The 55,709-nt window shown below is 58.9% G+C and carries 59 protein-coding genes and 1 pseudogene (2 of these 60 cut by a window edge); 35 read left to right on the top strand and 25 right to left on the bottom strand.

Annotated features, from left to right (window positions below; translation table 11 throughout):
* The 8 genes from AC07S6_RS17375 to AC07S6_RS17340 form a co-directional block, all read right to left on the bottom strand.
* A protein-coding gene (locus AC07S6_RS17375; RefSeq protein ID WP_003188952.1) for an amino acid ABC transporter ATP-binding protein crosses the window boundary here: on the bottom strand, positions 1-338 show its start. 397 nt of this gene lie to the left of the window's left edge; the window shows 338 of its 735 coding nt (coding positions 1-338); the start codon lies at positions 336-338; its stop codon lies off the left edge, out of view.
* Positions 335-1,006 carry an amino acid ABC transporter permease gene (locus AC07S6_RS17370; protein ID WP_003188954.1) on the bottom strand — a complete coding sequence of 224 codons (672 nt, stop codon included), beginning with the start codon at positions 1,004-1,006 and terminating at the stop codon, positions 335-337. Before AC07S6_RS17370 ends, AC07S6_RS17375 begins: the two co-directional genes overlap by 4 nt.
* Positions 1,006-1,752, bottom strand: a complete 747-nt coding sequence (locus tag AC07S6_RS17365; protein ID WP_014717132.1) for an amino acid ABC transporter permease — start codon at positions 1,750-1,752, stop codon at positions 1,006-1,008. The genes AC07S6_RS17370 and AC07S6_RS17365 overlap by 1 nt, the downstream gene beginning before the upstream one ends.
* A gap of 194 nt (positions 1,753-1,946) precedes the next feature.
* Positions 1,947-2,873 carry a glutamate/aspartate ABC transporter substrate-binding protein gene (locus AC07S6_RS17360; protein ID WP_005785249.1) on the bottom strand — a complete coding sequence of 309 codons (927 nt, stop codon included), beginning with the start codon at positions 2,871-2,873 and terminating at the stop codon, positions 1,947-1,949.
* Between the two features lie 362 nt (positions 2,874-3,235).
* Positions 3,236-4,774: a glycerol-3-phosphate dehydrogenase gene (glpD, locus tag AC07S6_RS17355; protein ID WP_495112681.1), complete on the bottom strand. Its 1,539-nt coding sequence runs from the start codon at positions 4,772-4,774 to the stop codon at positions 3,236-3,238.
* Positions 4,775-5,033: 259 nt separating this feature from the next.
* On the bottom strand, positions 5,034-5,789 hold the full coding sequence (locus AC07S6_RS17350) for a DeoR/GlpR family transcriptional regulator (protein ID WP_003188962.1): 756 nt from the start codon (positions 5,787-5,789) through the stop codon (positions 5,034-5,036).
* 94 nt (positions 5,790-5,883) lie between these two features.
* Positions 5,884-7,389 (bottom strand): glycerol kinase GlpK, encoded by a 1,506-nt coding sequence (glpK, locus tag AC07S6_RS17345; RefSeq protein ID WP_032893327.1) that lies wholly within the window; start codon positions 7,387-7,389, stop codon positions 5,884-5,886.
* Positions 7,390-7,465: 76 nt separating this feature from the next.
* A complete protein-coding gene (locus tag AC07S6_RS17340) occupies positions 7,466-8,323 on the bottom strand; it encodes an MIP/aquaporin family protein (RefSeq protein WP_014717136.1) in 858 nt (285 codons plus the stop codon).
* 325 nt (positions 8,324-8,648) lie between these two features.
* On the opposite strand from AC07S6_RS17340, the gene ybaK reads away from it, so the two are divergent.
* Positions 8,649-9,119, top strand: coding sequence for a Cys-tRNA(Pro) deacylase (ybaK, locus tag AC07S6_RS17335; RefSeq protein WP_495112680.1), 471 nt, complete (start codon positions 8,649-8,651; stop codon positions 9,117-9,119).
* Positions 9,120-9,252: 133 nt separating this feature from the next.
* Here the strand turns inward: ybaK and AC07S6_RS17330 are convergent, their stop codons facing one another.
* Together AC07S6_RS17330 and argF are read right to left on the bottom strand one after the other, a co-directional pair.
* Positions 9,253-10,362 carry an ABC transporter ATP-binding protein gene (locus tag AC07S6_RS17330; RefSeq protein WP_495112679.1) on the bottom strand — a complete coding sequence of 370 codons (1,110 nt, stop codon included), beginning with the start codon at positions 10,360-10,362 and terminating at the stop codon, positions 9,253-9,255.
* The gene (gene argF, locus AC07S6_RS17325) at positions 10,359-11,279 is read right to left on the bottom strand and encodes an ornithine carbamoyltransferase (RefSeq protein WP_313041932.1); all 921 of its coding nucleotides are present in this window, start codon (positions 11,277-11,279) and stop codon (positions 10,359-10,361) included. Before argF ends, AC07S6_RS17330 begins: the two co-directional genes overlap by 4 nt.
* A gap of 422 nt (positions 11,280-11,701) precedes the next feature.
* On the opposite strand from argF, the gene AC07S6_RS17320 reads away from it, so the two are divergent.
* Together AC07S6_RS17320 and grxD are read left to right on the top strand one after the other, a co-directional pair.
* A complete protein-coding gene (locus tag AC07S6_RS17320) occupies positions 11,702-13,810 on the top strand; it encodes a molybdopterin oxidoreductase family protein (RefSeq protein WP_495112678.1) in 2,109 nt (702 codons plus the stop codon).
* Positions 13,811-13,887: 77 nt separating this feature from the next.
* On the top strand, positions 13,888-14,226 hold the full coding sequence (gene grxD / locus AC07S6_RS17315) for a Grx4 family monothiol glutaredoxin (RefSeq protein WP_014717141.1): 339 nt from the start codon (positions 13,888-13,890) through the stop codon (positions 14,224-14,226).
* 68 nt (positions 14,227-14,294) lie between these two features.
* On the opposite strand, the gene bfr is transcribed toward grxD, so the two are convergent.
* Together bfr and AC07S6_RS17305 are read right to left on the bottom strand one after the other, a co-directional pair.
* A complete protein-coding gene (gene bfr / locus AC07S6_RS17310; RefSeq protein WP_054898039.1) occupies positions 14,295-14,765 on the bottom strand; it encodes a bacterioferritin in 471 nt (156 codons plus the stop codon).
* A 200-nt stretch (positions 14,766-14,965) separates the two neighbouring features.
* Positions 14,966-15,184 carry a bacterioferritin-associated ferredoxin gene (locus AC07S6_RS17305; protein WP_017526354.1) on the bottom strand — a complete coding sequence of 73 codons (219 nt, stop codon included), beginning with the start codon at positions 15,182-15,184 and terminating at the stop codon, positions 14,966-14,968.
* A 243-nt stretch (positions 15,185-15,427) separates the two neighbouring features.
* Here AC07S6_RS17305 and AC07S6_RS17300 point away from each other — a divergent pair, with 243 nt between their 5' ends.
* Positions 15,428-16,030, top strand: a complete 603-nt coding sequence (locus AC07S6_RS17300; RefSeq protein WP_003172097.1) for a peroxiredoxin — start codon at positions 15,428-15,430, stop codon at positions 16,028-16,030.
* Between the two features lie 65 nt (positions 16,031-16,095).
* On the opposite strand, the gene rnt is transcribed toward AC07S6_RS17300, so the two are convergent.
* A complete protein-coding gene (rnt, locus tag AC07S6_RS17295) occupies positions 16,096-16,767 on the bottom strand; it encodes a ribonuclease T (protein ID WP_003188980.1) in 672 nt (223 codons plus the stop codon).
* Positions 16,764-17,810, bottom strand: a complete 1,047-nt coding sequence (gene pyrC / locus AC07S6_RS17290) for a dihydroorotase (protein WP_197865024.1) — start codon at positions 17,808-17,810, stop codon at positions 16,764-16,766. The genes rnt and pyrC overlap by 4 nt, the downstream gene beginning before the upstream one ends.
* Positions 17,811-17,966: 156 nt before the next feature.
* On the opposite strand from pyrC, the gene AC07S6_RS17285 reads away from it, so the two are divergent.
* From AC07S6_RS17285 to AC07S6_RS17275, 3 genes are all read left to right on the top strand, one after another.
* On the top strand, positions 17,967-18,875 hold the full coding sequence (locus tag AC07S6_RS17285) for a flagellar protein MotY (protein ID WP_197880426.1): 909 nt from the start codon (positions 17,967-17,969) through the stop codon (positions 18,873-18,875).
* A gap of 128 nt (positions 18,876-19,003) precedes the next feature.
* Positions 19,004-20,221, top strand: a complete 1,218-nt coding sequence (locus AC07S6_RS17280; RefSeq protein WP_495112677.1) for an argininosuccinate synthase — start codon at positions 19,004-19,006, stop codon at positions 20,219-20,221.
* 613 nt (positions 20,222-20,834) lie between these two features.
* Positions 20,835-21,467: a response regulator transcription factor gene (locus tag AC07S6_RS17275; protein WP_003188986.1), complete on the top strand. Its 633-nt coding sequence runs from the start codon at positions 20,835-20,837 to the stop codon at positions 21,465-21,467.
* An 83-nt stretch (positions 21,468-21,550) separates the two neighbouring features.
* On the opposite strand, the gene AC07S6_RS17270 is transcribed toward AC07S6_RS17275, so the two are convergent.
* From AC07S6_RS17270 to metG, 4 genes are all read right to left on the bottom strand, one after another.
* Complete coding sequence (locus AC07S6_RS17270; RefSeq protein WP_014717144.1) at positions 21,551-21,733, bottom strand: PA3496 family putative envelope integrity protein; 183 nt, start codon at positions 21,731-21,733, stop codon at positions 21,551-21,553.
* A 107-nt stretch (positions 21,734-21,840) separates the two neighbouring features.
* The gene (gene nth / locus AC07S6_RS17265; RefSeq protein ID WP_490614970.1) at positions 21,841-22,479 is read right to left on the bottom strand and encodes an endonuclease III; all 639 of its coding nucleotides are present in this window, start codon (positions 22,477-22,479) and stop codon (positions 21,841-21,843) included.
* A gap of 60 nt (positions 22,480-22,539) precedes the next feature.
* Positions 22,540-23,508 carry an electron transport complex subunit RsxB gene (gene rsxB / locus AC07S6_RS17260; protein WP_495112676.1) on the bottom strand — a complete coding sequence of 323 codons (969 nt, stop codon included), beginning with the start codon at positions 23,506-23,508 and terminating at the stop codon, positions 22,540-22,542.
* 87 nt (positions 23,509-23,595) lie between these two features.
* Positions 23,596-25,647: a methionine--tRNA ligase gene (gene metG / locus AC07S6_RS17255; RefSeq protein WP_032893312.1), complete on the bottom strand. Its 2,052-nt coding sequence runs from the start codon at positions 25,645-25,647 to the stop codon at positions 23,596-23,598.
* Positions 25,648-25,819: 172 nt separating this feature from the next.
* Between metG and apbC the strand changes: the two genes are divergently transcribed.
* The gene (apbC, locus tag AC07S6_RS17250; RefSeq protein ID WP_034135812.1) at positions 25,820-26,914 is read left to right on the top strand and encodes an iron-sulfur cluster carrier protein ApbC; all 1,095 of its coding nucleotides are present in this window, start codon (positions 25,820-25,822) and stop codon (positions 26,912-26,914) included.
* A gap of 521 nt (positions 26,915-27,435) precedes the next feature.
* Here apbC and fdxA read toward each other — a convergent pair.
* The 3 genes and pseudogenes from fdxA to AC07S6_RS17235 form a co-directional block, all read right to left on the bottom strand.
* Entirely contained in the window at positions 27,436-27,759 is a 324-nt protein-coding gene (gene fdxA / locus AC07S6_RS17245) for a ferredoxin FdxA (protein WP_014717148.1), read from the bottom strand.
* 142 nt (positions 27,760-27,901) lie between these two features.
* Positions 27,902-30,493 (bottom strand): DNA mismatch repair protein MutS, encoded by a 2,592-nt coding sequence (gene mutS / locus AC07S6_RS17240; protein ID WP_305492897.1) that lies wholly within the window; start codon positions 30,491-30,493, stop codon positions 27,902-27,904.
* A gap of 214 nt (positions 30,494-30,707) precedes the next feature.
* Positions 30,708-30,911, bottom strand: a pseudogene (locus AC07S6_RS17235) (DUF3077 domain-containing protein); the annotation flags it as partial.
* Between the two features lie 451 nt (positions 30,912-31,362).
* Between AC07S6_RS17235 and AC07S6_RS17230 the strand changes: the two are divergent.
* The 3 genes from AC07S6_RS17230 to AC07S6_RS17220 all read left to right on the top strand — a co-directional run bounded on the left by AC07S6_RS17230 (position 31,363) and on the right by AC07S6_RS17220 (position 35,851).
* Positions 31,363-34,050 (top strand): phosphoenolpyruvate carboxylase, encoded by a 2,688-nt coding sequence (locus AC07S6_RS17230; protein WP_495112675.1) that lies wholly within the window; start codon positions 31,363-31,365, stop codon positions 34,048-34,050.
* 64 nt (positions 34,051-34,114) lie between these two features.
* Positions 34,115-35,170, top strand: a complete 1,056-nt coding sequence (locus tag AC07S6_RS17225) for an NAD(P)-dependent oxidoreductase (protein ID WP_060767089.1) — start codon at positions 34,115-34,117, stop codon at positions 35,168-35,170.
* A 27-nt stretch (positions 35,171-35,197) separates the two neighbouring features.
* On the top strand, positions 35,198-35,851 hold the full coding sequence (locus AC07S6_RS17220; RefSeq protein ID WP_046071212.1) for an RraA family protein: 654 nt from the start codon (positions 35,198-35,200) through the stop codon (positions 35,849-35,851).
* A 297-nt stretch (positions 35,852-36,148) separates the two neighbouring features.
* Here AC07S6_RS17220 and AC07S6_RS17215 read toward each other — a convergent pair whose 3' ends face one another.
* Both AC07S6_RS17215 and AC07S6_RS17210 read right to left on the bottom strand, forming a co-directional pair.
* Positions 36,149-36,520, bottom strand: a complete 372-nt coding sequence (locus tag AC07S6_RS17215) for a hypothetical protein (protein ID WP_197880432.1) — start codon at positions 36,518-36,520, stop codon at positions 36,149-36,151.
* On the bottom strand, positions 36,513-37,001 hold the full coding sequence (locus tag AC07S6_RS17210; protein ID WP_034126473.1) for a Panacea domain-containing protein: 489 nt from the start codon (positions 36,999-37,001) through the stop codon (positions 36,513-36,515). Before AC07S6_RS17210 ends, AC07S6_RS17215 begins: the two co-directional genes overlap by 8 nt.
* 225 nt (positions 37,002-37,226) lie before the next feature.
* Between AC07S6_RS17210 and AC07S6_RS17205 the strand changes: the two genes are divergently transcribed.
* The 23 genes from AC07S6_RS17205 (at position 37,227) to recX (ending at position 53,181) form a co-directional block, all read left to right on the top strand.
* A complete protein-coding gene (locus tag AC07S6_RS17205) occupies positions 37,227-37,970 on the top strand; it encodes a LexA family transcriptional regulator (RefSeq protein WP_169918753.1) in 744 nt (247 codons plus the stop codon).
* 590 nt (positions 37,971-38,560) lie between these two features.
* Complete coding sequence (locus AC07S6_RS17200) at positions 38,561-38,899, top strand: phage holin family protein (protein WP_034126475.1); 339 nt, start codon at positions 38,561-38,563, stop codon at positions 38,897-38,899.
* Positions 38,900-38,921: 22 nt separating this feature from the next.
* The gene (locus tag AC07S6_RS17195; protein ID WP_181123815.1) at positions 38,922-39,437 is read left to right on the top strand and encodes a hypothetical protein; all 516 of its coding nucleotides are present in this window, start codon (positions 38,922-38,924) and stop codon (positions 39,435-39,437) included.
* A 3-nt stretch (positions 39,438-39,440) separates the two neighbouring features.
* Positions 39,441-40,052, top strand: coding sequence for a phage baseplate assembly protein V (locus tag AC07S6_RS17190; RefSeq protein ID WP_032893296.1), 612 nt, complete (start codon positions 39,441-39,443; stop codon positions 40,050-40,052).
* 9 nt (positions 40,053-40,061) lie between these two features.
* The gene (locus AC07S6_RS17185) at positions 40,062-40,394 is read left to right on the top strand and encodes a phage baseplate protein (RefSeq protein WP_032893295.1); all 333 of its coding nucleotides are present in this window, start codon (positions 40,062-40,064) and stop codon (positions 40,392-40,394) included.
* Positions 40,391-41,386: a baseplate J/gp47 family protein gene (locus AC07S6_RS17180; protein ID WP_495112674.1), complete on the top strand. Its 996-nt coding sequence runs from the start codon at positions 40,391-40,393 to the stop codon at positions 41,384-41,386. Before AC07S6_RS17185 ends, AC07S6_RS17180 begins: the two co-directional genes overlap by 4 nt.
* Positions 41,383-42,021 carry a phage tail protein I gene (locus tag AC07S6_RS17175; protein WP_495112673.1) on the top strand — a complete coding sequence of 213 codons (639 nt, stop codon included), beginning with the start codon at positions 41,383-41,385 and terminating at the stop codon, positions 42,019-42,021. Before AC07S6_RS17180 ends, AC07S6_RS17175 begins: the two co-directional genes overlap by 4 nt.
* The gene (locus AC07S6_RS17170; RefSeq protein WP_495112672.1) at positions 42,018-42,548 is read left to right on the top strand and encodes a hypothetical protein; all 531 of its coding nucleotides are present in this window, start codon (positions 42,018-42,020) and stop codon (positions 42,546-42,548) included. Before AC07S6_RS17175 ends, AC07S6_RS17170 begins: the two co-directional genes overlap by 4 nt.
* 47 nt (positions 42,549-42,595) lie before the next feature.
* Positions 42,596-43,378, top strand: a complete 783-nt coding sequence (locus AC07S6_RS17165; RefSeq protein WP_223022994.1) for a phage tail protein — start codon at positions 42,596-42,598, stop codon at positions 43,376-43,378.
* 11 nt (positions 43,379-43,389) lie between these two features.
* Complete coding sequence (locus AC07S6_RS17160; protein WP_205548495.1) at positions 43,390-43,692, top strand: hypothetical protein; 303 nt, start codon at positions 43,390-43,392, stop codon at positions 43,690-43,692.
* Between the two features lie 86 nt (positions 43,693-43,778).
* Positions 43,779-43,952 (top strand): hypothetical protein, encoded by a 174-nt coding sequence (locus tag AC07S6_RS17155; protein WP_003189022.1) that lies wholly within the window; start codon positions 43,779-43,781, stop codon positions 43,950-43,952.
* A gap of 2 nt (positions 43,953-43,954) precedes the next feature.
* A complete protein-coding gene (locus AC07S6_RS17150; RefSeq protein WP_073453121.1) occupies positions 43,955-45,121 on the top strand; it encodes a phage tail sheath protein in 1,167 nt (388 codons plus the stop codon).
* The gene (locus AC07S6_RS17145; protein ID WP_034126482.1) at positions 45,121-45,627 is read left to right on the top strand and encodes a phage major tail tube protein; all 507 of its coding nucleotides are present in this window, start codon (positions 45,121-45,123) and stop codon (positions 45,625-45,627) included. The genes AC07S6_RS17150 and AC07S6_RS17145 overlap by 1 nt, the downstream gene beginning before the upstream one ends.
* A 180-nt stretch (positions 45,628-45,807) precedes the next feature.
* A complete protein-coding gene (locus tag AC07S6_RS17140) occupies positions 45,808-46,380 on the top strand; it encodes a phage tail assembly protein (protein ID WP_495112671.1) in 573 nt (190 codons plus the stop codon).
* A complete protein-coding gene (locus AC07S6_RS17135) occupies positions 46,377-46,502 on the top strand; it encodes a hypothetical protein (protein ID WP_014717169.1) in 126 nt (41 codons plus the stop codon). The genes AC07S6_RS17140 and AC07S6_RS17135 overlap by 4 nt, the downstream gene beginning before the upstream one ends.
* Before the next feature lie 78 nt (positions 46,503-46,580).
* Entirely contained in the window at positions 46,581-48,731 is a 2,151-nt protein-coding gene (locus AC07S6_RS17130) for a phage tail tape measure protein (RefSeq protein WP_495112670.1), read from the top strand.
* On the top strand, positions 48,731-49,114 hold the full coding sequence (locus AC07S6_RS17125) for a phage tail protein (protein WP_014717171.1): 384 nt from the start codon (positions 48,731-48,733) through the stop codon (positions 49,112-49,114). The genes AC07S6_RS17130 and AC07S6_RS17125 overlap by 1 nt, the downstream gene beginning before the upstream one ends.
* Positions 49,107-49,319, top strand: coding sequence for a tail protein X (locus tag AC07S6_RS17120; RefSeq protein WP_014717172.1), 213 nt, complete (start codon positions 49,107-49,109; stop codon positions 49,317-49,319). Before AC07S6_RS17125 ends, AC07S6_RS17120 begins: the two co-directional genes overlap by 8 nt.
* Positions 49,320-49,328: 9 nt before the next feature.
* A complete protein-coding gene (locus AC07S6_RS17115) occupies positions 49,329-50,330 on the top strand; it encodes a contractile injection system protein, VgrG/Pvc8 family (RefSeq protein ID WP_073844854.1) in 1,002 nt (333 codons plus the stop codon).
* A gap of 22 nt (positions 50,331-50,352) precedes the next feature.
* Positions 50,353-50,910 (top strand): glycoside hydrolase family 19 protein, encoded by a 558-nt coding sequence (locus tag AC07S6_RS17110; protein WP_495112669.1) that lies wholly within the window; start codon positions 50,353-50,355, stop codon positions 50,908-50,910.
* Between the two features lie 152 nt (positions 50,911-51,062).
* Entirely contained in the window at positions 51,063-51,563 is a 501-nt protein-coding gene (locus tag AC07S6_RS17105) for a CinA family protein (RefSeq protein ID WP_034126488.1), read from the top strand.
* A gap of 83 nt (positions 51,564-51,646) precedes the next feature.
* A complete protein-coding gene (gene recA / locus AC07S6_RS17100; RefSeq protein ID WP_014717176.1) occupies positions 51,647-52,705 on the top strand; it encodes a recombinase RecA in 1,059 nt (352 codons plus the stop codon).
* Between the two features lie 8 nt (positions 52,706-52,713).
* Entirely contained in the window at positions 52,714-53,181 is a 468-nt protein-coding gene (recX, locus tag AC07S6_RS17095; RefSeq protein ID WP_186526498.1) for a recombination regulator RecX, read from the top strand.
* 58 nt (positions 53,182-53,239) lie between these two features.
* Here the strand turns inward: recX and AC07S6_RS17090 are convergent, their stop codons facing one another.
* On the bottom strand, positions 53,240-54,352 hold the full coding sequence (locus AC07S6_RS17090; RefSeq protein ID WP_197900804.1) for an LOG family protein: 1,113 nt from the start codon (positions 54,350-54,352) through the stop codon (positions 53,240-53,242).
* A gap of 293 nt (positions 54,353-54,645) precedes the next feature.
* Positions 54,646-55,080 carry a PA3611 family quorum-sensing-regulated virulence factor gene (locus tag AC07S6_RS17085; protein WP_034126491.1) on the bottom strand — a complete coding sequence of 145 codons (435 nt, stop codon included), beginning with the start codon at positions 55,078-55,080 and terminating at the stop codon, positions 54,646-54,648.
* A gap of 178 nt (positions 55,081-55,258) precedes the next feature.
* On the opposite strand from AC07S6_RS17085, the gene AC07S6_RS17080 reads away from it, so the two are divergent.
* Positions 55,259-55,709: the 5' portion of a tRNA-uridine aminocarboxypropyltransferase gene (locus tag AC07S6_RS17080; protein WP_014717180.1), read on the top strand. Its footprint extends 269 nt past the window's final position; 451 of the gene's 720 nt are visible here — the first part of the coding sequence; the start codon lies at positions 55,259-55,261; its stop codon lies beyond the right edge, outside the window.

The raw sequence follows: 55,709 nt of genomic DNA, 5'->3' as shown, positions 1-55,709 counted from the left end.
GCTTCTTCCTTGCTGCGGCCCAATACCTTGATCTGCGCGATGGTCAGGTTTTCGGTGATGGTCAGGTGCGGGAACAGCTCGAAGTGCTGAAACACCATGCCCACGCGCGAACGCAGTTTTGGCAGGTTGGTCTTCGGGTCGGCGATGGAGGTGCCGTCGACGACAATGTCGCCTTTCTGGAACGGTTCCAGCGCGTTCACGCACTTGATCAGGGTGGATTTGCCCGAGCCGGACGGCCCGCACACCACGATCACTTCGCCTTTTTTAACCTCAGTGCTGCAATCGGTCAGCACCTGGAAGTCGCCATACCACTTGTTGATGTTCTTGATAGAGATCATACGGCAAACCTTTTTTGCAGACGCTTGACCAGCAGCGAGGCGGAAAAGCTGATGATGAAGTAGACGACACCGGCAAAAATCAGGAACTCGTTGGAGCGGCCGATGATGTCGCCGTTGGAGCGGGCGGAGTTGAGGAAGTCCACCAGGCCCACGGTGTAGACCAGGGAGGTGTCCTGGAACAGGATGATCGACTGTTGCAGCAGCAACGGCGTCATCTTGCGGAACGCCTGGGGCAGGATGATCAGGCGCATGGTCTGGCCGTAGGTCATGCCCATGGCTTGTGCCGCCGCCATCTGGCCCTTGGGAATCGACTGCACGCCGGCTCGTACGATTTCGCAGAAGTATGCGGCCTCGAACATCATGAACGCCACGACGCAGGAGGTGAACGCGCCGATCGGGGTGTCTTCGCCGGTGATCCAGCGCAGCACGAACGGCACCGCCAGGTAGAACCAGGTGATCACCAGCAGCAGCGGGATCGAGCGGAAGTAGTTCACATAGGCGCCGGCCACGCGGGACAGCAGTTTATTGGACGACAAGCGCATCAGGGCCAGAATGGTCCCGATGATGATGCCGCCGACCACACCCATGACCATCAGCTTCAAGGTCATGACCATGCCGTTCCACAGGCCCGGGATGGCGGGGATGATGCCGCTGAAATCGAAGTCCATTATTTGCCCCCCACGGAGATCAGGCCGGGCACTGCGACTTTCTTCTCGACCACGCGCATCAGCAGCATCAGGCTCATGTTCAGGGTGAAGTAGATCAGCGTGGCCAGGGTGAAGGCTTCAAACAGGTTGGCCGAGAACTCGGCGGTCTGTTTGGTTTGCGCCAGCAGTTCCATCAAGCCGATCAAGGACGCCACGGAGGAGTTCTTGAACACGTTGAGGAATTCCGAGGTAAGCGGCGGAATGATGATGCGGTAAGCCTGGGGCAGCAGCACGTTCCAGTAGATCTGCGGCAGCTTGAAGCCCATGGCGCGCGCCGCGGATTCCTGGCCCCGTGGCAGCGCCTGGATACCGGTACGCACTTGCTCGCACACACGGGCGGCGGTGAACAGGCCCAGGCACACCACGACGCTCAGGTAGGCCGAGGTGGTCGGGTTCAGGTCTTGTTTGTACCAGTCCTGCAGGTTCTGCGGCAGCATGTCCGGTACCAGGAAGTACCAGATGAACAGCTGAACCAGCAGCGGCACGTTACGAAACAGTTCCACGTAGCAGGTCGCGATGCCCGATACGAGGCGGTTTGGCACCGTGCGCATGACCCCCAGAATGGAGCCCAGCAGCAAGGCGATAATCCATGCCACGACAGCGATGGCGATGGTCCAGCCCAGCCCGGAGAGGTACCAGTCGAGATAAGTCTCGCTGCCCACGCCGGTGGACTTGAAGAACACGCCCCAGTCCCAGTTGTAATTCATTAGGGTCTCCCCTCGAGATCGATCGATGTACAAGCACCCGCTTGGGGAAGATCCGTTCCCGCCTGACGTTGAACGCCAGGCACACACGATCGGCTCGAAAACCGCCAGGTCGAGTGTTCCAAGTTAAAGCCAGCAGGTAATTACAGACGCCTGAGGGAGTGTTGGCTCCCTCAGGACATAAGCTTAGTCAGGTATCAGATTTTTACTTCTGGCGCTGGTTTGTCGCTAGGGTTAGCGATCAGCTCCTTGACCTTGTCGCTCATCGGGAAGTTCAGGTTCAGGCCTTTCGGTGGGATCGGGCTTTCGAACCATTTGGCGTAGATCTTGTTGATCTCGCCTGACTTGTACAGGGCGACAATGGCGTCATCCACGGCTTTCTTGAAGTCCGGGTCGCCTTTGCGAACCATGCATGCATAGGCTTCGAATGACTGCGGAGTGCCGGTGATAACCCAGTCATCGGGCTTCTTGGCCTTGGCTTCTTCACCGGCCAGCAGGGCGTCGTCCATCATGAATGCAACGGCACGGCCGCTTTCGAGCATCTGGAAGGATTCGCCGTGGTCTTTGGCGGAGATAACGTTCATGCCCATCTGCTTGTCGGCGTTCATCGCCTTGATGATGCGCTCGGACGTGGTGCCGGCGGTGGTCACGACGTTTTTGCCTTTCAGGTCGGCAAAGTCAGCGTAGGACGGCTTGCCTTCCTTGTCTTTCTTGACCAGCAGGCGGGTGCCGATTTCGAAGATGTTGACGGTGAAGTCAACTTGCTGGGCGCGTTCGGCGTTATTGGTGGTGGAGCCGCATTCCAGATCCGCGGTGCCGTTCTGGATCAACGGGATACGGGTTTGCGAGGTCACCAGGTTGTACTTGGCTTTGAGGTCGGGTTTGTTCAGGTCTTTTTTCAGTTGCTCGACAACGGCCAACTGGATGTCGTGGGAGTAGCCCACGGGTTTGCCCGAGCCATCCGCGATGTAGGAAAACGGAATGGAGCTGTCGCGGTGAGCGAGAGTGATGGTGCCGGAGTCGTTGATTTTCTTCAGTGTGCCGGTGAGTTCGGCGGCAAAAACTGGAGTGCTGATCAGAGCAGCAGCGATAGCTGCGCCCAGGATATGGGGAACGATGCGCATCAATACTTCCTCGACATTTGTTTTTTTTATGAAGCCAGCTGAACGGCTCTCTTGTAAAGCGACTGCCCGTGACGGCTCCTAAGGCGCCTCAGGCAATCGTTGAAGAGTGTAGAGCATGAGTCGTGCCATACCGAAAACAAAAGGATAACTTCATGATTTATATGGAAATTAACTTTTTGTTTCGGTGATATTTTCGGTCTTTGATCCGGCAAACCGAATAGAGCAGAGGGGCACGTTCGGAAAACCGAATAGTCTGTAGGAGCGAGCTTGCTCGCGAAAAACGCAAAAACGCCGCGTTTATGCTGAATAAACGCGGCGCTCTCTAGTTTTTCGCGAGCAAGCTCGCTCCTACAGTCAGGCGGTCAGGCCGCTTCGATCTTGCTGCGGTTCTGCTCGACCTTGGACAAGTAGCGCTGCAGGTTTTCCTGCTCTTGCGGCGTAGTGAACAGGCCAAGCTTGGTACGGCGCCAGAGCACGTCCTGTGGTTGTGTTACCCACTCTTCGGCGCACAGGTAGTCGACTTCGCGGGTATAGAGGCCGCCACCCAGGTGGTCACCCAGATCGGCGAGTGATTGCACGCCCTCCAGCAGGCGCCAGGTGCGGCTGCCGTAAGTGGTGGACCAGCGGCGGGCGATCTCGCTCGGTACCCAGTCGAACTTGGCGCGGATGGCGTCGGCCAGGGCTTCAGGGGTGGTCATGTCTTCACCGCCGGGCAGGCTGGCCGTGGCGGTCCAGCTAGGGCGCATCTGGGTGAAGTACGGCGCCAGTTGAGCCATGGCCGACTCGGCCAGTTTGCGATAGGTGGTCAGCTTGCCGCCGAATACCGACAGGATCGGCGCTTCGCCGGTGCCGCCGGACAAGGCCAGGGTGTAATCGCGCGTGATGGCCGATGGGTTGTCGGACTCGTCGTTGCACAGCGGGCGCACGCCGGAGTAAGTGTGGACGATATCGTCACGGCTCAGTTGTTTCTTGAAGTGCGCATTGACCACTTTGAGCATGTAGTCGGTTTCGCCTTCGGTGATCGCCACTGCAGCCGGGTCGCCGGTGTATTCGCGGTCGGTGGTGCCGATGATGGTCAAGTGGTTCAGGTACGGAATGGTGAAGACGATGCGCTGGTCTTCGTTCTGCAGGATGTGCGCGTGGGCGCCTTCGTACAGGCGCGGCACGATCAGGTGGCTGCCCTGGATCAAGCGGATGCCGTAGGGCGAATCCAGCTTCAGGTCGTCCTTAATGAATTTGGCCACCCAAGGACCGGCAGCATTCACCAGGGCGCGGGCGCGGATCGAGAACAGGCTGCCGTCGGCACGCTCCATGTTCATTTCCCACAGGCCGTTGCTGCGATGGGCGCTGACGCAACGGGTCTGCGTATGGATATGCGCGCCTTTCTCACGGGCCGCCATGGCGTTGAGCACGACCAGGCGAGCGTCATCGACCCAGCAGTCGGAGTATTCGAAGCCTCGGGTAATTTCACTTTTCAGCGGGCTGTCGGCACCGAACTTGAGGCTTTTGGAGCCTGCCAGTTTTTCGCGCTTGCCCAAGTGGTCATACAGGAACAAGCCAGCGCGAATCATCCACGCCGGGCGCAAGTGCGGGCGGTGCGGCAGCACGAAGCGCATTTGCTTGACGATGTGTGGGGCTTTGCCTAGCAGCACCTCACGTTCGGCCAGGGCTTCGCGCACCAGGCGGAATTCATAGTGTTCCAGGTAACGCAGGCCGCCGTGGATCAGCTTACTGCTGGCCGAGGAGGTGTGGCTGGCCAAGTCATCCTTTTCGCAAAGGAATACCGACAAACCGCGACCGGCTGCGTCTGCCGCAATCCCGACGCCATTGATCCCGCCACCAATTACGGCAACGTCATAGACTTCGGCAAGCGGTGGAGCAGGCAAGGTGGAAGGGTTCATCGGCTGGCCTCGCGATCTTTTCGTCTTGGAATTCGAACATTAATGTTCATTTGCGAAAATGGTAGCTGATAATTGCGGGCACAGCCACCCGACTTCGATTGAAAAAACTCATCGAAGGGTGGGGAAAGGAAGAATTATGAACAAAGGTGAATGTATCGGTGTTATTGAGGGCGTCATCGCGGGCAAGCCCGGCTCCTACATTTGATTGCCTTTCAAACTGTGGGAGCCGGGCTTGCCCGCGATGACGCCTGAACAGGCGCTACACCACTTCCAGCCGCACCTTGTGCTCATTCAGCACTTGCACCAAGGCCGGCACCGGCTGCTGGTCAGTCACCAGGCAGTCCACCAGGCTGATCGGCCCCAGGCGAATCATGGCATTGCGCCCGAATTTGCTGGAGTCTGCCGCCAGAATCACTTGCCGCGCATTGGCGATGATGGCCTGGGAAACCCGCACTTCTTGGTAATCGAAGTCCAGCAGGCTGCCGTCCTCGTCGATCCCGCTGATACCCACCAGGGCAAAGTCGACCTTGAACTGGTTGATGAAGTCGACACTGGCCTGGCCCACCACACCACCGTCACGGCGCACATTGCCGCCGGTGAGCAACACATCGAAGTCGTCCTTGGCACTGAGCATGGTGGCGACGTTGAGGTTGTTGGTGATGATTTTCAGGTGGCTGTGATTGAGCAGCGCACGGGCGATGGATTCGGTGGTGGTGCCGATGTTGATGAACAGCGAGGCATGATCGGGAATCTGCGCGGCGATGGCTTCACCGATGCGTTGCTTCTCGTCGCGCATCTGGTCGGCACGCATGGCGTACGCGGTGTTCTCGACACTGGAGTCATAGGCTGCGCCGCCGTGGTAGCGGCGCAACAGGTTGGCGTCCGCCAGCTGGTTGATATCGCGGCGGATGGTTTGCGGGGTGACAACGAATAGCTGCGCCATTTCCTCGATACTGACGTACCCGCGTTCGCGGACCAGTTCGAGGATTTGTTGTTGGCGGGGAGGCAGATTCATGGGGCGTCCTTTGGGCTGCCATACAAAAGTGGCCCATGATGACGCAGGAATCCGCTCCCTGCCAGTTACAACCTGCCGTAAGCCAGCGCTTGGCTTATTCGGCGCCTTCGTGCGGCTCCCAGTCACGGGTGCGGCTCACAGCTTTTTGCCAGCCGGCGTAGAGTTTCTCTTTGGCCGCCTCGTCCAGCTGTGGCTCGAACTCGCGCTCGATTACCGCCTTGCCGCGCAACTCGTCCAGGCTGCCCCAGAAGCCACACGCCAGGCCGGCCAGGTAGGCTGCGCCCAAGGCAGTGGTCTCACGCATTTGCGGGCGTTCTACCTGGGTGCCGAGGATGTCGGCCTGGAATTGCATCAGGAAGTTATTGGCAACCGCGCCGCCGTCCACGCGCAGGGCCTTGAGGCGTTCGCCCGAGTCCTGTTGCATGGCGTCGAGGACGTCGCGGGTCTGGTAGGCAATCGATTCCAGGGCTGCGCGAATAATGTGGTCTACGCGTACGCCACGGGTCAGGCCGAACAGTGCGCCACGGGCATACGGGTCCCAGTAGGGCGCGCCGAGACCGGTGAAAGCGGGTACCAGGTACACGCCGTTGCTGTCCTTGACCTTGCCGGCAAAGTATTCGGTGTCGTGGGCATCGTTGATGATCTTCAGCTCGTCACGTAGCCATTGCACGGTGGAGCCACCGTTGAAGACCGCGCCTTCCAGGGCATAGGCCACCTCACCGCGCGGGCCGCAGGCAATGGTGGTGAGCATGCCGTGCTTGGATTTCACCGCCTTGTCGCCGGTGTTCATCAGCAGGAAGCAGCCGGTGCCGTAGGTGTTCTTGGCCTGGCCCGCTTCCACGCACATCTGGCCAAACAGGGCCGCTTGCTGGTCGCCGGCAATGCCACCGATAGCGATGCCGCTCTTGGTACGGCCATAGATTTCCGACGACGACTTCACTTCAGGGAGCATTTCCCGTGGGATGTCGAGAATCTCCAGCATCTTCGCATCCCACTCCAGGGTGTGGATGTTGAAGAGCATGGTGCGCGACGCGTTGGTGTAGTCGGTGACGTGGGTCTTGCCGCCGGTAAATTTCCAGATCAGCCAGCTGTCGACGGTGCCGAACAGCAGTTCGCCATTGCGCGCACGTTCGCGGCTGCCTTCGACGTTGTCGAGGATCCACTTGAGCTTGGTGCCGGAGAAGTACGGGTCGGTCACAAGGCCCGTGGTGTCGCTGATGTATTGCTCATGGCCGTCGCGCTTGAGCTGCTGGCAGATCTCGGTGCTGCGACGGCACTGCCAGACGATGGCGTTGTAGATCGGGCGGCCGGTGATCTTGTCCCAGACCACCGTGGTTTCGCGCTGGTTGGTGATACCGATGGCGGCCACCTGGTCATGGTGCAGGCCGGCCTGGGCCAGCGCCTCAACCATCACCGCGCTCTGGGTGGCGAAGATTTCCATCGGGTCATGTTCAACCCAGCCCGCCTGCGGGTAGTGCTGGACGAATTCACGCTGGGCTGTACACACCACGTTGGCGTCACGATCGAAGATGATCGCCCGGGAACTGGTGGTGCCCTGATCAAGGGCAATGATGTAGTTCTTATTCTGAAGGTCGGTCATGTCAATTGCCTTGGACGAAATAAGGAAGTCAGAAATCAGCCTGGGCCGCGAAGGGCAGGGGACCAGGCTGGCGCTTTCAGGAAATACGAGTCTTGCCGTTGACAGCCGTGTCAGGTGTTTCTTCAGCGATAGCCGGTGCTGCGCTCGGCAGATGGCGGGCAATCAGCCCGCGATAGGCCGCAGCACCCAGGCATGCGCCGACAATTGGGGCGAAAATCGGCACCAGGAAGTAAGGAATATCTCGACCGCCAGTAAAGGCCATTTCACCCCAACCGGCGAAAAAGGTCATCAGCTTGGGGCCGAAATCCCGTGCCGGGTTCATCGCAAAGCCAGTCAACGGGCCCATGGCGCTGCCGATTACGGCGATCAGCAAACCGATCAGCAGGGGGGCCAGGGGGCCGCGTGGCAGGCCGTTGTTATCGTCGGTGAGGGCCATGATCACGCCCATCAGGATGGCGGTGATGACCATCTCCACCAGGAATGCCTGGGCCGTGCTCAGCAGCGCATGGGGATAGGTGGAGAACACCGAGGCCAATTCCAGGCTGGCTTGGGAGCCGCGGACCATGTGGTGAGTTTGTTCGTAATCGAAAAACAGATTGCTGTAGAGCGTGTACACCAGGGCGGCGGAGCAAAAGGCGCCGGCGACCTGGGCAAGAATATAGAAGGGCAGTTTGCGCTTTTCAAAATCGGCAAAGATGCACAGGGCGATACTGACCGCCGGGTTGAGGTGAGCCCCGGAAATACCGGCACTCAGGTAGATCGCCATGCTCACGCCGACCCCCCAGATGATACTGATTTCCCATAAGCCAAAGCTCGCACCCGCGACCTTGAGCGCGGCGACGCATCCTGTACCGAAGAAGATCAGCAGCGCGGTGCCCAGGAATTCGGCCATGCATTGGCTCGAAAGTGAAGGCTGTTGAAGAGCAGTTGTCATGGAAAACCTCAATTGTTGTTCTTGTCTTGCGCACGGCCTCAACGGGCAGTTGCGCGATATTCACCGCGAGAAGGATCCCCATCCTGGATCGCGGCTTACTGCGGAGTACCGCAGGATTATTCCTACGGTATTCGGAAACGAAAAAATATAGACAAGAATGACCGCTGTCAAAGGTCGAAAGTGAACCATTGGTCATTTCCGAACTATTGGTGTGATGAATGATCATGGCCAAGGCGCGTTGCTTAAGCGGTAATAGGTCTGTGCTAGAGCGTTTTAGGTAGGCTTGGCCTAGAATTGGCCATCAGTTTGCCCGCCCGGAGCCGCTATGACCCCTGCATTGGACCTGTTGAAAAAAGTTCGCGCCGAACATCGTGTGCATAGTTATGAACATCATCCCAAGGCAGCCTCGTATGGGCTGGAGGCCGCGGAGAAATTGAGCCTGGACCCGGCCCAGGTGTTCAAGACGCTGCTGGCGAGCAGTGAGAAGGGTGAATTGTTGGTGGCGGTTGTGCCGGTCGTCGGAAGTCTGGACTTGAAAGCCCTGGCTCACGCTGCGGGTGTGAAGAAAGTCGAAATGGCTGACCCGGCAGCGGCGCAGCGCTCCACGGGTTATCTGTTGGGCGGCATCAGTCCGTTGGGGCAGAAAAAGCGCCTGCGCACGTTTATCGATGAAACGGCGCAACCCTTTGCAACGATTTTTGTCAGCGCGGGCAGAAGAGGCCTGGAAGTTGAATTGCCAGCGGCGGTGTTGGCTGAACACACCCAGGCCAAATTCGCACCGATCGGTCGGGCCTGATAATCATCTTTGAAGTCTATGAGGATCAAATGTGGGAGCTGGCTTGCTTGCGATAGCATCAACGCGGTGTAACAGATAACCCGAGTTGTCTGCATCGCAGGCAAGCCAGCTCCTACATCCCGACCCGGTTTTATCAGTGAGCGACGCTGTGGCGGCGCACGCCTGACTCAACGGCGGGAATCTGCGCCGCTGTGCTGCCGGATGCCTGGAACACCACCAAATGTTCAGCCGCCACACGGATCCCCACCTCTGCGCCCACTTGGTGATCGGCATGGCTGGGGAAAATCGACTCTAATTGCGCGCCGGTCGGCAGCTGTAACCGGTACAGCGTTGAGGCGCCGAGGAAGGTCTTGCCGGCGATCCGGGCTTTCAACGCGCTGTCCGGCGCATACACGATATCGTCCGGGCGCAGCAGCACGTCCACCGCAGCGCCGGTAGGCAAAGTGTAGGCACGGTTGCCGCGCAGGTCGCCCAGTTCAGTGCTGACCGATTCGGGCGAGTTCAGCCGACCACGGATGAAATACCCCTGGCCGATGAAACTGGCGACGTAAGGCGTCTGCGGTTCGTGATAGAGGTTGTAGGGCGTGTCCCACTGCTCAAGGCGGCCTTCCTTGAAGACCCCGACGTGGTCGCTGACGGCGAAGGCCTCTTCCTGATCATGGGTTACCAGGATCGCGCTGGTGCCGCGAGCCTTGAGGATGTCGCGCACTTCATGGCTGAGCTTGCGGCGCAGTTCCCCATCGAGGTTGGAAAAGGGTTCATCCAGCAACAGCAGTTGCGGCTCCGGCGCCAGGGCGCGGGCGAGGGCGACGCGTTGTTGCTGGCCACCGGAAAGCTCATGGGGGAAGCGCTTGCCCAGGTTTTTCAAGTTGACCAGTTCCAGCAACTCGGCGACCACGCGCTCTTTTTGCGGGTGTTTGCGAATGCCAAAGGCGATGTTGTCAGCCACGCTCAGGTGCGGGAACAACGCGTAGTCCTGAAACACCATGCCGATGCGACGTTTCTCCGGGGCGAGGGTGAAACCAGCACGGGAGATGACGTCGCCCGCCAGGCTGATTTCGCCTTCATGCACCGGCTCAAAGCCAGCAATCGCGCGTAGCGTAGTGGTCTTGCCACAGCCCGAAGAGCCGAGCAGGCAACCGATATCGCCGGCGTTGAGGTGCAGGTTGAGGTTCTGCACCACCCGCTGGTCTTGATAGCCGCATGCCAGATTGCGCAGGTTCAGCAGTAATGGCTGGCTCATGCGTGGTGGTACGACGGTGGTACGAGGAATTCGAGCAAGGCTTTTTGCGCATGCAGGCGGTTCTCGGCCTGATCCCACGCGACTGAGCGCGAATCGTCGAGCAGGTCCTGGCTGATTTCTTCGCCCCGGTGGGCGGGCAGGCAGTGCATGAACAGCACGTCTGGCGCGGCCAGGTCGAGCAATGCGCGAGTCACCTGGAACGGTGCGAATTGGGCCAGGCGCTTGGCGGTTTCGTCTTCCTGGCCCATGGAGGTCCAGACGTCGGTGCTCACCAGGTGCGCGTCGACCACTGCGTCTTTCGGATCGCGCAGCAGTTGCACACGACCGTCGGCCTTGGCCATGAACTCGGCGCTGGGCTCGTAGCCTTCGGGGCAGGCGATACGCAAGTGGAAGTCGAACTGGATCGCCGCTTCTATATAGCTGTTGCACATATTGTTGCCGTCGCCGATCCAGGCCACGGTCTTGCCTTGGATCGAGCCACGGTGTTCGAGGAAGGTTTGCATGTCGGCCAGCAACTGGCAGGGATGCAGGTCATCGGACAGGCCGTTGATCACGGGCACACGGGAGTTGGCGGCAAATTCGGTCAAGGTGCTGTGGGCGAAGGTACGGATCATCACGGCATCGAGCATGCGCGACATCACGATGGCGCAATCGCTGATCGGCTCACCACGGCCCAACTGGGTGTCGCGCGGTGACAGGAAGATGGCCTGGCCACCCAGCTGGATCATGCCGGCTTCGAACGACAGGCGTGTGCGCGTCGAGGACTTTTCGAAAATCATCCCGAGCACCCGGTTTTTCAACGGCTCAAACAGTACACCGCGGTTACGCAGGTCTTTAAGCTCAATGCCGCGACGGATCACGCTGACCAGCTCTTCGGGCGTGCAATCCATCAGGGAGAGAAAGTGCCTTGCGCTCATCATTAACTACCTTTTGCAACAGACCGCAGATACTCAAAGCCTTGTTTATTGCGACAACGGGCGAGACCTGCGGCGAAAGCCGCACGGGGCGACGAAATAGGGGAAGACGCGATATTGACATTAAATGTCGCGTTTTACCAATAGGGCTACGGCTTTAGGGGTGTTCAAGCAGGGCGCTGGCGCGCGTTTGAAGACGATTTCCTGACAGCAGCGAGCCATTTGTACACTGGCGTGCAGGCCTTTTGCAATGCGCGGGGGCGGGCTTGGGCCAGGTCGCGTCGGTTTCAGCGCCTGCTGGAAACATTTGCTCATGCTTAGCCATGCCCTGGCCTATGCCTGTCGATTCACAACGCGAAGGTTGCTGGCGCGCCAAGTGGTCGCGGCCCATAGTTGAGTCAAAGCCCCTATAAAAGAGACTGGCCATGACCAAGACTCTCCACCACCGTGCCTGCCACCTGTGCGAAGCCATCTGCGGCCTTACCCTGGAAACCACCCAAGCCGAAGACGGCAGCCTGGCGATCACCTCGATCAAGGGCGACCCTCTGGACAGTTTCAGTCGCGGCCACATCTGCCCCAAGGCGGTGGCCCTGCAGGACATCCAGAATGACCCGGACCGCCTGCACCAACCCATGCGGCGGGTGGGCAGCGAATGGCAGCCGATTGGCTGGGATGAAGCCTTTGCCCTAGTGGCCGAGCGGCTTGCGGGTATCCAGACGCGGCATGGGCAGAACGCGGTGGCGGTGTATCAGGGCAACCCAAGCGTGCATAACTATGGGTTGATGACCCACAGCAACTACTTTCTAGGGCTGTTGAAGACGCGCAATCGTTTTTCCGCGACCTCGGTAGACCAACTGCCTCATCACCTCACCAGTCACCTGATGTACGGCCACGGCCTGTTGTTGCCCATACCCGATATCGACCAGACCGACTTCATGTTGATTCTCGGCGGCAACCCGCTGGCTTCCAATGGCAGCATCATGACCGTGCCTGATGTGGAAAAACGCCTCAAGGCCATCCAGGCGCGGGGCGGAAAAGTGGTGGTGGTCGACCCTCGGCGCAGCGAGACGGCAGCCATCGCGGACCAGCACGTGTTCGTACGCCCCGGCGGCGATGCGGCATTGTTGTTTGGGGTGCTCAACACGTTGTTCTCCGAGGGGCTGACACGCGACAGCCATTTGCCGGTGCAAGGCCTGGATGATGTACGCAAGGCGATTGCCGGCTTCGATGCCGAGGCCATGAGCCGCCAGTGTGCGGTGCCTGCCGAGCAGATTCGCCAGTTGGCCAGGGACTTCGCCGGCGCTGACAAGGCCGTTTGTTATGGCCGCATGGGGGTCTCGACCCAAGCGTTTGGCACGCTGTGCCATTGGCTGGTGCAACTGATCAACCTGGTGACCGGCAACCTGGACCGTGTCGGCGGCGCGCTCTGCACCAGCCCCGCGGTGGACCTGGTGGCCTCCACCAGCGGCGGCCATTTCAACCGCTGGCAGAGCCGCGTGTCCGGGCGGCCGGAGTACGGCGGAGAACTGCCGGTGTCGGCGCTGGCCGAAGAAATGCTGACCGAGGGTGATGGGCAGATCCGCGCCCTGGTGACGGTGGCCGGCAACCCGGTACTGTCCACGCCTAACGGCCGCCAATTGGAACAAGCCCTGGACGGGTTGGAGTTCATGGTCAGCATCGACCTGTATATCAACGAGACCACGCGTTATGCCGACCTGATCTTGCCCTCCACCTCGGCGCTGGAAAACGATCACTACGACACTACCTTCAATTTGTTCGCGGTACGCAATGTCACACGCTTCAATCGCGCCATTCTGCCCAAGCCTGAGGGTGCATTGCATGACTGGGAGATTTTTGTCGGCTTGGCCAAGGCGTTTGCGGCGCACACTGGCGCGGTGCTCAAGCCCACCCTGCCACCGGCACAGATGATCGACTTTGGCCTGCGTGCGGGTGCCTATGGTGACGCATCCAGTCATAAACTGTCGGTGGCCATGCTGGCGGATCATCCCCATGGCGTCGACCTGGGGCCGCTCAAGCCCAACCTCGGGGCACGTTTGAAAACCGCGGATGGCAAGGTGCAAGCGGCACCGGCCGTGATCCTGGCAGACCTGGCGCGTTTCGCCGCGCAGCCGGTGCCGGTGGCCGACGAACTGCTATTGATTGGCAGGCGGCATGTGCGCAGCAATAATTCCTGGATGCATAACTATCACCGGCTGGTGAAGGGTAAGCCACGCCATCAACTGCTGATGCACCCCGATGATCTGGCTAGCCGTCAGTTGAGCGATGGCCAGCGGGTGCGGGTGAGTTCGCGTATCGGTATGGTCGAAGTGGAAGTAGCGGCCAGCACGGACATGATGCCGGGTGTGGTCAGCCTGCCTCACGGCTGGGGCCACGGTCGTCCGGGCGTGCAGATGAGCATCGCGAGCGGCCAGCCGGGGGCGAGTGCCAATGACTTGACCGACGAGCGGCAATTGGACGAGTTGTCGGGTAATGCGGCGCTCAACGGCGTACCGGTGAAGGTGGCGGCGGCCTGAGCATCCTGCTGGATTTTTGCGTTACAATGCGCCACCGTGCCGACCCGTGAGTCGCAAAGTTCCTGCAGAGGTGTTCCATGGATATCATCGAAACGATCAAAGAGCAGATTGCCAACAACACCATTCTGCTTTACATGAAGGGCGCACCTAACGCGCCTCAGTGCGGTTTCTCCGCAAAAGCGTCCCAGGCCGTCATGCAATGCGGCGAGAAGTTCGCTTACGTGGATATCCTGCAAAACCCTGAAATCCGTGCCAACCTGCCAAAGTACGCCAACTGGCCGACTTTCCCGCAGTTGTGGGTAGCCGGTGAGCTGGTTGGTGGTAGCGACATCATCACTGAAATGGCAGCTGATGGTTCGCTGCAAGCGCTGATCAAAGACGCAGCGCAAAAAGCAGCAGTCAAGACTGACGCCTAATTGGCGAGCAATAAAAAGCCCCGCTTCTCTGGAGAGAGCGGGGCTTTTTTATGCCTGAACGCTACGGGTTATTCACCCATCTGCGATTGCAGGTAATTCTCCAGGCTGACCTTGTCGATCAGGCCCAACTGGGTTTCAAGCCAGTCGATATGCTCTTCCTGATCTTCCAGGATATCTTCCAACAGTTCACGGCTGCCGAAATCGCCCTTGGTTTCGCAGTGAGCGATACCAGCCTTCAGGTCGCTGTGGCTCTTGCGCTCAAAGCCCAGGTCGCTGCTGATCATTTCCTGGGTGTGCTCGCCGATGTTCAGCTTGCCCAGGTCCTGCACGTTCGGCAGGCCTTCCAGGAACAGGATGCGCTTGATCAGCGCGTCGGCGTCCTTCATGGCCTTGATCGATTCTTTGTATTCACGCTTGCCGAGCTTTTCCAGGCCCCAGTCGTCGTACATGCGCGCATGCAGGAAGTACTGATTGATCGCGACCAGTTCATTGGCAAGGATTTTGTTGAGTTGCTGGATGACTGAGATGTCGCCTTTCATGACTGGGGTCCTGCCCTGTAATAGCTGTGTATAGGGCGGAGTCTGAGCGGTGAAAATCCTAGTGTCAAACCTAAGTTATTGAATAATAAATGAAAATTAATCGGAATAAGAATGTTTGTGTTCCGCGTCTTGGCGCTAACTAATTGAATTACAGGCATAAAAAAACCGGACACAAGGTCCGGTTCTTTAAAACATGCCTATCAGGCGTGTGTAAATTCTGTCGAGTAGGGGAGTGCGGCCTGGGCTGTTTGCAGCTGCGTCAGGGTTTCCCGTACCACTTGCTTGGCCAGGCAAGCACATTTGCCGCACTGGCTGGCAACGCCGGTGGTTTCACGCACTTCTTTGTAGCTGCAGCAACCTTCATAGATTGCTTCGCGGATTTGTCCGTCGGTGACGCCAGTGCAGAGGCAGACATACATAAGTGAGAACCGTCGCGGGTTTATGGCTTAAGTGCGATGGATCTTAATGTTAACGAGAATGATTGTCAAAATAGTTTCAGCAGCAATCCGGGGGGAATTGCCCGTGCGCTGACGAACGGTTTTTTCGGTGTATGATGGTCGGTCTTCACGAAGCGTGATTGCGTCATATTTCTGTCTGTTTCCACAGGCAGACTCGACCGGTCCTTTTACTTCAATCGTCACCCCTATATCAGGAGATATCCAATGAGCGTACTCGTCGGTAAACAAGCCCCGGATTTCGACGTACCAGCCGTCCTCGGCAATGGCGAAATCGTAGACAGCTTCAAGCTGTCTGAAGCCATCAAAGGCAAATACGGCCTGGTGTTCTTCTACCCGCTGGACTTCACCTTCGTCTGCCCTTCAGAGCTGATCGCCCTGGACCACCGCATGGACGATTTCAAAGCGCGCAATGTTGAAGTGGTCGCGGTTTCCATCGACTCCCATTTCACCCACAACGCCTGGCGCAACACCGCCATCAACGACGGCGGCATTGGCAAAGTCAAATACACCATGGCTGCCGACATGAAGCACGACATCGCCAAGGCCTACGACGTTGAGTCCGAAGGCGGCGTGGCTTTCCGTGGCGCGTTCCTGATCGACGACAAGGGCGTTGTGCGCTCGCAGATCATCAACGACCTGCCGCTGGGCCGTAACATGGAAGAGCTGATCCGCCTGGTCGACGCGCTGCAATTCCACGAAGAGCACGGCGAAGTCTGCCCTGCCAACTGGAAAAAAGGCGACAAAGGCATGAACGCTTCGCCAGAAGGCGTTGCGGCTTACCTGACCGAGAACGCTGGCAAGCTGTAAGCCAACGTCACGGTACAAAAAAACCGGCCTGAAAAGGCCGGTTTTTTTATGCGTGGGATTTGCCTTCAGTCGTTGAAGTCTTCCCAGCCGCCCATCTGTTTCCACCGATTGACGATGCCGCAGAACAGCTCGGCGGTCTTCTCGGTGTCGTAGCGGGCCGAGTGGGCTTCACGCCCGTCAAAGTCGATACCGGCCGCCTGGCAGGCTTTGGCCAGAACGGTCTGACCGTAGGCCAGGCCGGCAAGCGTTGCGGTGTCGAAACTGGAGAACGGATGAAACGGGTTGCGCTTCATGTCCAACCGCGCCACGGCGGCGTTCAGGAAGCCCAGGTCGAAACTGCTGTTGTGGCCGACCAGGATCGCACGTTTGCAGCCATTGGCCTTCAATGCCTTGCGCACGCCACGGAAGATGTCGGTCAGCGCCGCTTCTTCACTTACCGCCATGCGCAGTGGGTGGTCGAGCTTGATCCCGGTGAATTCCAGGGCAGCGGCTTCGATATTGGCGCCTTCAAACGGCTCGACGCGGAAGAAATGGGTGTGTTCCGGGTACACAAAGCCCTGTTCGTCCATGCCGATGGTGGTTGCGGCGATTTCCAGCAAGGCGTCGGTGGCGCAGTTGAAACCACCGGTTTCTACGTCGATGACAACCGGCAGATAACCGCGAAAACGCTCGGCCATCGGATGGCGCGAGCCGCCACCGCCGTGCTCTTGTTCGTCGTCGTAATGGTCTTCACTCACTTGCTTTCCTCCAGCAGGCGCCAGCGCAGTTTCTCACCGGCGCGCAGCGGGATAACGGTCAGCTCGCCAAACGGCAGGCTGGCAGGGGCGGTCCAGTCTTCACGGACCAGGGTAATGCGGTCGGTATTCGCCGGCAGGCCGTAGAAACGCGGGCCGTTGAGGCTGGCGAAACCTTCGAGTTTGTCCAGCGCGTTACGCTGTTCGAACGCTTCGGCGTACAACTCGATGGCGGCAAACGCGGTGTAGCAGCCGGCGCAGCCGCATGCGGCTTCCTTGGCGTGCTGGGCGTGGGGCGCCGAGTCGGTGCCGAGGAAGAACTTCGGGTTGCCGCTGGTGGCGGCATCCAGCAGGGCTACCTGATGGGTGTTGCGTTTGAGGATCGGCAGGCAGTAGAAATGCGGCCGAATCCCGCCCACCAGCATGTGGTTGCGGTTGTAGAGCAGGTGATGAGCGGTGATGGTCGCGCCAACGTTGGCCGACGCTTCGCTGACGAACTGCACCGCATCGGCGGTGGTGATGTGTTCAAACACCACTTTGAGCGTAGGGAACAACTCGACCACACGACGCATGTGTTCATCGATGAAGATTTTTTCGCGATCGAACACGTCCACATCGCCACGGGTGACTTCCCCGTGGATCAGCAATGGCATGCCGACCTCCGCCATGGCTTCGATCGCCGGCAGGATCTTATCGATACTGGTCACGCCGGAATCGGAGTTGGTGGTCGCGCCTGCCGGGTACAGCTTGGCGGCGTGCACGTAACCGCTGGCCTTGGCTTCTCGGATTTCTTCAGGCTGGGTGCGGTCGGTGAGGTAGAGCACCATCAACGGTTCGAAGCGGCTGCCGGCCGGTCGCGCAGCGAGGATGCGCTGGCGATAGGCGTCGGCTTCTGCGGCATTGCGCACCGGAGGTACGAGGTTAGGCATGATGATGGCGCGGCCAAACGTGCGCGCGACATCGGCCACGGTTTGAGGTAACGCAGCACCATCGCGAAGATGAATATGCCAGTCGTCGGGACGCAGCAGGGTCAGGCGGTCGGACATTGGGGATTCCAGGCGGGTCAATCTGGTGGGAATGCTACCGGAAAAGACTCTTGCAGGCACTCGCTATCAAGTTTTGCCGGATGCTACCGATATCTCCGGGTATGCCTTAACGATGTATGACGCTTTGAAGTGTTGTAGAAACCAGTGGAGCCTCCCGTGCGCCAGTATTATCTAGCCCTGCTCAGTGTGTTCGCCAGCCTGCCTGCGGCTGCCCTCACGTTCCAGACACGTCTGGAGAATATTGAGTGGAAGGTAGAGGGCGATCAGTTCGAGTGCCGCCTGACCCAGCCGATCAGCGATTTCGGTTCCGGTGAATTCGTACGCCGGGCCGGCGAACAGGCGACGTTTCGTCTGAAAACCTATGGCGGCACCCTTGGCGCCGGCTCGGCAACCTTATTGGCCGCGGCCGCGCCGTGGCAGCCGGGCCGAGGTGATATCAACCTTGGGGCCGTGCGTGTCGGCAGCGGCGACGTCCTGTTCAATAGCTCCCAGGCCCAGGCCGGCCGCCTGTTCACGGGTTTGCTTGAAGGGCGCAGCCCGACCGTGCGGCATTACGGGCGTCAAGGCGGCTACTCGGAAATTCGCCTGCTGCCTGTGAAGTTCAACAAGGCGTACAACGATTATCAGGTGTGCACCACCAAGCTGCTGCCCATGAATTACGACCAGGTCAAACAGACTGAAGTGGGCTTCCCCGGTGGTGGTATTGAGCTGGACGCGGCGGCCAAGAAGAAGTTGTCGGTGATCCTGGCATTCATGAAAGCCGATCCCACGGTCAATCATGTCGAGTTGAACGGTCATTCCGATAACAGTGGCAATCGCCTGACCAACCGTGACGTCTCACGGCGCCGCGCCCTGGCGGTGATGGACTACTTCAAGGCCAACGGCATTCAGGAATCGCAAATCACGATGCGCTTCCATGGCGAAAGCTACCCCTTGGCGCCTAACACCAATGCCACCAACCGTGCGCGTAACCGCCGTGTGAATATTCAGTTGGAGCGCGTGGCTGCCCCCGAGAAACCGGCGCCCCAGACCATTGCGCCAAGCAACCCGGCGGCTACCTCCTAAGGGCGACCATCGGTCGCCCACTCGACATAATCTGTCGCTTTATCTTCATTTGCTGTCGCGCCCCTGTAATTTCACGGTTTTGATCGGTAGAATCGTCGCCTTTCCGTACAACCCCGTGGAGTGATGGCATGGCCGACGTAAACAAGGTCGTTCTCGCGTATTCCGGCGGCCTGGACACTTCGGTGATCCTCAAGTGGCTGCAGGATACTTATAACTGTGAAGTGGTGACCTTCACCGCTGACCTGGGTCAGGGTGAAGAGGTCGAGCCTGCACGTGCCAAGGCGCAAGCCATGGGCGTGAGAGAGATCTACATTGACGACCTGCGCGAAGAATTCGTCCGCGATTTCGTTTTCCCGATGTTTCGCGCCAACACTGTCTACGAAGGTGAGTACCTGCTGGGTACCTCCATCGCACGTCCGCTGATCGCCAAGCGCCTGATCGAGATCGCCAACGAAACGGGCGCCGACGCCATTTCTCACGGCGCCACCGGCAAGGGCAACGACCAGGTCCGTTTCGAACTGGGTGCCTACGCACTCAAGCCAGGCGTTAAAGTCATTGCGCCGTGGCGTGAATGGGATCTGCTGTCCCGTGAAAAGCTGATGGATTACGCTGAAAAGCACGCCATCCCGATCGAGCGCCACGGCAAGAAGAAGTCGCCGTACTCAATGGACGCCAACCTGTTGCACATCTCCTATGAAGGCGGCGTGCTGGAAGACACCTGGACCGAGCACGAAGAAGATATGTGGAAATGGACGGTCTCCCCGGAGAACGCTCCAGACAAGGCGCAGTACCTGGAACTGACTTACCGCAACGGCGACATCGTTGCGCTGGACGGCGTTGAAATGACCCCGGCCACCGTACTGGCGACCCTGAACCGTATCGGCGGTCAGCATGGTATCGGCCGTCTCGACATCGTCGAGAACCGTTACGTTGGCATGAAGTCCCGTGGCTGCTATGAAACCCCGGGCGGCACCATCATGCTGCGCGCCCACCGCGCCATCGAATCCATCACCCTGGACCGCGAAGTCGCGCACCTCAAAGACGAGCTGATGCCCAAGTACGCCAGCCTGATCTACACCGGTTACTGGTGGAGCCCTGAGCGTCTGATGCTGCAACAGATGATCGACGCCTCCCAGGCTCACGTGAACGGTGTCGTGCGCCTGAAGCTGTACAAGGGCAACGTGATCGTCACCGGCCGCAAGTCCGATGAGTCGCTGTTCGACTCCAACATCGCCACCTTCGAGGAAGACGGCGGCGCCTACAATCAGGCGGACGCAGCAGGCTTCATCAAGTTGAACGCACTGCGCATGCGCATTGCTGCCAACAAGGGCCGCTCGTTGTTCTGAACCGTGCGCCCGTCGTGAAAAATGGCCCCTTTTGCAAGGGGTCATTTTTTTTGCCTGGATTTTAGATGCAGCGCGGTTTATTGGCGTTTAGCGTGTGTTTAAGGATTTTTTCGTAACTTGCGCAATTATTATCCAGTTTATTTTTATGTTTTTAAGATTGAATGATTTTTTACATCTGAGGAGGAACTATGTCTGACAGAAAATTCACTCATGTAGCTGCAATGGATATGTGAGTTGTTGAATTTTCTGTAGGAATTATGGAAGTGTCGAAATATGTTAAATGGAACTAATGCGGATAGTTTTTTTGGGGCGGTTTGCTGGCGTCATTGCGACAAACAAGGGGCATTTCCTGAAAGTCTTGTGCGGCACGTTTACTTTCACGGGCTGATGGTCATGATCTTTCACTCAAAATATGTACACGCTGAGAAAGGTCTGAAAGCAACCATAAAGCTCTATGCATCTAAGTTGGCGAATTTTTGTAGGCTAATTCCTATCTTCTTGTGGGTTGGGTCTCTGCCTGCTCTTGCTCGGGGTGGAATGCTATGCCAACTAGTAATCGACTAGGCTATTGTGTTTGCTCTAAATAATTCGAACAGCGAAATTGGACTTTCTCATGAATAAAGTGCTGATCGTGGATGATCATCCCGTCATTCGTCTTGCTGTGCGCATGCTAATGGAGCGTCATGGTTATGAGGTCGTTGCCGAGACTGATAACGGTGTCGATGCGTTGCAACTTGCACGGGAACATATGCCGGATATTGTGATACTGGATATCGGAATCCCCAAGCTCGACGGCTTGGAAGTTATTTGTCGGCTGGCTTCGACCAAGCAAGCCGTCTCGTTCAAGGTGCTGGTGCTGACGTCCCAGGCGCCTGGCCATTTTTCCATGCGCTGCATGCAGGCGGGTGCCGCCGGCTATGTGTGCAAGCAGCAGGATCTGACAGAGTTGCTCAGTGCTATCAAGGCGGTGCTTTCCGGCTATAGCTATTTCCCGAACCAGGCGCTCAACTCAGTGCGGTCAACCATGGGCAATGCCAGTGAAGCCGACATGGTCGAACGCTTATCGGGGCGGGAGATGATGGTGCTGCAGCAACTGGCCCGTGGCAAAACCAACAAGGAGATTGCCGATGGCATGTTCCTCAGCAACAAAACCGTCAGTACCTACAAGACGCGCTTGCTGCTCAAGCTCAATGCCAGGTCCCTCGTGGACCTGATCGAACTGGCCCAGCGCAACGGCTTGGTCTAGGAGGATATTGCACCCCTTGAATACCCGTGTAACCGGCAGAAAAAAGCCTCCGTCAGGGAGGCTTCCGGCCGTCAACGGCTCGATCAGAGATCGAAGTCGTAATCGGCCAGCTGTTTTTGCAAGCGTCGCTCTTCCAGAAGATTGTCGATAGTGCGGCGTTTGCTTAAATTGGTCTTGGCCACCTCTGCCACAGGTGCCTCTACCACATCGTCATCCGACTCAACGAGGTCGTCTTCCACTTCCAGTTGTTCGTTGCCAGCGCTCATAAGGTCAACTCCAGGCTAAGACTGCCGTTGGGGCTCCTTATAGCGATAATCTGCGAACGGGTAAAAAAGATTTTTTCAATCGTCTGATCACAAAAACCAATGATCGCTCAATCGTCGGAGGTCTTGTCCTTGTATTCGCACAAGTCTTCGATACGGCAGCTGCCGCAGCGCGGCTTGCGGGCCTGGCAAACGTAGCGTCCGTGCAGGATCAGCCAATGGTGGGAGTCGAGCAAATAGGGCTTGGGCACGAACTTCATCAATTGCTTTTCCACCTCAACCACATTTTTGCCCCGCGCAATGCCGGTTCGATTGCTGACGCGGAAAATGTGCGTGTCCACCGCCATGGTCAACTGCCGAAACGCCGTATTGAGCACCACGTTTGCCGTTTTGCGGCCCACGCCAGGCAAGGCTTCGAGGGCTTCGCGGGTTTGTGGTACCTCGCCTGCATGCAGCTCCAGCAGCAGGCGGCACGTTTCGATCACATTCTTGGCCTTGCTGTTATACAGGCCGATGGTCTTGATGTATTCGGACAAGCCTTCCACACCCAGAGCGTAGATCGCGGCGGGTGTATTGGCCACGGGGTACAACTTCGCCGTGGCCTTGTTAACGCCAACGTCCGTGGATTGAGCCGAAAGGATCACCGCAATCAGTAATTCGAACGGTGAGGAGTAGGCCAGTTCGGTTTTCGGTTCCGGATTGTCTTCGTGAAACCTGCGGAAGATTTCCAGGCGTTTTGCGGCATTCATAGGGACAGACGTTTCCTTGCAGGCGGTCGGCGTGATGTCAGTAATACACAGCGCAGTGGGTCAGCCGTTGGCCTCGGCATCTTGCAGCGTTTGCTCGGCGTCATTCAATGCAGCTTTCAAGGTTGCCAATTGATGCTCGTCAGCATGGTGATCCTGAGCCTTTTTCAACGCTGCACGGCGCATGGCCAGCTGGATTTTTGCGCGCTTGAACTCGGCGCTTTTAGTGGCCGTCTTCGGTGGCTGCGGTGAGGTGTTGGCCTCCAGTGCGGCAAGCGCCTGCTCGGATGCCTCGAACTGTCGCTGCAGCATAATCAATTGCGATTGTTGCTCAAAGGTCGGCGGATGCCCAAACGCTTTCAAGGATTTGTGCAACTGAGCGCGACTCATGGCGACGCTGCTTTTGGCCTGCTTGATCGCAGCGTCCTGAGCGGCCTGAGTGTTATCAACCGGTGCCACCTCCATCGGCGCTGTGCGCTTGGCTCGTGCCAGGCGTTCGGCGAGCTTGCAGGCTTCTTCACGTTGCAGGCGGGCGTTACGTTGCTCGAAGCGCCGCCGCGCCCGGTTGCGTTTGAGGTCGCGTGCACGCCGTTCATCATCGTTGCTGGCCAAGTCACCGACGATAGGCACAACGTCAGCTAGCGGACGCATCTCGATACAGTCGACAGGGCAGGGCGCAACACACAGGTCGCAACCAGTGCACTCGTCGACAATCACGGTGTGCATCAGCTTGGCGGCCCCCACAATGGCGTCCACCGGGCAGGCCTGGATGCATTTGGTACAACCGATGCATTCGGCTTCGCGGATATAGGCGACTTGCGCAGGCGCATCTCCACGGCTGGTGTCCAGCTCCAGTACCGGCAGGCGCAGCAGTTGCGCGAGCTCCTCAATGGTTTCCTGCCCACCGGGCGGGCACTTGTTGATGGCTTCGCCTCTAGCGATGCCTTCTGCGTAGGGCTTGCAACCCGGGTGCCCGCACTTGCCGCATTGAGTCTGCGGCAGCAGCGCGTCGATACGTTGGATGAGGTTCATGCTGTGATCATAGCGTTGACGCCCGGCCCAGGGAGGAGGGCAAGCTGAGAAGCCCCGCCGTTAGCAACAGCGGGGCATTTGCAGAAGTTACTTGATGCGTTGACCCGGCTTGGCGCCGCTGTCCGGGCTCAGCAGGTAGATTTCTTCGCCGCCGGGGCCAGCCGCCATCACCATGCCTTCGGAAATGCCAAACTTCATTTTCCGTGGCTTGAGGTTGGCGATCATCATGGTCAGGCGACCATCGAGCTTGGACGGGTCCGGGTACGCGCTCTTGATGCCGGAGAACACGTTGCGCTGTTCGTCACCGATATCCAGGGTCAGGCGCAGCAGCTTGTCGGCGCCTTCCACGGCTTCGGCCTTGATGATCAGCGCCACGCGCAGGTCCACGGCGGCAAAGGCGTCGAAATCGATTTCCGGGGAAATCGGGTCCTTGGCCAGCTCGCCATTGCCCGCCGGCGCGGATTGGCCGGTATCGGTCTGGCTGGCCACCAGGTCTTCTTTCGAAGCGTCGGTCATGGCCTGGACTTTCACCGGGTCAATCCGGGTCATCAAGGGCTTGAACGCGTTCAACTGATGATTACCGAGCAAGGTGGTGTGATCGTTCCAGCTCAACGGCGCCACGTTGAGGAACGCCTCGGCATCAGCGGCCAGCAATGGCAGCACCGGCTTGAGGAAGATCACCAACTGACGGAACAGGTTGACCCCGGTGGCGCAGATCGCCTGAACCTCAGCTTCCTTGCCTTCCTGCTTGTTCAGCGACCATGGCGCCTTGTCGGCGATCCAGGCGTTGGCGCGGTCGGCCAGGCCCATGATCTCGCGCATGGCGCGGGCAAAGTCGCGGGCTTCATAAGCGTCGGCGATGCTCGGCGCGGCGGCCAGGAACGCGTCGGTCAGTTCCGGTGCGGCGTTCTCGGCTACCAGTACACCGGCGTTGCCCTTGTGGATGAACCCGGCGCAACGGCTAGCGATGTTGACGACTTTACCCACCAGGTCCGAGTTGACCTTCTGTACGAAGTCTTCCAGGTTCAGGTCCAGGTCGTCGACGCCACGGCCCAGCTTGGATGCGTAGTAATAGCGCAGGTATTCCGGCGACAGATGGTCCAGGTAGGTGCGCGCCTTGATAAAGGTGCCACGGGACTTGGACATTTTCTGGCCGTTGACCGTCAGGTAGCCGTGCACGGCGATGCCGGTCGGCTTGCGGTAGCCCGAGCCTTCAAGCATTGCCGGCCAGAACAGCGCGTGGAAGTTGACGATGTCCTTGCCGATGAAGTGGTACAGCTCGGCGGTGGAGTCCTTGCCCCAGAACGCGTCGAAGTCCAACTCCGGGGTGCGATCGCACAGGTTCTTGAAGCTCGCCATGTAGCCGATCGGCGCGTCCAGCCATACATAGAAATACTTGCCTGGCTCGCCCGGAATCTCGAAGCCGAAGTACGGCGCGTCGCGGGAGATGTCCCACTGCTGCAGGCCACTGTCGAGCCATTCGGAGAGTTTGTTGGCCACGGCGTCCTGCAAGGTGCCGCTGCGCGTCCAGGTTTGCAGCATTTGCTGGAAATCCGGGAGCTTGAAGAAGAAGTGCTGCGAGTCCTTGAGCACCGGAGTGGCGCCGGAGATCGCTGACTTGGGATCCTTCAAGTCGGTCGGTGCGTAGGTCGCGCCGCATTTTTCGCAGTTGTCGCCGTACTGGTCTTCGGTGCCGCATTTCGGGCAGGTGCCCTTGATGAAACGGTCGGCCAGGAACATTTTCTTTTCCGGGTCGAAATACTGGGTCACCGAACGTTGGTCGATGTGCCCAGCTTCCTTCAACCGCAGGTAGATCTGGCTCGACAGCTCGCGGTTTTCGTCGGAGTGGGTCGAGTGAAAATTGTCGAAGTCCACCAGGAACTCGGCAAAGTCGGCGCTGTGTTCAGCCTGCACATTGGCGATCAGCTGTTCCGGGGTGATGCCTTCCTTTTCGGCGCGCAACATGATGGCCGAACCGTGGGCGTCGTCCGCGCAGACATAAATGCATTGATTGCCGCGATGCTTCTGGAAGCGCACCCACATATCGGTCTGGATGTACTCAAGCATATGGCCAAGATGGATCGAACCATTGGCATAGGGCAGGGCGCTGGTGACGAGGATCTTGCGTGGCTCGGACATGGGGCTCGGCTACTTGATGAAACGGAGGTCGGCCACTATAAAGCGCCGGGAAATTTATTTCACCCCGTGACGCTGTTTCAGAATCTTCCGTACCTTCGAAAGCATGCCGTTCGGCGGCTGGAACGGTTAGGATAGCCGCCTGTTTCAGTCAGTCTTTTTTCGGGAGTAGCCCATGAGCGCCGTCAATCGCGCAGCGGTGGAAGCCGTTCTTCGCCAGTACACCGACCCTTATTTGAACCAGGACCCGGTCAGTGCCGGCTGTGTACGTGCCATCGAGGTCCAGGGCGACCAGGTGTCGGTGCAGTTGCAGTTGGGTTATGCCGCGGGTTTGTTCAAAAGCGGTTGGGCGCAGATGTTGCAAATGGCCATCGAGGGCCTGGACGGCGTGGGTTCGGCCAAGGTCGACATTCAATGCGTGATCGCGCCGCACAAGGCCCAGGCGCAGATCCCTGGCCTGGCCAACGTCAAGAACGTGGTGGCGGTGGCGTCCGGCAAGGGCGGCGTGGGTAAATCGACCACGGCGGCCAACCTGGCCTTGGCCCTGGCCCGGGAAGGTGCGCGCGTGGGCATTCTGGATGCCGACATCTATGGGCCGAGCCAGGGCGTGATGTTCGGCATCGCCGAAGGCACACGGCCGAAGGTCAAGGATCAGAAATGGTTTGTACCGATCGAGTCCCTGGGTGTGGAAGTGATGTCCATGGCGTTTCTCACCGACGACAACACGCCGATGGTCTGGCGCGGGCCAATGGTCTCCGGTGCGTTGCTGCAACTGGTCACACAAACAGCTTGGGGCGACCTCGACTACCTGGTGATCGACATGCCGCCAGGCACCGGCGACATCCAGTTGACCCTTGCGCAGAAAGTCCCGGTGGCCGGTGCAGTGATTGTCACCACGCCTCAGGACCTGGCGCTGCTCGATGCCAGGAAAGGTGTGGAGATGTTCCGCAAGGTCAACATCCCGGTGCTGGGCGTTGTGGAAAACATGGCGGTGCACATCTGTTCCAACTGCGGGCATGCCGAGCATTTGTTCGGTGAAGGTGGGGGAGAGAAGCTGGCTACTCAGTATGGCGTCGAACTGCTGGCATCGCTGCCATTGGCGATGGAGATTCGCGAGCAGGCCGATGGTGGCAAACCTACCGTCGCGGCAGAGGCCGATGGGCAGATCGCGATGATCTATCAGGAATTGGCCCGTCACGTCGGTGCGCGGATTGTTTTGCAGGAAGCGACGGCGCCGGCAATGCCGACCATTACCGTGAGCGACGATTGATTAGGCTTTAACGGTTACGCGAAAAGTCTGACGATCCGTGGTGCTCTCAGGTTTTTCGCGAGCGAGCTCGCTCCTACAGGTGGGGCGCCAAAAGGACTTGTTGCTACTTTGCGCAATGCACGTGTAAGCATTCGCTTACTTTTTCGTAAGTGTTTGGTTTTTTTAGCGGTTGCGTACGTCTTGAATCGACGAAGCTATTATCTATCTTTTTGAAAAATAACGATTATTTTCATGCTGGCGAGCGGCAAAGTTTGTCAGCCCGCCGTGGGGATCGCGTTGAACTTCCCTTGGAACGCTCTAACATCAGCCCTGTGTCCACGGATTGGCACAGCCATCAAGGAACGATGGTTTGAAGGAACGTCGCAGGATGCGATTCATCAGGATGATGAAAAGGAATACAGGGACTAGGGAAAAAATGTGGGCGGGTCATACCGCCCCTTTTTTTGCCTGTAGAAAAGTGAACGCAGCACCCGAACGCAAAAAAGGCCCTCAAGGGCCTTTTTTTGTTGGGCAGTGGCGCTTTAGCGCTCTAGTTGCTCAATCTTGTTGGGCTTGCCATCCCATTCGGCGGCGTCCGGCATCGGATCTTTGCGCTCAGTGATGTTTGGCCAGATGTCTGCCAACTCGACGTTCAACTGAATGAATTGCTCCATGCCCGCAGGCACTTCGTCCTCGGAGAAAATCGCGACGGCCGGGCATTCTGGTTCACACAGGGCGCAGTCGATGCACTCATCCGGGTGGATAACCAGGAAATTCGGGCCTTCGTAGAAGCAGTCCACCGGACAGACTTCTACGCAGTCGGTGTACTTGCACTTGATGCAGTTGTCGGTGACGACGAAGGTCATTTCTAATTTTCTCCTCAGGCGGCGGCAGCGAAACCCCTTGTGGTGGGGTTCGCGAGGTTTGAGAGCGATAGTCTGCGGACCAGGCTAAAAGCCCGCAGCATCCCAAACCGCGCGAGATTCTATCAGCTTGCAAGCGTCTGCGTTATATCCGAGTCTTCAGTGCATATAACATTTCGAGCGCTTTACGCGGCGTCAAGTCATCCAGGTCAAGCTTTGCCAACTCATCCAGCACCGGATGGGGCAGGCTGGCGAACATATCGCTCTGATGCGGCGCGGCGGGTTTCTTGCTGGCTTTGGCCGGGCTGGCGACCACCGTTTCATGGGGTAGGGCCGTGGTTTCCAAGCGGCTGAGGTGTTCACGGGCGCGAGTAATCACCTCGCTCGGCACACCGGCCAACTGCGCCACGGCCAGGCCGTAGCTCTGGCTCGCCGGCCCTGGCAGCACATGGTGCAGGAACACGATGCGCTCGTTGTGCTCGGTGGCATTGAGATGCACGTTGGCCACCAGCGGCTCGCTTTCCGGCAACACCGTCAGCTCGAAGTAGTGCGTGGCGAACAGCGTGTACGCACGCAAATGCGCCAAACGTTCAGCCGCCGCCCAGGCCAGGGACAGGCCGTCGAACGTGCTGGTGCCGCGGCCCACCTCGTCCATCAGCACCAGGCTGCGTTCGGTGGCGTTGTGCAGAATGTTGGCGGTTTCGCTCATTTCCACCATAAAGGTCGAACGGCCACCGGCCAGGTCATCGCTGGAGCCGATCCGTGTGAAAATGCGGTCCACCAGGGACAACTCGCAACTGGCCGCCGGTACGAAGCTGCCGATATGCGCCAACAACACGATCAACGCGGTCTGGCGCATGTAGGTGGATTTACCGCCCATGTTCGGACCGGTGATTACCAACATGCGGGTATCGTCGTCCAGCGACAGGTCGTTGGCGACGAACGGCGTGGTCAGCACCTGCTCCACCACCGGGTGACGGCCTTGCACGATGCGCATGCACGGTTCGCTGACAAACCTTGGGCAGTTGAGGTCCAGGTTCAGCGCCCGTTCGGCGAGGTTGCTCAACACATCCAGCTCCGCCAGGGCGGCGGCGGTGTCTTGCAACGGCGCCAGGCGGCTGATCAAGTCCTCGAGCAAGGCTTCGTAGAGCATTTTTTCCCGCGCCAGGGCGCGGCTTTTGGCTGACAGCGCCTTATCTTCGAACGCTTTGAGCTCAGGGGTGATAAAACGCTCGGCGCCTTTGAGGGTCTGGCGACGTTGATAGTCGATAGGCGCCGACTCCGCCTGCTTGCTCGGCAACTCGATAAAATAGCCATGCACGCGGTTGTAGCCGACCTTCAGGTTAGCCAGGCCCGTACGGGCTTTTTCGCGAGCTTCCAGGTCGATCAGGAACTGTCCGGCGTTTTCGCTCAGGGATTGCAGCTCATCCAGCTCGCTGTCGTAGCCGGTTTTCAATACGCCGCCGTCACGAATGATCGCTGGCGGGTTGTCGATGATGGCCTTTTCCAGCAGCGCTGCGAGGTCTGGATAAGTACCGGCCGTCACGGCCAGCTGTTGCAGGTGCGGCGTGTCCAGTTCGGTCATCGCCACTTGCAACTGCGGCAGGGCGCTCAAGGCATCGCGCAGGCGCGCCAGGTCACGGGGCCGTGCATTGCGCAAACCGATCCGTGCCAGGATACGTTCGATATCGCCGATTTCTTTCAGTTGCGGCTGCAGCTTTTCAAAGCGATAGCCGTCGAGCAGGCAAGTAATAGAAGACTGGCGTGCTTGCAGCACGGTCAAGTCCCGCAGCGGACGGTTCAGCCAACGGGTCAGCAAACGGCTGCCCATGGCGGTCTGGCAACGGTCTACCACCGATTGCAGGGTGTTATCGCGGCCACCGGCCAGGTTGGTGTCCAGTTCCAGGTTGCGACGGCTGGCGCCATCAAGCACCACGGTATCGTCCAGACGCTCATGGCGCAGGCTGCGCAAGTGCGGCAGGGCGGTACGCTGGGTTTCCTTGGCGTAGCTGAGCAGGCAGCCGGCAGCGCCGATAGCCAGGGTCAGGGTTTCGCAACCAAAGCCTTTAAGGTCCTGCACCGAGAACTGCTGGCACAGACTTTTCAGTGCCGAATCACGTTCAAAATCCCACGGTGCACGACGTTTGGTTCCCCGACGCTTCTCGGCGGGCAAGTCCTTGGGCCAATCATCCGGGATCAACAATTCCACCGGATTGATACGCTCCAGCTCCGCCAGCAGGTTTTCCCAACCCTTGATCTCCAGCACGCTGAAGTTGCCGCTGGTGATATCCAGCACCGACAGGCCGAACAAACGCTCATCGCCCAACACCGCAGCGATCAGGTTGTCGCGACGCTCATCCAGCAACGCCTCATCACTCACCGTGCCTGGGGTGATGATGCGCACCACCTGGCGTTCCACCGGCCCTTTGCTGGTGGCCGGGTCACCGATCTGCTCACAGATCACCACCGACTCGCCCAGCTTGACCAGCTTGACCAAGTAGCCTTCCAACGAGTGATAAGGAATCCCACACATCGGAATCGACTGCCCCGCCGACTGCCCACGAGCGGTCAGGGTGATGTCCAGCAGCTTGGCGGCCTTCTTCGCGTCTTCGTAGAAGATCTCGTAGAAGTCGCCCATGCGATAGAACATCAACTGATCAGGGTGCTGGTTTTTCAGGCGCCAGTACTGCTGCATCATCGGGGTGTGGGAGGACAGGTCTGAAGTGTTTTTACTCATTGGGTAGTAGGCAAATTCGTTGAAAGTGATGGGGCAAAGGGGGCGCTTGGCCCAGCATTTTTTGCGATGGCGGCAAGGTTAACACGCGAGGTCGGGGGTTCGCAGGTCGCAAACGGATAGGTAAAAAGCAAAAGCGGTGCCGCCCCGATATCCACCACTAAAGGAGCGGCGCCGCCACAGGTTAGCGGTTGCCCGCCTTTTCTATTTTCGCGGCTTACTGGGTATTAACCGGCGAATCCAACACCTTCACCCCATCATCAACCACCGCCTTGACCATTTCCTGCAAGTCATGCGAAGCCCAGGCGTAACGGTCCGTCTCCTTGGTCATCGCCGCATCTTCTGCGAGCAGCTTGGCGACGTGGAGAAGATTGGAGGTGTGGTGCAAGGCGTTTTGCAAGGAAACACCGCTGTTAACGCGTGAACCTGCTCTGGCTTTTCAGAAAGTTGTGTTTATGAAGAATTGTTTAAGTTGCGCTCGCAGGTCGTGCCTTCGCGAGATTCTTCCTGGGGCGAGCGTTTTTGAGCGGGTGAATATAATTTCGAATAATCAGGGTTTTAGAAAAAACATCCGCACTAAAACAGAATCGTTGATGTGATTTTTATTAGCTTCCTATCATTTTTTTCTGGCTCTCTATTCCAAAAAGGTCTTTTGTCGAAAAATTCGGAGCATGTTTTATTGCTCACAGATGTAACAAATTGTTTCATTTTTTTGCCGTTTTTCGGTATCGACAAGGGGGCTTTCTGTCGGCGAACAGGTGAGTTCCGTTCGTTGCGACGCAGTGGGTTAAGCCTGGGACATTGATGATTTTGCGTGTGTCTATTCGGCGCACTGCAAACAAGGGATTTGACAATTATCGAGGCTTGAACCCATGAATCATGTGATCAACTCCATACTGGAAAATGCATCAACTCGCCCCTCAATCGGCCATACCAACCCCGCGCTACTGCATGACGTCCTATGGCGAGCCCTGGAGCACGTACTCAAGGCCAACACGGATGATGCTTCCCACACGCCGCATGCCCGTGCCTGTCTCAGGATCTATGCTGAAATCGATACGCTGTCGTATCTGGACAAGGGTGATTCGAAATTGGCCGCAGCTCTGGGCAAGGCGTTCTTCGAATCGCGCTCCAGCAAAGACGTCGAGGCATTCTGGAAGTTGTTACTGATCAAGCAACTGCTGTTCGAATTGTCGGTCAGGGGTGTGGCGACCCAGATTGCTTCGCAAGCCAGTCTGCCTCGTCAGTTGCTCACGCTCGATCCGCAGTTGATTGCAGCGCCTGCGGGCGTGAATATCAGCCTGGGAGTGCTGTGCAAAGAAACCGACCAGCTCAAGCATTCCGTTGTGCTGGTCTTGCAGAAACTGGCACAGCACGTCGAGGATCGTGGCCTGAAAAAGCCTCAAGTCACTGCGCAGCTTCTGCTGGAGTTGTACAACGCCGTGTGGTCGGGCAGTAATGGCACCGATATCGAGTCACAGATTTTTTACGCCGACAGTGTGTATGACGCGTTGCCCGACGTGCATCACGCCCTGGGCCTGGCGCCGCAGGAAAAATGGCTGACTTTGTTCACCTGGTTATACGGCGACAAGGATGGCCGCCCCTATGACACCAACCAGCACACCGAAACCCTGGTGGTGGCGCTGGAAACGGCGCTGCGCAATCGCTACATCGCTGATATCGACAGTCTGATCAAGGACGGCGGCGCACGGCATCGCCTTGAAGAGATTCGTGCTCGCGTGGGCAAGGATCATCCCGAGCATTTCAAGCGTCCCGCCGAACTGATCGACGCACTGGGCAGCATCCGTTTTACCCAGCCCGCCGCCATCGACCGTCTGCTGCTGCGGGTGCATGCGTTTGGCTTTCACTATCTGGATATCGAGTTTCGTGAAAACGCCGAGATGTTCAGCTGCGTGGTCGATGAGATCCTTTCCAGTCAGTGGCTGGAAACCATCGGCCTGGGCCAGGGCCGGCACTATCACGAGCTGGATGAGCGTGCGCGTCAGGCCGCCCTTGAGGTCGCGCTGGAGGGCGGGACGGCCCGGACGCCCGCTGCCCTGTGGCAGGAGTATTTGCAACGCACCACGCCGATTTACACCCGGAAAGTCGAGCAATATGCCGGCCAGGATTACATTGCACTGATGGAGCAGGATCCGAGCTATATCCGCATGCACGATGCGCGCAACGCGGTGGAACGGTTTGAAATGATCGACCGTTATCGCGACCGGATGAAAATCCACGGGATCGCCGAGTACACCTCGGCCCTCAGCGCGCTGGAGGTGCTGTTCCTGATGAAAGCGGCCCAGGTACGGGACGGGATTGACATCGCTCTGCAACCTGAAGACCTGGCAGGTGCCGAGCGCACGCTGGCCACGGTGCATGAGGTGTACGAAAACCCGGTGTACCGCAAGCACCTGGCAACGCGCGGCAACCGCCAATACATCACGTTTGGCCCCAGCGACACGGGCAAGCAAGGCGGCAAGGCCATGCACAAGCTGAACATGGCGATTGCCAACCAGCACAAGTTGATCGCGGCCCGTTATGGCATCGAGGTGGTCGTCCACGTCATCATGGGCGGGGAACACGCGCGGTGTAATGGGGTGATCGCCGAGACCTTGCAGGAGTTCGGCGCGCTGGAGGGCCCGGAAACCCGCTTCATGCTGGCCGGCTGCGCGGAGATGCGCGCTCATCTGCTGACCCGCAACCAATCCGTCAACTTTCTCAGCCAGTTGTACCGTATGCACGCCGATCCCAAGCCGCAGCCGTCCGAGGAGGTCATTGCCGGCAGGGTTCAACGTTGGGGGGGCGTGGTGCGCCGCTACCAGGCGACGTTCTTCGAGCATCCGGCGCTGCCTTCCCTGTTGCGGGACCTGGCGCGATTCGATGTGGTCAGGGCCACCGCCAAAGGCACCCGGCCGCCTTCTCGTATCTTCAACATCAAGGTGTTCGAGTCGCGTCCCGATGCCATTCGTGCGATTCCCTGGACCCGCGCCTTGCTGGCCGGTGGATTGCACAGCGAACTGATCGGCGTCGGGCAGTTTGCGCAAGAGCCGGCAACTTACTTGTCCAAGGCCTTCAACGAGGATGAAAGCTTTCACACCTACGTCAAAGGCATGGCCTACGCCATTGCGCGAACCGACCTCAAATGCGCCTGGCTGACCCTGACCGGCAGCATCCCGGAAAAGGCCCACATCCAGATGCTGGCGCAAGCCTTGAAGACCGAAGCCGTCGGTACCGCTGAACAGCTGCTGGCCAGCCTGCACCTGGAAGTGATTGAAGGTAAGCGCTTCGTGTACAAAGCCACCAACGGCACCGAGCCGGCGGATCCATGGAAAATCAAGGAAGGCAGCTTGCTCAACCTATGGCCCAGCCTCAGGGCCGAGGTCTATCTCAAGGAAAAGAACTTGCGAATCTATCGCTTGTTTCTGATCTACGCCAAAAGCAATCCCGCGTTCATCCAGTCGTCATCGCTGAATGATTTCTACAGCGGGTTCCTCGCGGCCGTGAGTACCGATGCAGGCTTGGTCGATCCCGCAAGCGCCCACCATTTCACCTGGTGATTAACCCCGATGCCCAGGGCAACCTGGGTATCGGCAAGCGCTACCCTCCAAGAGGATCAACTGTATGGCATTTACCACCTTGATACTGGATGCCCCCGGGCCGCCGTTACTGTTTGAGGAAGTCGATCGCTTTCTTGAACTGGGCCTGGGCGTCACCCTCAACCTGCATTATTTCGCGGACAAAGAGCGCATCCGGCAGCACTACGGCACGCGCATTCACTATGCCGAGATCAACTGCCATGACGAGCCTGGCTTTATTGCCGCCGTGAGTCAGGCCGGGGGGTACAGCGTGTTCAAGACGCGCCTGAACATCCCGTTGGGCGCTGGCCTGATCCGCGCTGCCACCTCGCCGGCGTTGGCCACGCCACTGCGCGCCATTGCCCAGGCTGGCACAGGGATCAATCATATTGATCGGCTGGCGTGCGAGCAGTGTGGCGTGGCGATCCTCAACACACCGGGCTCCAACGCGACCGCTGTTGCCGAATACGTCGTGGCCCAGGCGCTGTTTCTGTCGCGCGACCTGGATGACTACAACGCTGAAACGCACAACGGCCATTGGGCAAAAGGCTCCTTGGCACCTGCCTGCGAATACGCCGAACTGACGCTTGGGCTGGTGGGCACCGGCAGCATTGCCCGGCAGGTGGCGCGCAAGGCTGCGGCGCTGGGCATCAAGGTGATCGCCACCGGGTCCGAACGTTTTACCGAACCGGTGGCGCACAGCCTTGGGCTTGAACGGCGGGCAGGTCTTGAACAGTTACTGGCCGAGGCGAACATCGTCTCGATCCACGTACCGCTCACCCCGCAGACCCGAGGCTTGTTCGGCACCGCTGAGTTCCAGCAGATGCGCCAGGGATCAATCCTCATCAATACCGCGCGCGGCGGGATCGTCGACGAACACCGGTTGGCCGCTTTCATGCGCCAGTTTCCCAGGCATATCAAAGCCGTCGCCATCGATACCTTTGCCCTTGAAAAAGACCGCTTCGACTCGCCATTGACCGCTATTGCCAATGCGCAATTGACGCCGCACATCGCTGGCAATACCACAACGGCAATCCGGACGGCGTCACGCCAGATCGTCGACAAGATCCACGCATTCAGTGCCGACGCCACCGCGCGTTAACCCACAGGACACAAGGAAGGCCACATCATGCAAACCTCTATTGTTACCCGCCTCGACGCCCTGAGTTGCACCGACCTCAGCGATGCGATGGACCGCCTGAAAATCGTTTGCCAGTGCACCGACATCATGCCTCTGGACCGGTCGTTCAACCTCACAGGCAAAGCCTGGACCCTGCGCTACGGCCCTATTGGCCTGGACGGCGGCTCGGTGGGTGACTACATCGACGACCTTGAGGCTGGCCAGGTGGTAGTGATCGACAACCAGGCGCGGCTCGACACCACCGTGTGGGGCGATTTGCTGACCTCTACCGCCGCCCGTAAGCAGTTGGCCGGGACGGTGATTGACGGTATCTGCCGCGATGTCGACCGTGCGTTGGAGCTTAACTACCCGATCTTTTCCCGGGGGAACTGGATGCGCACTGGCAAGGATCGCGTGCGTGTCGAAGCGATCCAGGCGCCCGTTACGCTGGGTGGCGTGCGGGTACAACCCGATGATTGGTTGCGCGGCGACGGTGACGGCCTGGTGGTGATTCCGGCCGGCTCACTGAGCGAAGTGCTGGAGGTGGCCGAAGAAATCCACCAGGCCGAAGAACATATTCGTGCGGCTATCGAGGCGGGCGTTCCTTTACGCAAAGCTCGCGCCGATTACGGCTACCACGCCTTGCAGACTCCGCGCCGCTAACTGGCCGACGACAGAAGCCGCCGCGGGTGCGGCTTCAGTTGATGCTGGTCGGGGTGGTCAATAGCACCTACCCGGTTAAGCGGGACCGGGTCTTGCGCAATACAGACGTGGCGGAAATCCGAGGTGTTGGCCGCAAGATGAAACTCCACCTCGGTGCGATTTTTGCAGCCGGTCGCTGCTGGATAAGGTCAAAAAAAACTAAAAAACCGATCAGTGCCTTGAAGATGATTAACTGACTTTTGCGTGCTCACACCTCAATGCCGGATAGAGAGAAGTCAGGGTATGAGTACGACCAGACTATTTGGATTTACGCCCACTAGCCGGAAACAACCCTCTGATCACCCCAAGAAACGCCGCAAACAAGTTGATTGAAGTCGCCGTAGTGATGGCAATCAACACATTGTCCGAGAACGGTGCTTTACCCGAGTAATACGTCGACCAGCCATTCCACACCAGCAGGACCCCCCAGAAGATCACCCCGCACGCAGCGAACCAAAACGCACGCCCCGCATATTTCTTGCGCAGTTGCCTTTCAGCCTTCTGGTCTTTTAGGTTCTGGTTTCTTTCATCGTCGGTGCCTATGGCTTGCTCGCCACCGGCTTGGGTGTCCTGGTCAGGCCCTGCCGCGGGGGGCAGGGTGAGTTCCAGGTTGTCGAGTTCTTCACTCACGGATGCGGCTCTTTGGGTGAATGAGTGTTGCCATGTCTTCCCAGTCGATGGCGGAACCGTCGGCACCCTTGAGGGCCCAGGCTGTGCCGTCCTCGTGGGACAGGTTGGACAGTTGGGTGCCGGACCATTTGCCGTATTTGTTAATGATCCGGTCAATCAAACGATGGGTGTAGGTATCGCTCTCGGGAACCCTCGGTGTCACGAAGACAATGTCTTCGGCGTCGGGCTTCAGGTTGCTGAGCAGCGCGGTCACCGGGCGATTACCGTAGGATTTCAACTCATGGTAAAGCGACGGGATGACCGGGCCATATTGCCAGCGGGCGAAGTGGTCATCCATCAGGGGCTGGTCCCGTTCGCGCAAATGCCAGGACTGTGTATAGAACAGCAGTTTCTGCAGCTTCATCGGGGTCAGGCCCGAAACCTTGCCTTCCTTCGCGCGTTCAATGAAGGCGTTAGCAACAGCTAGCGCTGAATAAGCCATGAGCACCTCCGTCGTTGCTGGCTACGTTGTCAAAGAGTTTTATACATAGGCCTTGAGTTGTCGACATGCAAGGTGTTGATCGGCAGCAATACCAAGCTGGCAGAATAGTAGAATGCAGATAGCTGGGTGTATATACAGTATTTTGATTCGAATTAATTGAAAGTTGGATGTTTAATGCATAAATATGCAAATTAGCATTTGCCAACCTCAGAAACTCCCGTCACTATCCGCGTTATGCAAAAACGCAACGTTTCTATCGTCTTAAGAGAACTGCTGGATCGCGACCGGATCTCCCCCACGGAGCTCCACCGGCGCACCGGCGTGCCTCAATCCACACTGTCCCGGATCCTCAGCGGCAAGATCGTTGATCCGTCGGATAAACACATCTCGCGCATCGCCGAGTATTTTCGCGTCAGCACTGATTACCTGCGCGGGCGCGCAGCAGTGGGCGTTGTGCGCGATGACGGGCGCGACCCGATGCATTCGGAACTCAAGGACATAAGCCTGTGGGACGACGACACCCCCGTTAATGATGATGAGGTGTCGATCCCCTTTCTGCGCGAGGTTGAATTGGCTGCTGGATCAGGAAGATTCGTCATCGAGGAAAGCGAGAAAGCCAGCCTGCGGTTCGGCAAGCGCAGCCTGCGGCATAATGGTGTGCAGTTCGACCAGGCCAAATGCGTGACGGTACGTGGCAACAGTATGTTGCCGGTATTGCGCGACGGCGCCACGGTAGGGGTGAATGCCGGCAAGAGCGGCATTGGCGATATCGTGGATGGCGACCTGTATGCCATCAATCACAACGGCCAGTTGCGGGTTAAACAGCTCTACCGCCTGCCTTCCGGTATTCGCCTGCGCAGCTTCAACCGTGATGAACACCCCGATGAGGACTACAGCTTTCAGGATATCCAGGATGAGCAGATCAGCATCCTCGGTCATGTTTTCTGGTGGGGCATGTACGCCCGCTAACCTCCACGCGTAAGAAGAAACCCGCCCATGTGCGGGTTTTTTTTCGTCCGTAGAAAACCGGCAAAACCCAAGCCCGCCAGGCTTCGAATGCATCCGTGCATTCCTATAGCAAAAATAAATGCATTTGTGCATTGACTGTATATGCATACATGCATATTCTTCATCTCAAGCCAGCCAACAAGGCCTGGTGGAGGCGGCAAGGATGCTGCCAAGGAAGACAAGGAAGGCACGCAACATCGGCAAGGACGCCATCGAAGCGATGGCAGGGAGGCCAGGCAACACCGGCAAGGATGCCGACGCTCTTTAGTTTCAACGCTTCAACAACAGGCAGCGATGAACCGGCCTTAACGGTTCAGAGGGTTGGCAACTGACCCGGGTGTGCAGCGTAAAGCACCAAAAGCAGTTATCCGGCAGACAGGGATCGTGGTCGGAAAAACATCGAGGAAAGGACCGTACCGCGCCAGTAGCGCCGAAAGTCCGAGGACATCATTACTGAAAAGCCCGGGCGACCGGGCTTTTTGGAATGCCTACCTACTCAAGCATTTGTAAATGAAATACGGACTATTTATTGCTCAGCCAGGAGGCGTGACATGACAAGTGAACAGCAAGCGTTAGCGGAGATGCCTATCTGGCTGGTCATCGTACTGGCAGTGATCGGCGGTGTATCCGGCGAGATGTGGCGGGCCGACAAGGAGGGCGCCCGCGGTTGGTCGTTGATCCGCCGCCTGGCCCTGCGTTCCGGGGCGTGCATGGTCTGCGGGGTTTCGGCCCTGATGCTGTGCTACGCCGCGGGGATGTCGATCTGGACCGCCGGCGCCATCGGTTGCCTGACCGCCATGGCCGGTGCCGACGTGGCGATCGGCCTTTACGAGCGGTGGGCGGCCAAGCGCATCGGGATCAACCAAGGCTCCCGCCAGGACCCGCAGTAATTGTTGCAAGGACGCTACTAAAATGACGCTTATCGAAAAGCCATCGCAACTGCCCCAGGCCATTGGCGCGGCGCTGCATGCAGCCCTCCCGGGCCTCAAGGTGGGGAGCCACCAGGACTTCCAGGGCGACGCTGAAAAAAACGGCGTAATGGTTACGGTCGAAGGTAATGGCCCTGGCATTCGCTCTCGCGAGGGGCGCAAAGCCCACGTCTTGGCCATTTCACTCAGGGCCATGGTTGCTCCCGGTGCATTGGCGTTCGATGCCTGCGACCTGGCCAGCCAACTGATGGACCTGGTGCTGGATAACCGATGGAACCTGCCCCCGGCACAGTGCGATTTGCCGGCGAATATCGTCGCTGCGCCCGCTTTGCGCACTTCCGTAGAAACGGACTACGACACCTGGACGGTTTCCTTCACGCAAACCCTCTATCTGGGGCCGGCGTTACTCGACGATCCCACAGGCCAACCGCTATTTGCCTGCACCTGGGACGTCTCCAACATCGACGACCCAACCCAATACCAGCCACTGGCGGAGTAGCCCATGTTCGACGCGCTGTTACGCATGCAATTGGGGCCGATCGTCGAACGCCTGGCAGAGATGGAGAGCCAGCTCGAAGACCTTTACCGCCGCGCTGAAAGCTTCTGCCGGATCGGCATTTGCCAGCAGGTCGACGCGGCCAGCAACACCTGCAAGGTCAGCCACGGTGATTTGCTGACCCCGGCGATCCGCTTTTTCAACCCCAGTGCAGGTGCCCAAACCGAAACCCGTATCCCCACGGTGGGTGAACAATGCCTGCTGCTCAACTACGGCGGGGGAGAAGGCGGTGTGCAATCCGTGGCTTTGTTTGGCCTCAACAGTGATCGTTTTCCGCCAGTCTCCAGCGTTGCGACGTTGACCCGGCGCCGGCATCAAGACGGTACCCAAAGCGACTACGACGATGCCAGCCATACCTTCAATTGGGTCAACGGCCCCACCACCTTCAGCGGTTCCCGCGAGCAGGTTGACGTCAAAGTCGGCGCCGCCAGCCTGACCCTCAGCGCCCAGGGCATCACCCTGCAAGTCGGCGGCACCAGCCTGTTGCTGGACGCCGGCGGCGCGCACTTCAGCGGCCCGGTGGTGGACCATCAAGGACGCGTCATCAGCCCCCGATAAGGATATCCCATGCTCGGAATCGATAGGAACACCGGGGCAGCCGTCGATGATTGGCTGCAATTTGTGCAGCGCGCCACCCGGGCGCTGACCACCCCAGTGGGTACTCGGCAAAAACGCCCATTGTATGGCTCGCTGATCCCGCAATTGCTCGGCCAGAACCTCGGTGACGACCTCTTGATCCTCGCCCAGAGCCACGCCGCGCAAGCCTTCTACAACACCCACAACGGTATCGGCGACTTCGACCCCCAGGTCATTGTCGCCACCCGCCAAGGCGCCGGCCTGCTGCTGCGGTTTGCCGGGACCTGGAAAAACCGCCAACAATCCTTCGAGGTCGTGACATGAGTATGCTGATCCCCGGCCAGAACCAACTGGCGGAACCGGCCATCATTAAGGTCGATGAGTTCGAACCGTTGCTGGCCGAATTCAAAGCGTTTGTCATCGACTACGTCGCCACTCGCGCGCCGCAAAGCGCAGCCAAACTCCAGGCCAGCCTCGACAACGAAAGCGAACTGCTGACCCTGGCCCTTGAAGCTTTTTGCGTGCGCCTGCAAACCCACGAACGCAAATACAACGCCCGCATCAAACAGATGCTGGCGTGGTGGGCCACCGGTAGCAACCTGGATGCACGCCTGGCCGATATGGGCCTGGAACGCCAAATGCTCGACCCTGGCGACCCGGCCGCGTTCCCGCCGGTGCCACCCACCTTGGAAAGCGACGACGACGCCCGCCTGCGCTACTACCTGGCACCCCACGCCCCAGCGGCGGGCTCGCGCATGCAGTATCGCCGCGAAGTGTTCACCTTGGGCGAGCGCCCAGCAGTGAAAGTACAAAGCGCGACGCCCGGTGTGGTCACGGTCACCTACACCTTCGACCCCGACGGCTACGCGGCCCAGGTCAAGGACGGCAACGCCCGTCGCACCGCACCGGGGGAAGTCATGGTCACCGTGCTTTCCAGGGAGGGCGACGGCACGCCATCTGTCGACTTGCTTGACGGTGTACGTCGACATTTCGCACGGCCGGATGTACGGCCCGAAACCGACCTGGTCAGCGTCCAGGGGGCGCAGATTCAACCCTACAAAATTCGCGTGGTGGCCAAGATCAACGCCGGCCCGGACTCGGGCTTGACCCAAGTGGCAGCGCAGAAACTGCTGCAAGACTACGCAGAGTCCTGCCATCGCCTGGAAGGGCGGGTCGACCCCAGCTGGATCGACTACGCCATCCACAGTGCCGGGGCCGCGCAACTGCACATCCTCGAACCGCTGGCGCCGATTGTCAGCACGGCGTTCCAGGCCCCGTATTGCACGGGCGTCGAGGTGGAGGTGCGCACACTATGAGTGAACCCAAAGCAAGTTTGCTGCCGGCCAACAGCTCACCGCTGGAAAAGGCCCTGGACCTGGGCTTCGGCACATTGCTTGAGCGCGTCACCCCGCCGTTTCCGGCGCTGATGAACCCGCTGTATACCCCTAGCGAATTCCTGCCTTACCTGGCCGCCGACCGTGGCGTCAGCGAATGGGATGCCGAGGCCAGCGAAGCGGAAAAACGCCTGACCGTGGCCTTGTCCTGGCAGATCCAGCGCCAGGCCGGCACACCCAAGGCACTGAGCCATGCGGTGGAGTCATTGGGCTTCACGCCGAATATCAGCGCTTGGTATCAGCAGCGCCCCTTGGGCGTGCCTTACACCTTCGACGTGCAGGCGATCATCGGGCGCAGTTGGTCCAGCGGCGACCACAACCGGCTGATCCGACGTATCAACGCGGCGAAAAGTGAACGCGATCAGGCGACGATTACCATCGTGCATGAAACCGAAGGCCAGCTCGCGCTCACGCAAGTGCTCGACGCGCCTTTAAGCGACGGCGAGTTCTACCTGAACGGCGCATTGCCGGACCTGGCGCTGGTGGCTCGCCTAAACAGTGCCGGGGTTGCCCAGCACTACACCATTAACGATTACGACCTCAGGGCGCAGCCATGACAGATGAAATCACGCGCCTGGTGCGCTTCACCTCCAAAGGTTTGGATGAAGTGCTGCAGGCAAAGAACCAGGGCCTCAAAGGCGAAATCACCCACATCGGCGCCGGCACCGCCCGCTACAACCCCGACGGCAGCGAAGTGGCCTTGCGTGACGAGCGCCAACGGGTGGCCATCGTCGATTACGAAGACCTGGGCGAGCGCCAACTCAGGATGGCCGCGCTGTTCGATGGCGACGGTGAGTATGAGATTGGCGAGTTCGGGTTTTACCTCGCCAGTGGCACCTTGCTGGCGGTGTATTCCGTGGCGGGGAAGTTGCTGACGTATAAAGCGGCGGCGGCGCGGGTGCTGCAGAAGTTTACGCTGGATGTTTCGCCGTTGCCGGCGGATAGCGTGACGATTGTGGTGGGGAGTGAGAACTTGAATCTGTTGTTGGCGGAGGAGATCGCGATTATGGCGGCGGCTTCGGTTGGCAATATGTCCCGCCACGTTGATTTGATGTTTCGGGTTATGCATCTCGAAGCGAAGTAGTAGCACTGACAAAAGTGCTGGAAAGATTAACTGACAGGGAGTTGATGATGGGACTTGAAACGACTATCACAAAAGTTGTGGATGCATGTAACAAGCTTACGGAGACGGTTACTAACCAAATTGGGAAGATTGATGCGCGGGTAGAGGCGGCTTCAAGTCAGTTTACTGCTTGGCGTAATAGTGTGCAGGCGAAGGATATTAATGGTCGTGCGCTTTATAAACAGGATATAGACCTCACTGGGTTGTCTACCGACGTGTTTTATCCTGTTTGGTGGACTATGCCCGGTAACGAGGCGGGTGAAACAGAGATTACCGTTTCGCGGGTATATTATCGAGACAGTGACAAAGCACCCTTCGGTGAGGGGGTTTATCACATCGCTGGCTTGAACTTGCAACTCGAGGGTGTCGGGTATATATGGAACGGTGACGCTAACTTCCTGGCTATCAAGCGCATCTCCCAGACTTACCGTGAAACGGTAAGAGGTGTTTCGTTTGGCATGGTTTGTACAGCACGTGCCGTTACTGGGCTCAAACCCATGTACTTGGGTTTGGTCGCTGGACAGCTAACGAATGCTCCACAGTTTTCTGGGATGTACCTGAGGGGCGGGCTGAGCTATACCATCACCAAAACATTTGATTACCCTGTTAATTACAGTAAGTTAGACACTGAAGTGATTATGAAGGATGACGTTAACGCCGATTGGGAAGTTCGTTGGGCGGTGAAACCTTATTCCTTGGCTCAGGCAGAGGTTGCGCTCGGTAAAACTCTCGAAGAGAAGCGCTTGGCTTATTCCCACGATAACGACATTCGCTATACCGCCAAGGTTTAAGGACTGATCAAATGACTTTGTTTATCGAAAAGTTGGTAACCCCTGCGGGTGACTCGTTGATCAACGTACCCGCCAGCGCGCAGACCCTCAAAGGTCTGGGCTTTAGCGATGAGGCCGCCCAGGCGCTGATCGAGAACGCCACGTCCGCAGCCGCGCTCGCTAGCACTATTGCTGCCCGCCGCTCTGCCTACGTCAGCGAAGCTGACCCGATGTACCTCGAATGGCAATTCGACGGTACGGCTGAAAAGGAAAAAGAATGGCGAGCCAAAGTAGCCGAAATCAAGGCGCGCTTCCCCTTGCCAGAAGATAAGTAAACCCACCGCGAAAGCGGTTTTTTTTCGCCTCCCCAAAGCCCCCCCTCGCAGGGGCTTTTGCATTTCCCATCCGGAGATTTCCACCCATGCCCACCCGCCAAACCTACACCGTCCTCATCCCATTCCCCATCGGCAACGGCCATTGGTCTACCGCCGGTGAGGAGCTGGAACTGCTCGACGTCGAAGCATCCGCCCTGCGCACCGCTGGCCGTCTGGAACTGACCAGCGTCCTCAACTCCACCCCGAAGAAGGCTGAATAACCATGGCAGAAGTCCTGAACTTCGAGCACAACGGCATCACTGTGAATGCCACTGAATCCCCCGAGGCCATGGGTGGCCTTGGCGATAACGTCATTGGCCTAGTCGGCACTGCGCCGAATGCCCATGCGTCGATCCCGAAAAACGCCCCGTTTCGCATCAACAGCTTCACCGCCCAGGCGCTCCTGGACCCTACCGGCACTGAGTCGGGCACCTTGTTCCAGGCGGTGTACCAGATCCTCAAAGTGGTCAAGGTGCCGGTCTATGTCGTGATCGTCGAAGAGGGCGCCACCCCGGCCGATACGATCAACAATGTGATCGGCGGCAACGACCCGGTCACCGGTCGCAAACTGGGCCTGGCTGCCTTGAGCAGCGTCCCTGAAGACCTGACCATCATCGGCGCTCCAGGCTTTACCAGCACCAAGGCCGTGGCCGGTGAGTTCGCCTCCTTCGGCAAGCGCATCAAGGCCCGTGTGGTGCTGGATGGCAAGGACGCGTCCGTTGCCGACCAAGTGACCTACAGCGGCGAACTGGGCGGGGCCGACCTGGGCTTCGACCGTTGCCTGCTGGTGCACAACATGCCGTCGGTGTACTCCAAGGCCGCGAAGAAAAACGTGTTCCTGTCGCCATCCTCGCTGGCCATCGCCGCGCTGGCCAAGGTCAAGCAGTGGGAAAGCCCGGGCAACCAGGTGACCTTCGCCGAGGACGTTTCCCGCGTGGTCGAGTACAACATCCTCGACACCTCCACCGAAGGCGACTTGCTCAACCGCTACGGCGTGAGCTACTACGCCCGCACCATCCTCGGCGGCTTCTCGCTGTTGGGCAACCGCTCCATCACCGGCAAGTTCATCAGCTACGTCGGCCTGGAAGATGCCATCAGCCGCAAGCTGGTCAAGGCCGGCCAGAAAGCCATGGCCAAGAACCTCACCAAGTCCTTCATGGACCAGGAGGTCAAGCGCATCAACGACTGGCTGCAAACCCTGGTGGCCGACGAAACCATTCCCGGCGGCAGCGTGTACCTGCACCCGGAGCTGAACAGCGTCGAGAAGTACAAGAACGGCACCTGGTTCATCGTCATCGACTACGGCCGCTACGCGCCGAACGAACACATGGTTTATCAACTCAACGCCCGCGATGAAATCATCGAGCAGTTCCTGGAGGACGTTCTCTAATGTTTACCAACCGAGTCAGACAGGCCATTGCGGCCACCCTTCAAGGCCTGCCGTTGTCCGCAACCGTAGAAGAGTTCACCCCGCCGAAGATCGAGTTCGACATGGAGCTTATGTCCGGCGGGCGCTTTATTGCCGAGGAAATGGCCAAGAGCGGCAAGGTGCTCAACGCCAAGCTGGTGCTGCAAGGTGCCGGCCCGGAAATCATGCTGGCCCTGGGCGTGCGCATGGGCGACGACATTTTGCTGAACGTGCGTGAAGCCGGCCAGGATCAGGATGGCAAAACCTACTTCACCTACCACACCGTCGGCGGCAAGCTCAAATCCCTGGAGGAGGCGAAGCTGAAGATGGGAGACAAGGCCACCACCACACTGGAACTGTCCTGCCGTACCTACAACCGTCTGGAAAATGGCGTTTCGGTGATCGACATCGACGTGCGCACCCAGAAGTTCGTACTTAACGGTGTCGACATTCTTGGCGATGCGCGCCGCGCCGTACTGATGCCTTAAAGGCCAGCGCAATCTGAAGCGAGCACGGTCAAGGTGGGAGCTGGCTTGCCTGCGATGTAGGCGACTCGGTATCCCTGGTGTATCGAGTGGATGCCATCGCAGGCAAGCCAGCTCCCACAGAGGTCGTGCTCAGGTTTAGATTTTTTGCACTTTTCAACACCGCTCAACAAGGAATTCCCCATGGCCTGGATGCCACCGTTGCACATCCTGCTGTCCCCGATCACCGCCGACACCGGTGCAATGATCGAGCAGGTTCAACTCAAGCCGTTGTTCTACGCCGCGCAGAAAGACGCGCTGGCCCGGGCCGGTGATGACGAGGACGACCAGTTCTTCGAACTGGCGAAACTCGCCACCGGCCTGTCGGAAAAAGAGCTCGACCAACTCAAGCGCCCGGACTACGTGAGCATTGCGCAGTACGTACACGAAATGTCGACACGCCCGGCCTCGTTCTTCCTGAAAGAACAGGACGTGACGACCCACGACCAGCCTGTCCACCTGCTATTACCCCTGGACGCCGCCGGCCGAAACCTGTCGGAACTGCCCCTGGAAATGCCCGCCCTGCGCGCTACCAAGGTGATGAAAAAGCTAGCCACTAACAAAGAGCGTGCCGAGTTCATCACCGCCCATTGTACCGGCCTGATGATTCCCGATCTTGCCGGCCTGACCGTGCCCGACTGGACCGAGCTGCAGGAGCGCATCGACGATTTTTTAAACAAACCGGCGGACTTCTTTCGGAGCGCGACATCGAAGTGATTCTCGATGTAGTGCCGCTGGTTTACTCGGTGAACGAAGCGGAAATCCTCGATTGGGAAGCCGGCAAAGCATTGCGCCGCTACGACATCGCAATCAGTCGTCTTGGCGTCAAACAGGAGTAGAGCGCAATGGCAGATAGTAATCATGGAGCAGGGTCAGCCATTGCCAAGGACGGCGTGATGACTCAGGGCGCCCTTCAGATGACAGGAATGCAGGCCAGTCTCAAACCTATCACCCAAGCGCTGCCGAGCCCGCTTGAGGTGGCCCCGGGGAGTGCGGCGAGTTTGGCGCTGGCATTGGCCGATGCCAGCTTGCAGATCAAGCATCTGGCGGACGGGCAGGTACGGTTGGTCGATACGCTGGAGCTGTTCAACGTCTCGTTGCTCAAGGTGATGGACGCCCGGCAAGCTCAAACTGCCGGGAACGCAGAGGGTACGAAGACCGTCGCGGCTACAGACAAGCGCACACCCTCGCAGGCGCTGGACGCCGCGATGACCGATATTGATCAACTGTTGATGTTTGCCCGGCATGAGCGCAAGGCATTGCGTGAAGCCAACCTTGCCATGGCGTCCGAGCCGGTGGTGGCTGCCAGTGGTGCCAGTGCCGTCGACCTCGCGAAGGTCGAGTATGCCGCCGCCCGTTCCGGTATCGGCAGTGATCGCAAGGACGCTTCGGGCAATATCGACCCCGTTGGGCGCCGGGCAGACCTGCAGCAGTTCGCTCGCGACGCTGCGATCCTGGCGACGGCGTTCAAGATCGACGTCAAAAATGCCGGCGAAATCATGGGCGGCTGGCGCGAGTCAATGCACCTTGATCGCGCACAAGCCTTGGACCTTGCCGACGCAACAAACGTGCTGGGCACCCAGGTATCGCTCAAGGCCGAATCGGCGGATATCGGCGCTGTTGTGCAACTCCAGGGCGCTGCCGCGAAGGCTGCGGGCATGAGTCCCGAACAGGCTGCAGCGCTTTCGGCGGCGTTGTTGAGCGCAGGTAACAACAAGGCTGTTGCTGGTGCCGGGCTGGAAAAAATCAGCACCGTCCTGGCTAAAGGCGACAACGCCTCTGCAGGGCAACGCAGTGCCTGGGCAGAGCTCAAGCTTGATCCAAAAGTACTCGCGGCGGGCATGAAACAGGACGCCCCACAGGCCGTGCTTACGGTGCTGGAGGCGCTCAAGTCGCAACCTGCCGAAAGGCAGGCGGTGCTGGCGACGCAGTTGTTCGACGGCAACCAGACGATTCTGAGCCTGGTACCGGTGATCGACAACGTGAAACAGGCCTTTTCGCTGGTCGCAGAAAAATCCACCTACGCCACTTCGACGCTGGGCGACCAAGGTTCGGTGCTGCGTTCGGCCGCGGTTCGTGCGGACTCTACTTACGCGCGTCGGCAAGCCTACGAGGCCAGTACCACACGCTTGAGCACCGCCTCTGATACAGCGCTGGCCCCCGTTGTGGATGCCTCGCTGACCGTAATGAAAGGCCTGGTCAGTGGCGTGGCTTGGCTCGCGGAAGGCCTGCCCAAGGCTGCCGCTGCCGTCGCCCTGGCGGGGGCGGTGCTGATCCCGGTGGTTTCTGGTGTTTTCGGTGCCGTGAAGGACAAGATTTTCGAAAAGGTCGCAGGGAAAGTGCTCGGAGAGGGGCCGGCAGCAGGGAATAAAACCACACCGCCGGACAGCCAGCGCAAAGCCCCGAGCAATGACAAGCACAGCGGTAATCGCCCGTCTGCTTCCGGCCCTGGCATCTCTGGCAAAGCGGCGAAGGTGAGCAAGCTGGCCAAAGGGGTCCCCCTGGGTTTGGTGGTGGCCCAGGCCGGTGTCGAGATGACGAAAGGCGCGATGACCGGAAACCTGGGTCAAGCGGTTGGCACTAGCGTGGGCTCTATCGGCGGCGGTGTTGCCGGCGGTGTCGTCGGTGATGTGGCTGGGATGGCGATAGGCCGAGCGGTCGGCACGCTGGCGGGAGCCGTTATCGGTTCGGTCGTTCCGGGTGCCGGCACAGTGTTGGGCGGTGTGATGGGCGGCGTCGCCGGGGGCGCAATCGGTAAGGTAGTCGGTGGTGCCGTGGGCACTTTCGTGGGCAGTGACGTCGGTGCGTGGCTGGCTGAAAAAGTGATGGGGGCGGGCGATCGCCTGCCATCCCCCACAGAGGTCAGCAAAAACCTCAACGCCCCTCAAGCCGACAACCGCCAAATCAACTTCGCCCCGCAAATCACCATCACCGCGCCTGAGCAAGCCAGCCATCAACAACTGGCGGCGCTCGTGGTGCAACAGATCGAAGCGCAATTTACCCCGCTGTCGATGGACAACCTGCTGGCGACCCGACGCGGCGCAGCACTCACCGATGGAGCTGTGTGATGCGACAACAGATGGTCTTGGGTACTTTTATTTTCGGGCTGTCCCGTGGGTTCGCCTACGACACGCTTGATCGTGGTAGCAGCGGGGGCTGGGTCAGTCTCGACATCATTGCCGGCAAACCTAAATCCAGCCAGGTCGGCCAGGGGCTCGAAACCCTGGCATTGGGCGGCAAGGCTGCGCGTGCCAATGGCATGGCGCGCCTGGATGAGTTGCGCACCCTGCAGGCCCTGCGTGCGCCGTTGCCTTTGGTGGACGGGTTAGGGCGTAACTGGGGGCTATGGACCATCCAGTCGATCAGTGAAAAACAAGCCAGCGTGATCGACGACGGGACGGCCATGGTGATCAATTGGACATTGTTACTGGAGGAGTTCGTCAATGCGTAGGGTTCGAAGTATTGCCGGCGACTCGGTGAACCTGTTGCTCTACCGTGAACTGGGGCGCAGTGATGATGCCGCAGAAGAAGCGTTGTGGCGCTTGAACCCGGAGTTGGCCGAACAGGGCGCGGTACTGCCGGCGGGCGTCAGCGTGCTGGTGCCCGAATTGGACGCGCAACCAGTTGCGAGCCGGCCGGTTTCCGCCTGGGATTAAGGAGCCATCATGGCACTCGGATTTACACCTGTAGTGGAGCTATACGGAGCCAATGCCGCGTTATTCAACGAGCGGCTCTTGGAGTGGGAGCATACCGACGCAGCGGGGTTTGTATCTGATCAACTGAAGCTGACTCTCGATATCGAGGGGCTTGAAGGGCTGCCCGATCTGGGCGGCAAAATTGGCCTGCGTATTGGGTACCTGGAATCGGGCCTGGTGGATAAGGGCGTGTTCAAGATCACCCAGCGCACGCCCTCGATGTTCCCATTGCGACTGGTGCTGGTGGCCACGGCGGCACCGTTCGACGAGCACGAATTCAAACAGCGCCGCACCGCCAGCCATGGGCCGATAACCCTGGGTGCGCTGTTTCGCCAACTGACCACCCGATACGGTTTTTCACCGCGTGTGGCGCCCGAACTCGACGGTGAGCCGATCGCGCACATCGATCAGACCAATGAAAGCGACATGGCCTTTCTGACGCGCCTGGCCAAGCGCTTCGATGCGGTGGCCAAGCCTGTCGATGAGCTGTATGTACTGGGGCGCAAAGGCCAGATCAAGACGCTGTCGGGCAAGGCATTGCCGGATGTACGGTTGTCGATCACCCACGACAATCGTCCAGGTGACCGCGCGTTCATCAGCGCCAGTTTCACCGAAACCAGCCGTGCCAAATACAACGGTGCGCAAACGTCATGGTGGGACGCGGCAGCCGGAAAACAGCGTGTCGTCAAGGTGGGCATCGCACCCTTCAAAGTGGTGACACAGCGATACCAGAGCGAGGACGAAGCACGCTCGGCGGCGCAGGGAGAGATGCGGCGGGTGGGGCGCGAAGGGTTGCAGATCGATGTGGTCTGCCCTGGTAATCCTTCGTTGGCTGCTGAAGGCCTGTTGCTGCTGGATGAGTCGTGGCCGGGGTTCATGCAAGGGCGCTGGTCGATTAAAACGGTGAAATCCAAGGGCGAGCGAAAAGGTGGCTATCGGAGTACGGTCCAGGCCAGCGGTTTGTCGGTGTAGATCCTTCCTTAGAGTAAAACCCATGGTAATCACACATGCTCAGCTTCTGGGTGTCATGCCTGGAGCCCGCCTTCGCGCGGGCATTTTTTTAACCTTTCTAAATGCGGCCTTTGCGGGGCATCAGATCAATACGGCCCGTCGCGTCGCCGCCTTCCTCGCCCAAACCGGCCACGAGTCTGCCCAGTTGCAGTACGTGCGCGAATTGGGCAGTGATCAATACTTGAGCAAATATGACACCGGCAGCTTGGCCGCGCGGCTGGGCAACACCCCTGAGGCGGACGGTGATGGGCAAATATATCGGGGCAGGGGGCTGATCCAGATCACCGGGCGCCGTAATTACATGGCGTGCAGCCAAGCACTGTTCGGCGATGATCGCCTGCTGCTCCAGCCGCAACTGCTGGAACAACCGCAATGGGCCTGCGAGTCCGCCGCCTGGTTCTGGCAAAGCAACGGCCTTAACGAACTCGCCGACAACGATCAGTTCACCACCATCACCCGTCGGATCAACGGCGGCCTCAATGGCCTGGACGACCGTTTACAGTTGTGGGCGCGGGCGAAGGCGGTGCTCTGCGTTTCTTAGGTGCGTTTCGCCTGATCGGTGCGCGCCTGCTCATGACGCATGTGTGGCAGGTGCAGGCCGTCGCGCATTAGCGTCTTGATGCACTCTGTACCTTGCAAGGTCGATGGGCTCCTGTAGGGTAGACAAACCCCCGCCCATTCCTGGAGACGACCGTGAAGGAAATCACTCAACTGGCTGCCGAACTGGGTCGCCGTTTGCAGGTGCTCAGTGCCCACGTCACCACTGCCGAGTCCTGTACCGGCGGCGGCATTGCCGAAGCCATCACGCGGATCCCGGGCAGTTCGGCCTGGTTCGAGGCGGGCTATGTCACTTATTCCAACCGACAGAAGACCCGGCAGTTGAATGTGCCGGAAAAACTGTTCGCCAAAGTCGGGGCCGTCAGCCAGGAAGTGGTGGAGGCGATGGCCCGCGGTGCGCAGGAAAAAAGCCTGGCACGGTTTGCCGTGGCGGTCAGCGGTGTCGCTGGCCCGGATGGCGGTTCGCCGGACAAGCCGGTGGGCACCGTTTGGCTGGCTTTTGCCGTGGGCGAAGAGGTGACCGCCGAGCTTGCGCACTTCCCCGGCAACCGCGACGAGGTCCGCCGACAAACGGTAAAAGCCGCGCTGGAGGGCTTGTTGCGACGAGCTGCAGCAGAAATAGACAATCAGGGGTAGGCGATCTCGGATCTTTGTGGAACAATACTGTCTACTTATACAGGTGTTGGCCGTCAGGCCTTATTGATTACGTGAGGACTTTAATGGACGACAACAAGAAGAAAGCCTTGGCTGCGGCCCTGGGTCAGATCGAACGTCAATTCGGCAAGGGTGCCGTAATGCGTATGGGCGATCACGACCGTCAGGCGATCCCGGCTATTTCCACTGGCTCTCTGGGTCTGGACATCGCGCTCGGCATTGGCGGCCTGCCAAAAGGCCGTATCGTTGAAATCTACGGTCCTGAATCTTCCGGTAAAACCACCCTGACCCTGTCGGTGATTGCCCAGGCGCAAAAGATGGGCGCCACCTGCGCGTTCGTCGACGCCGAGCACGCCCTGGATCCTGAATACGCCGGCAAGCTGGGCGTCAACGTTGATGACCTGCTGGTTTCCCAGCCGGACACCGGCGAGCAAGCCCTGGAAATCACCGACATGCTGGTGCGCTCCAACGCCATCGACGTGATCGTGGTCGACTCCGTGGCGGCCCTGGTGCCCAAGGCTGAAATCGAAGGCGAAATGGGCGACATGCACGTGGGCCTGCAAGCCCGCCTGATGTCCCAGGCGCTGCGTAAAATCACCGGTAACATCAAGAACGCCAACTGCCTGGTGATCTTCATCAACCAGATCCGTATGAAGATCGGCGTGATGTTCGGCAGCCCGGAAACCACCACCGGTGGTAACGCGCTGAAGTTCTACGCTTCGGTCCGTCTGGATATCCGTCGTACGGGCGCGGTGAAGGAAGGTGACGAGGTTGTCGGTAGCGAAACCCGCGTCAAGGTCGTGAAGAACAAAGTGGCCCCGCCATTCCGTCAGGCTGAGTTCCAGATTCTCTACGGCAAGGGTATCTACCTGAACGGCGAGATGATCGACCTGGGCGTACTGCACGGTTTCGTCGAGAAGTCCGGTGCCTGGTATGCCTACAACGGCAGCAAGATCGGTCAGGGCAAGGCCAACTCGGCCAAGTTCCTGGCAGACAATCCGGATATCGCTGCCACGCTTGAGAAGCAGATCCGCGACAAGCTGCTGACCGCAGCGCCGGACGTGAAAGCGGCTGCCAACCGCGAGCCGGTAGATGAAATGGAAGAAGCCGATACTGACGTCTGAAGCAAACGATGACTGTTGTACTGGATACACTCGTCGCCGTTCGGCGCACTGCAATGGACCTGCTCGCTCGCCGCGAGCATGGTCGAGTCGAGCTGACACGTAAGTTGCGTCAGCGCGGCGCAGAGCCTGAGATGATCGAAACAGTCCTCGACCGGTTGACGGAAGAAGGGCTGTTGTCGGAAGCCCGTTACCTTGAAAGCTTTGTGTCTTACCGCGCACGTTCCGGTTACGGCCCTGCGCGGATTCGCGAGGAGTTAAGCCAGCGCGGACTGCAACGTGCCGATATTGACCTTGCGCTACGTGAGTGCGGTATCAGTTGGCAGTCGCAGTTGGAGGAAACCTGGCGTCGCAAGTTTGCTGGGCATCTTCCTATTGATGCCAAGGAGCGTGCGAAGCAAGGTCGCTTCTTGAGTTATCGCGGGTTTTCGATGGACATGATCAGCCGCTTATTGAGCGGTCGGGATATGGACGACTGAGCAAAAAACAAAAGGCCCACTATGAAAATAGTGGGCCTTTTTTTTTGCCTGCAAAAAATTACGCTGTTTCTGGTGTCATCCGTTGCTGTGCCTTGCCCTGGGCCTGTGCCCAGTTCTCCGGCAGGTTGATGTAATCCACCAACTCCCGCAATCGCCCCTGATCGCGACCGTTGAAATTGAACACCAAACGCGTCAAATGGCTGAACCTCGGTTCGTCATGGTCTTCGCCCGTATAGGCGAGTTGCTGGAATTCGCCACTGAGCCGCAGGCTGGCAAACGCTTGCTGCATATGGGCGAGGGCGCGCTCACTCAGGGGATGATTCATGCGCACCACAAACTCACGCTTAAGCCAGCGCGTGGAGTGGAAGTTGGCGTAGAACTGGTTGATTTCGTCTACGGCCTCTTCGGCGCTGTAGACCAGGCGGACCAGTTTGAGGTCGGTGGGCAGGATATAGCGATTGGCTTCCAACTGACTGCGGATGAAATCCAGGGCGCCTTGCCAGAACCCACCACCCGGCGCATCCAGTAGCACTACCGGCACCAGCGGGCTCTTGCCGGTCTGGATCAGGGTCAGCACTTCCAGTGCCTCGTCGAGGGTGCCGAAGCCGCCAGGGCACAACACCAGCGCGTCGGCTTCTTTGACGAAGAACAGCTTACGGGTAAAGAAGAAGTGGAATGACAGCAGGTTGTCGGTGCCATCAATGGTTGGGTTGGCATGCTGTTCAAAGGGCAGGGTGATATTGAACCCCAGGCTGTGCTCCAGGCCCGCGCCTTCGTGGGCTGCGGCCATGATGCCGCCACCGCCACCGGTGATGACCATCAGGTCGGAACGTGCCAACGCCGCACCCACCTCTCGGGCCAGCGCATACAGTGGGCTTTCCACTGGCGTACGCGCCGAGCCAAATACCGTGACTTTGCGCCGGCCCTTGAATTGTTCGAGCACCCGAAAAGCATGGTCCAGTTCACGGATGGCACGCAGGGTGATCTTGGCGTTCCAGCGATCACGGTCGTCCTGGGCCATGCGCAGGACGGTGAGGATCATGTCTCGATAAAGAGGGATATTCGGGCTGTTGGGGGCGATCAACTGAATTTGTGCGTCGACCTGCTGAGTGAGGTCGGTCCCGTTTTCTTCAAAATGACGAAGCAGCAAATCATTCGATTCATAAGGCATTCAATTTCTCCTTCTTTACAGGGCCTGGGTAGTCGACGAGAACGTCGCCTGGGCCACGACACTGCTTGTGTCGCGGCATGCCGCAGGAGGGCAGGCCTTTTTTGCCCTGAAATATGACAGAACAGCATTAAAAACTGTGGTGGGCGGGCATCTGGGATGAACTGATCATGGGCCGAAAAACCCTTGGCTGGCAACCGCTTATTGGGAGTTCATTACGCAGTTTAGTCGTTGGTGGCAAACGCAGAGAAAGCGTGCGCGCCGCTGGGAAGCAGCGCGGGAGGGTCAAGCAGAGGTTACTTTTTCTTTTTCGCCGGAGCCGGGCAATCGGCCTCTGCGAACTTGACGGAAGCCACCGGGCGATTGGTCTTGTTCTCGGTGATTTCGTAGCGCATCACTGCGCCCTTGGCCATCAGCTCGCGGTAGCCCGGGTTGGTGCACACACTGCGACCCAGCTGGAAATACACAGCCTTGGGGTTGGCGCGCATCTGTTCGGCACGGTCAGGCAGCACGCTGAGGTGATCGATCAGTTGCATCCCTTCAACGGTGTAGGCGACTTCCAGGGTTTTTTCGTCGATTTCCCGGGGCAGGTCCTTGTTGCTTTCGGCCGCGACGCTTTGCAGCTTCTTGTTCATTTGAGCCTCCAGCAGCGAGGCCGCGTGGGCGCCCATAGGCAAGACCAGCGCAAGGGCGACGGATGGGGCAACAAGGCGCAGCATGGAACGCAGCATGAAACTCTCCTGATTCGGTTACTGGTGCATAGACCAGCCACTGGGCTGTGCGTTCAGTGGCGCGCAATTATAGGTGAGCCCTTGCCACTACAGCCAGGCGTATCGCTGGTAAACTGCGGGACTTCTGTTTTTCACGAGTTTGTTCCGTGTCGATTTCTTCTACTTCGCCGCGTGCCCGATGAGTCACGCCGTCTCCCGTTTGCGTACCCAGCGTCTGGCGCGTGCCGTCAGGCCGTTTCTCAATCGGGGTTCCCGTGCTGAGCGCTGTCCCGGCTGTCGGGTCATTCCTGAGTACTGCCTGTGTGCCTGGCGGCCTCAGGTAGAAGCCAAGTCCGCCATGTGCCTGTTGATGCATGACGTTGAACCGATGAAGCCCAGTAACACGGGCTGGCTGATCGCCGATGTCATACACGACACCACCGCGTTTGCCTGGTCGCGTACCGAAGTCGACCCCGAGTTGCTCAGGTTGCTGGCCGACCCGCAGTGGCAACCCTACATCGTATTTCCCGGTGAATTCGTGGCGCCGCAACGGGTGGTCAGTGAAGTGCGCGTGGAGGAGGGCAAGCGCCCACTGTTCATCCTGTTGGACGGCACCTGGAGCGAAGCGCGCAAGATGTTTCGCAAAAGTC

It is taken from the genome of Pseudomonas sp. GW821-FHT07B01 (assembly GCF_059419065.1).
Note: the sequence above shows the minus strand (reverse complement) of the source record. Positions and strands in the feature narration are given on the sequence as shown.

Excerpts from the sequence above, each read along its gene's own strand:
- AC07S6_RS17340 (WP_014717136.1), bottom strand. The coding sequence starts at position 8,323 with ATGACAACTGCTCTTCAACAGCCTTCACTTTCGAGCCAATGCATGGCC.
- AC07S6_RS17125 (WP_014717171.1), top strand. The coding sequence starts at position 48,731 with ATGCGACAACAGATGGTCTTGGGTACTTTTATTTTCGGGCTGTCCCGT.
- AC07S6_RS17175 (WP_495112673.1), top strand. The coding sequence starts at position 41,383 with ATGAGTGAACCCAAAGCAAGTTTGCTGCCGGCCAACAGCTCACCGCTG.
- AC07S6_RS17220 (WP_046071212.1), top strand. The coding sequence starts at position 35,198 with ATGCAAACCTCTATTGTTACCCGCCTCGACGCCCTGAGTTGCACCGAC.
- AC07S6_RS17190 (WP_032893296.1), top strand. The coding sequence starts at position 39,441 with ATGTTCGACGCGCTGTTACGCATGCAATTGGGGCCGATCGTCGAACGC.
- AC07S6_RS17270 (WP_014717144.1), bottom strand. The coding sequence starts at position 21,733 with ATGAGCGCTGGCAACGAACAACTGGAAGTGGAAGACGACCTCGTTGAG.
- AC07S6_RS17090 (WP_197900804.1), bottom strand. The coding sequence starts at position 54,352 with ATGCCTTATGAATCGAATGATTTGCTGCTTCGTCATTTTGAAGAAAAC.
- AC07S6_RS17275 (WP_003188986.1), top strand. The coding sequence starts at position 20,835 with ATGAATAAAGTGCTGATCGTGGATGATCATCCCGTCATTCGTCTTGCT.
- AC07S6_RS17130 (WP_495112670.1), top strand. The coding sequence starts at position 46,581 with ATGACAGGAATGCAGGCCAGTCTCAAACCTATCACCCAAGCGCTGCCG.
- ybaK (WP_495112680.1), top strand. The coding sequence starts at position 8,649 with ATGACCCCTGCATTGGACCTGTTGAAAAAAGTTCGCGCCGAACATCGT.
- AC07S6_RS17225 (WP_060767089.1), top strand. The coding sequence starts at position 34,115 with ATGGCATTTACCACCTTGATACTGGATGCCCCCGGGCCGCCGTTACTG.
- glpD (WP_495112681.1), bottom strand. The coding sequence starts at position 4,774 with ATGAACCCTTCCACCTTGCCTGCTCCACCGCTTGCCGAAGTCTATGAC.
- AC07S6_RS17305 (WP_017526354.1), bottom strand. The coding sequence starts at position 15,184 with ATGTATGTCTGCCTCTGCACTGGCGTCACCGACGGACAAATCCGCGAA.
- nth (WP_490614970.1), bottom strand. The coding sequence starts at position 22,479 with ATGAATGCCGCAAAACGCCTGGAAATCTTCCGCAGGTTTCACGAAGAC.
- AC07S6_RS17300 (WP_003172097.1), top strand. The coding sequence starts at position 15,428 with ATGAGCGTACTCGTCGGTAAACAAGCCCCGGATTTCGACGTACCAGCC.
- AC07S6_RS17180 (WP_495112674.1), top strand. The coding sequence starts at position 40,391 with ATGAGTATGCTGATCCCCGGCCAGAACCAACTGGCGGAACCGGCCATC.
- AC07S6_RS17120 (WP_014717172.1), top strand. The coding sequence starts at position 49,107 with ATGCGTAGGGTTCGAAGTATTGCCGGCGACTCGGTGAACCTGTTGCTC.
- bfr (WP_054898039.1), bottom strand. The coding sequence starts at position 14,765 with ATGAAAGGCGACATCTCAGTCATCCAGCAACTCAACAAAATCCTTGCC.
- AC07S6_RS17150 (WP_073453121.1), top strand. The coding sequence starts at position 43,955 with ATGGCAGAAGTCCTGAACTTCGAGCACAACGGCATCACTGTGAATGCC.
- argF (WP_313041932.1), bottom strand. The coding sequence starts at position 11,279 with ATGAGCGCAAGGCACTTTCTCTCCCTGATGGATTGCACGCCCGAAGAG.
- AC07S6_RS17165 (WP_223022994.1), top strand. The coding sequence starts at position 42,596 with ATGGGACTTGAAACGACTATCACAAAAGTTGTGGATGCATGTAACAAG.
- AC07S6_RS17350 (WP_003188962.1), bottom strand. The coding sequence starts at position 5,789 with ATGAATCTGCCTCCCCGCCAACAACAAATCCTCGAACTGGTCCGCGAA.
- AC07S6_RS17155 (WP_003189022.1), top strand. The coding sequence starts at position 43,779 with ATGCCCACCCGCCAAACCTACACCGTCCTCATCCCATTCCCCATCGGC.
- AC07S6_RS17185 (WP_032893295.1), top strand. The coding sequence starts at position 40,062 with ATGCTCGGAATCGATAGGAACACCGGGGCAGCCGTCGATGATTGGCTG.
- rsxB (WP_495112676.1), bottom strand. The coding sequence starts at position 23,508 with ATGAACCTCATCCAACGTATCGACGCGCTGCTGCCGCAGACTCAATGC.
- AC07S6_RS17145 (WP_034126482.1), top strand. The coding sequence starts at position 45,121 with ATGTTTACCAACCGAGTCAGACAGGCCATTGCGGCCACCCTTCAAGGC.
- AC07S6_RS17360 (WP_005785249.1), bottom strand. The coding sequence starts at position 2,873 with ATGCGCATCGTTCCCCATATCCTGGGCGCAGCTATCGCTGCTGCTCTG.
- recX (WP_186526498.1), top strand. The coding sequence starts at position 52,714 with ATGACTGTTGTACTGGATACACTCGTCGCCGTTCGGCGCACTGCAATG.
- AC07S6_RS17370 (WP_003188954.1), bottom strand. The coding sequence starts at position 1,006 with ATGGACTTCGATTTCAGCGGCATCATCCCCGCCATCCCGGGCCTGTGG.
- glpK (WP_032893327.1), bottom strand. The coding sequence starts at position 7,389 with ATGACCGACCTTCAGAATAAGAACTACATCATTGCCCTTGATCAGGGC.
- fdxA (WP_014717148.1), bottom strand. The coding sequence starts at position 27,759 with ATGACCTTCGTCGTCACCGACAACTGCATCAAGTGCAAGTACACCGAC.
- AC07S6_RS17330 (WP_495112679.1), bottom strand. The coding sequence starts at position 10,362 with ATGAGCCAGCCATTACTGCTGAACCTGCGCAATCTGGCATGCGGCTAT.
- AC07S6_RS17160 (WP_205548495.1), top strand. The coding sequence starts at position 43,390 with ATGACTTTGTTTATCGAAAAGTTGGTAACCCCTGCGGGTGACTCGTTG.
- AC07S6_RS17200 (WP_034126475.1), top strand. The coding sequence starts at position 38,561 with ATGACAAGTGAACAGCAAGCGTTAGCGGAGATGCCTATCTGGCTGGTC.
- mutS (WP_305492897.1), bottom strand. The coding sequence starts at position 30,493 with ATGAGTAAAAACACTTCAGACCTGTCCTCCCACACCCCGATGATGCAG.
- AC07S6_RS17140 (WP_495112671.1), top strand. The coding sequence starts at position 45,808 with ATGGCCTGGATGCCACCGTTGCACATCCTGCTGTCCCCGATCACCGCC.
- AC07S6_RS17115 (WP_073844854.1), top strand. The coding sequence starts at position 49,329 with ATGGCACTCGGATTTACACCTGTAGTGGAGCTATACGGAGCCAATGCC.
- apbC (WP_034135812.1), top strand. The coding sequence starts at position 25,820 with ATGAGCGCCGTCAATCGCGCAGCGGTGGAAGCCGTTCTTCGCCAGTAC.
- AC07S6_RS17320 (WP_495112678.1), top strand. The coding sequence starts at position 11,702 with ATGACCAAGACTCTCCACCACCGTGCCTGCCACCTGTGCGAAGCCATC.
- AC07S6_RS17195 (WP_181123815.1), top strand. The coding sequence starts at position 38,922 with ATGACGCTTATCGAAAAGCCATCGCAACTGCCCCAGGCCATTGGCGCG.
- grxD (WP_014717141.1), top strand. The coding sequence starts at position 13,888 with ATGGATATCATCGAAACGATCAAAGAGCAGATTGCCAACAACACCATT.
- metG (WP_032893312.1), bottom strand. The coding sequence starts at position 25,647 with ATGTCCGAGCCACGCAAGATCCTCGTCACCAGCGCCCTGCCCTATGCC.
- AC07S6_RS17085 (WP_034126491.1), bottom strand. The coding sequence starts at position 55,080 with ATGCTGCGTTCCATGCTGCGCCTTGTTGCCCCATCCGTCGCCCTTGCG.
- recA (WP_014717176.1), top strand. The coding sequence starts at position 51,647 with ATGGACGACAACAAGAAGAAAGCCTTGGCTGCGGCCCTGGGTCAGATC.
- AC07S6_RS17210 (WP_034126473.1), bottom strand. The coding sequence starts at position 37,001 with ATGGCTTATTCAGCGCTAGCTGTTGCTAACGCCTTCATTGAACGCGCG.
- pyrC (WP_197865024.1), bottom strand. The coding sequence starts at position 17,810 with ATGTCCGACCGCCTGACCCTGCTGCGTCCCGACGACTGGCATATTCAT.
- AC07S6_RS17365 (WP_014717132.1), bottom strand. The coding sequence starts at position 1,752 with ATGAATTACAACTGGGACTGGGGCGTGTTCTTCAAGTCCACCGGCGTG.
- AC07S6_RS17170 (WP_495112672.1), top strand. The coding sequence starts at position 42,018 with ATGACAGATGAAATCACGCGCCTGGTGCGCTTCACCTCCAAAGGTTTG.
- AC07S6_RS17280 (WP_495112677.1), top strand. The coding sequence starts at position 19,004 with ATGGCCGACGTAAACAAGGTCGTTCTCGCGTATTCCGGCGGCCTGGAC.
- AC07S6_RS17230 (WP_495112675.1), top strand. The coding sequence starts at position 31,363 with ATGAATCATGTGATCAACTCCATACTGGAAAATGCATCAACTCGCCCC.
- AC07S6_RS17110 (WP_495112669.1), top strand. The coding sequence starts at position 50,353 with ATGGTAATCACACATGCTCAGCTTCTGGGTGTCATGCCTGGAGCCCGC.